We start from the raw sequence: 57,671 nt of genomic DNA, 5'->3' as shown, positions 1-57,671 counted from the left end.
TCACCGCCACCCGGGAGGCACCCGACCTGCGCCTCGGCGCGTCCCCGCGCGCCACGCTCCAGTTGCTGCGCACCGCCCGCGCGGTGGCCGCCCTGGAGGGCCGCGACTACGTCCTGCCGGACGACCTCCAGGTCCTCGCGGTGCCGGTGCTGGCGCACCGGATCATCCCCACCGCCGACGCGCAACTGGCCCGGCGCACCACCGACGCGATCGTCTCCGAGCTGGTGCACCGCCTGCCGCTCCCGCACGACCGGCAGCGCTCGCCGTACGACACCCGGCCCGGCGGCGGCAACAACAGCCGCGGGCCGTACGAGCCGCGGAGGCCGTGACGTGCGCGACGGCCTGCGTGGGCTGACCACCCGCGGCCGCTCCTTCCTGGCGGCCGCGGTGGCCGCCGCGATCTCCGCCGGCATCCTCGGCGAGAAGGACCTGCTCCGGGTGGCGGTCCTGCTCGCCGTGCTGCCGCTGCTGGCCGCCGCGTACGTCGGGCGCAGCCGGTACAAGCTGGCCTGCAACAGGTCGCTGGAGCCGCACCGGGTGCCGGTCGGGGCCAGCTCCCGGGTGGTGCTGCGGTTGCAGAACCTGTCCCGGCTGCCCACCGGCACGCTGCTGCTGGAGGACCGCCTGCCGTACGCGCTGGGCAGCCGCCCCCGGGTGGTGCTGGAACGGCTCGGCGCGCACCAGGCCAGCTCGGTGGCGTACACGGTCCGGGCGGACGTGCGGGGCCGCTACGAGGTCGGGCCGCTGGTGATCCGGCTGACCGACCCGTTCGGACTGTGCGAGCTGACCCGGTCGTTCCCCAGCACCGACCACCTCACGGTGATCCCGCAGGTCACCCCGCTGCCGTCGGTGCGGCTCCCCGGTGAGTACGCGGGCAGCGGCGACAGCCGGGCCCGCTCGGTGGCGGTGCACGGCGAGGACGACGCCGCCACCCGGGAGTACCGGATGGGCGACGACCTGCGCCGGGTGCACTGGAAGTCCACCGCCCGCACCGGTGAGCTGATGGTGCGCCGTGAGGAGCAGCCGTGGGAGAGCCGCGCCACGGTGGTGCTCGACACCCGCGCCGGCGGGCACCGGGGCGAGGGCCCGACGGCAAGCTTCGAGTGGGCGGTCTCGGCGGCGGCCAGCGTCGCCGTGCACCTGCGCGAGGCCGGCTACAAGCTGCGGCTGGTCACCGGCAACGGCGCCGACGTCGGGGCCACCGAGGCCGGCGGTGAGGGACTGCTCCTCGACCACCTCGCCGACGTGCACCTGGACCGGCGCGGCGAGATCACCACGCTGGTGCAGCAGGTCCGGCAGCGGGCCGACGGCGGTCTGATCATCGCGCTGCTCGGCACGCTCGGCGCCGCCGAGGCGGAACTGCTGGCCGGCTTGCGCGGCAACGGCGCAACCTGTGTGGCGTTCCTGCTGGACAGCAACACCTGGCTCAACCTGCCACCGAACGCCCGGGCCGAAGCGGAGCGGGCACACGGCGCCGCCGCGCTCGCGCTGCTGCAGAGCGGCTGGCGGGTCATCGGGGTGGAGCACGGCACGCGCCTGCCGATGGTGTGGCCGCAGGCCGGACGGGGCTCGCAGGGCTTCGCGCTGCGAGCGGCCATGGCCGAGACGGTGGCCGGCGGACGACGATGACCGGAAGGATGTCCCTGTGACCCCGCACCGCAACATCGGGTTCGTCGCCGCGGCGGCGACGCTGCTGGCGGCGGCACCGCTGTCGGCGATCTTCGAACGCTGGACCTGGCTGATCCAGGCCGCCGTCGTGGTCGCCGTGGTGGCCGGCTCGGCCGCGTTGAGCCGCCTGGGCCGGTTCCCGCTGTGGGGGCAGGTGCTCGCCATGCTGGCCGGGCTGACCCTGGGCCTGACGTGGGTCTTCCCCGGCGGCACCGAACTGCTCGCGTTCGTGCCGACCCCTGCGACGTTCGCCCACTTCGGCGACCTGCTCCAGGCGTCGTTGCAGGACATGCGCTCGTACGGCGTGAAGGTGCCGGACGTCGACTCGCTGCTGTTCCTCGCGGTGCTCGGCATCGGCGCGGTGGCGGTGGTGGTGGACGTGCTCGCGGTCGGGTTGCGCCGGCCCGCGCTGGCCGGCCTGCCGATGCTCGCCATCTACTCGGTGCCGGTCGCGGTGTACGTGGACAGCGTCCCGGCCACCCCGTTCGTGGTGGGCGCCGCCGGTTACCTCTGGATGCTGGTCACCGACAACGTCGACCGGGTACGCCGGTTCGGCCGCCGGTTCACCGGCGAGGGGCGGGACGTGGACGTCTGGGAGGCGTCCCCGCTGGCCGCGGCGGGACGACGGCTCGCGGTGGTCGGCGTGATCGTGGCGGTGGCGCTGCCGCTCGCGGTGCCCGGGATGACCGGCGGCCTGATGAACAACGTCGGCAACGGGCCCGGCGACGGCAGCGGGCGGCCGGGCCAGGGCGGCAGTTCGGGCCGGGTCGACCTGTTCGCGGCGCTCAGCGGCCAGCTCAACCAGAGTGAGGAAGTCGAGCTGGTCAAGGTCAGCACCGACGAGACGACGCCGTTCTACCTGCGCCTGGGCGTGGTCGACGACCTTCGGCCGAGCGGCTTCCAGGCACGCGTGCCGACCGGGCGGCCGATCACCCGGCCGCTGCCCGACCCGAGGGAACGCGCCGTGCGCGGCGTGGAGCAGCAGCGCTACCGCGCCACGGTCGAGGTGACGAAGAACCTCAACATGCCGTTGCTGCCGGTCTACGCCGAGCCGGTCAAGACCGACGACCTCAACGGCAACTGGCTGTACGACCCGAACCAGCAGGTCGTCTTCTCCAACCGGGACAACGCCCGCGGCAAGAGCTACTCGTTCGACTACGTCCGGTCCACGTTCAGCCCCACGGCGCTGCGCACCGCCCCGTCACTGCCCTCGGACAGCCCGGTGATGCGGCAGCAGACCGAGCGGCCGTCGGTCCCGGCCGTCGAGGAACTGGTCGCGCAGCTGGTGAAGAGCAAGTCGACCGACTACGACAAGGTCCGGGCGATCTACGACTACTTCTCCGTGGAGAACGGCTTCACCTACTCGCTGTCCACCCGCAACGGCAGCAGCGGTGAGGACATCACCGACTTCCTCGCCACCAAGGTCGGCTACTGCCAGCAGTACGCCGCGGCGATGGCCTGGCTGGTCCGGGCCGCCGGCATCCCCGCCCGGGTGGCGGTCGGGTTCACGAACGGCAGCAGGGCCGAGGGCGGCACGTACGTGCTGACCAACCAGAACCTGCACGCCTGGACCGAGGTCTACTTCGGCGGGATCGGCTGGGTGCCGTTCGACGCCACCCCGGCGGCGGCGGTGGCCGGCTCGGTCCGCTCGGCCTGGGCACCGGACATCGACGCCCCCGAGGAGGTCACCCCCTCGGCCGGCAGCACCGCCGTTCCCGACGCGGCCGGCCCGTCGGCCGGGCCGAACGAGACGGACCGGCTGGACAAGGACGCCGACCAGGGCCTGGCCCTGAACCAGGGCGGCCCGGCCGAGGAGAGCCCGGTCTGGCCGTGGTGGCTGGCCGGCGCTCTGCTGGCGCTGCTGGCTCTGCTCGCCGTACCGGCCCTGCGCCGCTCTGCCCTGCGCCGCCGCCGGCGTGCCCGGACGGTCACGCCCGCGGCCACCGCGCTTCCGGTGCCGGGCCAGCGCGGCGAGACGCGGGAGGTGGTCGTCGGCGTGGACGCCGAGGCGGCCCGCGCCGACGCGCACGCCGCCTGGGACGAGCTGCTCGACACGCTCGTCGACTTCCAGGTCCGGGTGGACCGCACGGAGACCCCGCGAGCGACCGCCGAGCGACTGGCCCGGGAGGCGCTCGCCGAGCGCGGGGACGCCGCGACCGGGGTACGCCTGCTCGGCCGCGCCGAGGAGCGCGCCCGGTACGCCCGTGACCCGCTGACCGACGCGGAGCTACAGCCGGCGCTGCGTACGGTCCGGGGCGCGCTGGCGGCCGGCGCGGACCGCCGCACCCGGCTGATGGCGGCGCTGCTGCCCCCGTCGGTGCTGCAGCGCTGGCGTACCGGCCTGGCCGAACGGTCGGCAAGGGTGGTGACCACGAGCGGCCAGGTCCGCCAGCGCCTCACGCGCTGGAGCCCGCGCCGCCTCCTGGCCGGCCGCCCCGCCCGCTGACACGCCCTCCCGGCCCCTCCCGGCCCTCCGGCCGTTCCCCCGGTGATCAAGGAGTTAGTGTCCGGATCCGGCTCTGCTGAGGACACAAACTCCTTGATCACCGGGGTGGGCCGCCTGCTCCGGTGCGGCGCGCGCCCGTGCACGCCGCCTGGGCGGGTGTGGACGCTTCCGCCCTGGCACCCGCGAGATCTTGGTACGAAATGGCCCCCATAGGGGCCCTCATAGGGGCGCTTTCGTACCAAGATCTTTTCTGGGTCCTGCGATTCGGGAGGCTCGTCTTGCTGGGCAGGAAGGGGTGTCGGTGATCATGGCCGAGTGGGTGCGGCGGGGTGCACGCGGGAACGGAGGAGACGTCGGCAGGCGGGCGCTGCACGACGGAAGCTCGGACGGACGGAGAACCGGCGCGCGCTGCGCGGGACGGAGGCGTGACGCCGCGCCGGACGGACGCGGGACGGAAGCGTGACGCGGCGGAGCGGAGCGGACGGGCCACGTCCACCGGCGGAGCCGCCCCGCCGGCCGGGTCGGAGCGGGCACGACGAAGCGCGGGCCCTCGCCCGCGCATGCCACGGCGACCCGCAGCGGGTCGCTCCGGCGGCGCTTGCCAAAGGTGCCGCCGGTATCCCGCCCCCGGGTTCAGGGGCGGGACGTGATCAGCGGTGGCCCTCCGGGCGCTGCCGCCAGCGGTCCTCCATCCGGTCGAGGAAGGAGCCCCGGCGACCACCACTGCGGCCACGGGGACGACGCCGGCTCGTTGTGCCGCCGACCACGTGCAGGTCGGGCGACTGGGATCGGCGGTGCGACTGCACCGCGTAGCCCAACGAGGCCAGCATGACGACGAAACCCGCCACGGCCACCGCGGGAATCTTGATCACGGCACCGTAGATCAACAGGGCCAGACCAGCGACGACCACGCCGGCAGCGACGAGCACGCGACGCCGCGCGTGGAAACGCGGGTCGCTGGCGCGCACGGCCGAGGCGAACTTGGGGTCCTCGGCAAGCGACCGCTCGATCTGCTCGAACAGCCGCTGCTCGTGCTCCGAGAGCGGCACGGCACTCCTCCCCGGTCACGTTGGTCGGCCCGGTCGGGCCGACAGACCGTGGCAGCCATCCGGCTGCTTACCCGCAAGTCTACGAGGGCCCCCGCGCGTCGGAAAGCGGGACGACCTACGGCCGGGCCGGTTTTTCGACTTGTCGGGTATCACGACGGCCGAGAAGACTGGCCGGACCTATGACGGACCGCCCGAATCGGGCGGCCGCCGCGTCGGCCGCCGCCTCCGCCTCACGCCAGCCGCGCTCCGGCGCGCCCAGGGTGAGCTGCCGTGGAGTCTCCCCGGCCGGGGCGAGACCTTCCATCCGGACACCGACCAACCGGACCGGCTCGCCGGGGGCGAGCGCGGTCCACAACGCCCAGGCCGTGTCGAACATCTCCCGGGCGGTGTCGGTGGGCACGGCGAGGGTGCGGGAGCGGCTGATCGTCCGGAAGTCGGCGAAGCGAACCTTGAGCGACACGGTGCGCCCGACCTGCCCGGCCGCCCGCAGCCGAGCGCCGGCCTTGTCGGCGAGCGCGAGCAGGGAGCGCCGGATCTCGGCCGGGTCGCTCACGTCGGTGTCGAACGTGACCTCGGCGCCGATCGACTTCTCCACCTGCTCGGGCGTGACAGCGCGCGGGTCACGCCCCCAGGCCAGCTCGTGCAGGTGGGTGGCGGACGCCTCGCCCACGGCCCGGCGCAGCAGGCCGGCCGGCGCCTCGGCCAGGTCGCGTACGGTGCGCAGGCCGAGGCGGCGCAGCGCGTCCGCGGAGCGCTCCCCCACGCCCCACAGGGCGGACACCGGCAGCGGGTGCAGGAAGTCCAGCACCCGGGCGGCCGGGACCACGAGCAGGCCGTCTGGTTTGGCCCGGGTGGAACCGAGCTTGGCCACGAACTTGCTCGGCCCCACCCCCACCGAGCAGGTCAGTCGCTGTTCCTCGGCGACCCGGCGGCGGATCAGCGCGGCGATCTCGGCGGGCCGGCCGAACAGCCGGCGGGCGCCCGCCACGTCGAGGAACGCCTCGTCCAGCGACAGCGGCTCGACCAGCGGGGTGACGTCCCGGAAGATCCGCATGACCGCCCGCGACGCCTCGGTGTAGGCGGCGAAGTCGGGCGGGAGGTAGACCGCGCCGGGGCAGAGCGCCCGGGCGCGGGCGGTGGGCATCGCGCTGCGGACGCCGTACCGCCGGGCCTCGTAGCTGGCGGAGCTGACCACGCCGCGCGGCCCGACGCCGCCCACCACCACCGGCCGGCCGCGCAGCTCGGGGCGGCGGCGCACCTCCACCGAGGCGTAGAACGCGTCCATGTCGACGTGCAGGACGGTGCAGCCGGTGTCGTCGGCGTCCGGCCCGAAGCGCGGGTCACCGCCTCGGGGCAACGACTGGCTGCGGCCCATGCCAGCAGGCTAGCCCGCCGGTCCGACAACCCACCGCCCAGTCCACGCCACCAGCGCGAAGGCACGGACCAGGTGAGGCCGGCGCAGAGGCACGGACGAACCGGCGTCAGCCCCGGATCACCAGCAGCGGGATGGTCATCTCGGCGGCGGTGTCGGCACCGTGGTACGCGACCAGCCGCGATGCCATCGGCGGTTCGGAGCGGCTGGCGACCACCGCGTACGTGTCCCGGCAGACCACCACCACGTCACCGATCCGGGTCAGGTGCGCCTCGGGCACCGGCCCGAACCAGCCGGTCGCCACCGCCTCGGCCCGGGTCAGCACCTGCGCGGCCGGGCCCAGCACCCCGGTCCAGGCGGCCACCACGTCGGCTTCGGCACCCGGCTCGACGTGCAGGTAGCGGACCCGGGGCTCACCGGCGACCACCCGTACCCCGGCCCGCAGCCGGGGGTCGGTGTCCAGGTCGATCCGGTGCCCGGCGGGCACGTCGAGCTGGCCGTGGTCGGCGGTGACGAGCAGCGCGGCGTCCGGCGGCAGCCCGTCGACGAGCCGGGCCAGCAGCGCGTCCACGTCGGCGGCGGCGGTCCGCCAGGGTGCGGAGTCCACGCCGCTGAGGTGCCCGTGCCGGTCCAGGTCGGGGTGGTAGCCGGAGACGAGCGTGGGCCCGTCCCCGGCAGCGAGCGCCGCCAGCATCCGGGCGGCGAGCGCGTCCACGCCCGCCGCGCCCCGGTAGTCGCCGCCCCGGTTGGCGGCGAGCGTCAGGCCGCTGCCGGCGAACTCGGGGCGGCTGACCACAGTCACCGCGACCCCGGCGGCACGGGCCCGCTGGTACCAGGTGGGCACCGGCTGCCAGCTCACCGGATCGGGGTCGCCGGCCCAGTCGACGTGGTTGAGCACCCGGCCGGTGCCGGGCACCCGGACCGTGAAGCCGAGCACGCCGTGCGCGCCGGACCCGGTGCCGGTGCCGAGGCTGACCAGGCTTGTCGGGGTGGTGGACGGGAAGCCGGTGGTGAGTGGGCGGCCGGCGGTGGCGGCCAGGCCGGCGAGCGTCGGGGCGTACGGGGCGGCGGTGGGGATCTGGTACCAGCCGAGGCCGTCGACGAGCAGCACCGCGATCCGGCGTACCCCGGCCAGGCGCGGGGCCAGGCCGAGCCGGTCGGCCGCGCCCGGTACGCCGAGCAGCGCCAACGCGCTGGGCAGCACGTCGGTCAGGGCGCCGCCGTCGTAGCGCGGCGCCACCCGGTCCAGCGGGCCGGGAGCCGGATCGGGAGCCGGACCGGTCATGCCGGGCGGCGGGCGAACAGGTGCAGCTGGGCGGCGAGATCCCGGTACGGGGACCGGGATGCGAGGGCGCGCTCCAGCTCCACCAGGGCGGCCTGCTGCCCGTCGGCCACCGCGGCCGGAAGAAGGTCGGCGAGCACCCGTACCCCGTGGACCTCCTCCACGACGAGGCCGGCGGCGGTGAGCAGCGCGCCCGCGTCGGCGGCGTCGTAGCGGCGGCGCAGCGTGTCCCGGCCGCCGGTGGTGCCGTTCGGGTCGGCGGCGAGCGCGGCGGCGGCGTCCAGTTGCCCGTTCATCGCCCGGCCGAGCACGGCGGCGGCCCGGCCGGCGACGAGCACGCTCGCCGCGCCACCCGGCCGCAGCGCGGCGACCAGCGCTGACGTCACCGGTTCCGGGTCGTCGACCACCTCGAGGACGGAATGGCAGAGCACCAGGTCCACGGTGGCTGGTTCGACGAGTCCGGTGAGCGCGTCGGCGTCGCCCTGCGTCGCGCGTACCCGATCGGCGACCCCGGCCTCGGCGGCCCGTCGGGTCAGCGCGGCGAGCGCGTCGGGGCTGGCGTCGATCACCGTGACCCGGTGACCGGCCTCGGCGAGCGGGACGGCGAAGCCGCCGGTCCCGCCGCCGACGTCGAGCACGGAGAGTCGTTCGCCGGCCCGCCGGTCCAGCTCGGCCCGGAGCACCGACCAGATGACTGCGGTGCGGGGGGTGAGGGTTCGGATCTGCTCCACGCGCCGAGCCTAGTCACCCCCCGGCCCGGGTTCAGGACTCGCCGCCGCCGGCGGGGTCGTCCTCGGCGCGGGAACGCTGGTGGTTGGCCACCGGGCCGTCGGTCACCTGGTATTCCCGCGGCTCGGCCTCGTGGGTGGGCGCCCAGTCGGCGCCGAGGCGGGTCCGCCGGGCGTTTGCCACGCCACCGGCGTTCGTGCGGTGAAAGGTCATCGGTTCATCCCCCATACCCCGGGTGGGCCACTCTGCCCACCCGCGTCGGGAGTCTCCCGCCTCCGGCTCGGAGAAACCGTAATGTGGATCACTCCATCAACGGAAATCCCTTGACGCCGGTGTGACGGGGGGCTCGATCGCGTCCAGCCGGTCCGCGGTGAGGTTCGTGACGCCCTCGTGCCGCTGCAGCCGGCCCCGCACCACAAGTGCTCCGCTGGTGCGGGCGACTCGACGGTATCTCTGCCACAGCCCCGGTGAGCAAGTGACATTGAGCATCCCGGTCTCGTCCTCCAGGTTGAGGAACGTGACGCCGCCGGCGGTCGCCGGGCGCTGCCGGTGGGTGACGATCCCGCCGACCCGGATCCGCTGCCCGGGTGGCACCTGGCCGAGCCGGGCGATCGGCACCGCGCCCAGCTCGTCGAGGCGGTCCCTGATGAACCGGGCCGGGTGGCTCTCCGGGGACAGGCCGGTGGCCCAGACGTCGGCGACCAGGCGGTCCACCGCGGCCATGCCGGGCAGGGCGGGCGGGTCCGCGCCGGTCACCGTGCCGGGCAGCCGGCCGGGCCGGTCCTGGGCCGCCGCGCCGGCGGCCCAGAGGGCCTGCCGCCGGGTCAGCCCGAAACAGGCGAAGGCGTCGGCGGTGGCCAGCGCCTCCAGCTGCGCGGCGGTGAGACCGACGCGGCGGGCCAGGTCCGGCATGTCCCGGTACGCCCCGTGCGCGGCGCGTTCCGCCTCGATCCGCTCGGCCACGTCGACGCCGAGGGTACGGACGCTGCCCAGCCCGAGCCGCACCGCCGGGCCGCCCAGCCCCCAGGCGTGCGGCGGCTCGCCCGGCACGCTGCCCCACCGGGTCTGCGGCGTGGACTCCAGCACCGCCTTGGCGCCGCTGGCGTTGATGTCCGGCCGGCGCACCTCCACACCGTGCCGGCGGGCGTCGTCGGCGAGCGTCTGCGGCGAGTAGAAGCCCATCGGCTGCGCGTTGAGCAGCGCGGCCAGGAACGGGCCGGGGTGGTAGCGCTTGAGCCACGAGCTGGCGTACACCAGGTAGGCGAAGCTCATCGCGTGGCTCTCCGGGAAGCCGTAGCTGGCGAACGCGGTGAGCTTGCGATAGACGTCGTCGGCCAGCTCGCCGGTGATGCCCCGCTCGGCCATCCCGGCGTAGAGCCGGTCGGCGATCTGCGCCATCCGCTCCACCGAGCGCTTCGCCCCCATGGCCCGGCGCAGCTGGTCGGCGCCGGCCGCGTCGAACCCGGCCAGGTCGATGGCGAGCTGCATGAGCTGCTCCTGGAACAGCGGCACGCCGAGCGTCTTCTCCAGCGCGTTGCGCATCAGCGGGTGCGCGTACGTGACCGGCTCCTGGCCGTTCTTGCGCCTGATGTACGGGTGCACCGAGCCGCCCTGGATCGGGCCGGGCCGGATCAGCGCCACCTCCACCACCAGGTCGTAGAACTCGCGCGGCTTGAGCCGGGGCAGCGTGGCCATCTGGGCCCGGCTCTCCACCTGGAACACGCCCACCGAGTCGGCCCGGCAGAGCATGTCGTACACCTCGGGGTCGTCCAGCGTCATGTCGCCCAGGTCGAGGCGGGAGCCGATCAGGTCGTAGCCGTAGTGCAGCGCCGAGAGCATGCCGAGGCCGAGCAGGTCGAACTTGACCAGGCCGACGGCGGCGCAGTCGTCCTTGTCCCACTGGAGCACGCTGCGCCCGGGCATCCGGCCCCACTCCACCGGGCACACCTCGATCACCGGCCGGTCGCAGATCACCATGCCACCGGAGTGGATGCCCAGGTGCCGGGGGAAGGTCTGCAGTTCGTTCGCGTACGCGACCACCTGCTCCGGAATGTTCGCCACGTCGACCGCCGCGACCGAGCCCCACCTGTCGATCTGCTTGCTCCAGGCGTCCTGCTGGCCGGGCGAGAACCCGAACGCCTTCGCCACGTCCCGCACCGCCGACCGGGGCCGGTACGAGATGACGTTGGCGACCTGGGCGGTGTGCTCCCGGCCGTAGCGGGCGTAGACGTGCTGGATCACCTCCTCCCGGCGGTCGGACTCGATGTCCACGTCGATGTCGGGCGGGCCGTCGCGTTCCGGGGCGAGGAAGCGTTCGAACAGCAGCCGGTGCCGGACCGCGTCCACGTTTGTGATGCGCAGCGCGTAGCAGACCGCCGAGTTGGCCGCCGACCCCCGGCCCTGGCAGTAGATGTCCTGCGCGCGGCAGAACGCCACGATGTCGTAGACGACCAGGAAGTAGCCGGGGAAGCCGAGATCTTCGATCATCCGCAGCTCGTGTTCCAGTTGCGCGTACGCCTCCGGGTGCGCCTCGGGCGGCCCGTAGCGCTCGCGGGCGCCGTCCATGGTCAGCCGGCGCAGCCAGCTCATCTCGGTGTGCCCGGGCGGCACCGGGTACGCGGGCAGCCTCGGCGCCACGAGCTGGAGGTCGAAGGCGAGTTCCGCGCCGTATTCCGCGGCCCGCGCCACAGCGCCCGGGTACGCGGCGAACCGCGCCGCCATCTCCGCGCCGCTGCGCAGGTGGGCGGTGGCCGCGGCGGGCAGCCAGCCGTCGATCTCGTCGAGGCTGCGCCGGGCCCGGACCGCCGCCACGGTGGTGGCCAGCCGACGCCGGCCCGGGGTCGCGTAGTGCGTGTTGTTGGTGGCCACTGTGGGCAGCCCGGCGGCGGCGGCCAGCTCGGCGAGCGCGTCGTTGCGGTCGGCGTCGACCGGGTGGCCGTGGTCGGTCAGCTCCACCGCCACCGTCTCCGCGCCGAACAGCGCGGTGAGCCGGTCGAGCTCGCGGGCCGCCGCGTCGACGCCCTCGGTGAGCAGCGCCGCGGGCACGTGCCCCTTGCGGCAGCCGGTGAGCACCAGCACGTGGTCGCGCAGCTCGGCGGCGATCTCCTCCAGCTCGCCGTAGACCGGGCGGCCCTTCTCCCCGCCGCGCAGCTGGGCCCGGGAGATGGTGGCGGCCAGGCGCGCGTACCCCTCGTGGCCGTGCGCGAGCACCAGCAGGTGCCGGCCGAGCGGGTCCGGTTCGCCGTTCTGCGGGCCGGGCAGCCCGAGGGACAGTTCCGCGCCGAAGATCGTCGGCAGCCGCAGCGCGCGGGCCGCCTCGGCGAAGCGCACCACGCCGTAGAAGCCGTCGTGGTCGGTGACGGCGAGCGCGGTCAGCCCGAGCCGGGCCGCCTCCTCGGCCAGTTCCTCCGGGTGGCTGGCCCCGTCGAGGAAGCTGAAGTTGGAGTGCGCGTGCAGCTCCGCGTAGGGCACCACGCCGTCCGGGCGGGTCAGCTCCGGCGGCTGGTATTCCTGGCGCTTGCGGCTCCACGCCGGTGAGTCGCCGCCGTCGGCGTCGACCGCGAGCGGGTCGACCACGTGCAGGTGCCGCTCGCCCTTGGCCCGCCCGGACAGCACCTGCTCCAACTTGGACCACGGCATCTTCGGGTTGTGGAAGCTCACCGGCGCCTCCCCCACCCGGCGGCCAACCGCCTGAGATCTTGGTACGAAACGGCCCCCCGAGGGGCACTTTCGTACCAAGATCTCTCCCGGCGCTCAGTCATAGATCGCCTCCACCAGCCACTGCCCGCCCTCCACCGCGAGCAGCAGGGCGGCGCCGTCGGCCAGGCTCACCTGGAACCGGGCCCGGCGGCGCGCCTCGGCCGGCGCCCACCAGCGTTCGTCCACGGGCCACGGACCGGCCCAACCGGTGATCTCGGCCGGACGCCCGTCGCCGACGGTGAGCCGGGCCGGCGCCGCGCTGACCGCCAGCCGCGCGGTCACCACGACCGGCTGCCCGGCCGCGTCGCGCACGTCGGCCGGCAACGGGGTCGGCAGCACCACGGCCGGCGACGGTGGCGGGATCCGCCCCGGCCACGGCGGCTCGGCCACCGCCCGGCCCCGCCGGGCTCGCCGTCCGGCCCGCGCCCCGGCATCGGGTACGGCGACCGAGGCGGACGCGGCACCCGGAGCGGCCCCGATGCCCGGGATGAGTGACGCGGCCGGGGACGACAGCCCTGTCGGGGACGGCGACGCTGCCGGGACCGGAGCCCGGGACGGCGGCGCGGCCGGAGCCTGGGACGCCGGGACCGGGGGTGCCGCGGCGGGCGGCAGGGGTGGCGGGCCGGGGCGTGCGGGCACCCGCTCGTCGCCCCACGGGACCAGGCGCACCTGGTCGGCCGGGGAACGCCCGCCGCCGAGCACGGCAGTGACCACCGCCTCGGGGCCGAGGATGCCCTGCACCCGGTTCAACGCGCGATGCGCCCGCTCCCGCTCCTCACCGGTCTCCCCCCACAGCCCGGCTTGCAGGCCCGCCTGGGCGAGCACCCCGTCGGGCACCAGCCGCAAGCGGACGATCCCGGCGGTGGGCCGGGCCGGACGCGTCCCGCCCCGGCCGTTGCTGCCGGAGAGCCAGCCGTCGAGCTGCCAGCGGACCCGGTCGGCGATGGCCGCGGCGGTGAGCAGGCCGTCGTGCCGCCAGACCCGGTGCAGTTCCTGGCCGTGCGCGGTGACCGCCTCGATGCCGAGCCGGGTGCAGGCCAGGCCGTATCCGGCCAGCCGCTCGTGCAGCCGCTCGGCGAGTGTGCGGGCGGCGAACGCGGCCGCGTCGACCCGGTCGATCGGCTCGTCGTGGTCGGCGGTGACGGTCAGGTCGGCGGGCGGCTGCCGGACCGCCAGCGGACGGTCGTCCCGGCCGCCGGCGAGCCGGTGCGCCAGCGCCCCGTCGAAACCGAACCGGGCCAGCACGTCCCCGGCGGGCAGCGCCGCGAAGTCGCCGAGGGTGCGGACGCCGAGCCGGCGCAGCAGGTCGGCCAGGGCGGGCCGGCCGAGCGCCTCGACGGGGCGGCCGGCCAGGAACCCGCGGGTGCCGCCGGGGGCCACGATCCGCCCCTCCCGGGCGGCCAGCCCGGCCGCGAACACCCCGTCGGCGATGCCGGCCTGACTCTCCACCGCGCAGCTCTGCGCGACGTGCTCCACGATCCGCTCAGCCGCCGCCTCCTCGCCGCCGAGGTAGCGGCTCGGCCCCCGGGCCGCCGTGGCGCAGGCGCCGGGCCGGATCACCTCGACGCCGGCGACCACCTCCTCCACGGCGGCCACCACCGGCTCGAACGCGCGCACGTCCCGGGCGGGGTCGTGGTCGACAACGGTGAGGTGCGGGCAGCGTCCCTGTGCCTCGCGGCGGCGCAGCCCGCGCCGGATCCCCTCGGCGCGGGCCCGCTCGGAGCAGGCGATCACCCGGTTGGCGTGCAGCACCACCACCGGGTCGGTGGCGGGCACCCCGTCGACGATCTCGGCGGCGAGGACCGGCCAGTCCGGGCACCAGAGCAGCAGCGTCCGCTGCGGTACGCCGCTCACGCCGGACCGGCAGCGGCGAGCGTACGGGCGGGTGGGGCGACCATGCGCAGCCGGCGCGGCGGCGCGGCGGCCGGGGTGCCGAGCCCGGCCGAGCGGGGGATCACCCGGGTCAGTTCGTCGCCGGGCAGCCACACCTTGATCTCCTTGGGGCGGGCGGCGGCGCCCCGGCCCCGGGCCGAGACGGTCACCTCGCGGCGGCGCAGCCGCCCCCGACCGGGGCCGAGCCCCTGCCAGACGCCCCGGACCACCTGGAGCGTGACGTCCGCGCCGTCCCACCGCCCGTACGGGACGAGCACGCTTCCGCGCTGCCGGGCACGGGCGGCCAGCCGGGTCGCGACCGAGGCGGAGACGGTGGCCGGCACGGCGGTGACCACCACGTCGACCCCGTCGATGAGCGCGGCGACCACAGTTGGCCACTCCGGCCCGGGGTCGGGCACCAGGGCCAGCCGGTCCAGGGCGATGCCCGCCTCGGCCGCCGCGCCCGCCCCGAATGTGGGTACGCCGACCACCGCGCACCACGAGCCGGCCCGGGACGCCTCGGCGAGCAGCGCGAGGATCAGCGAGGTGGTGCCGCTGCGCCGGGGCCGGCCGGCACCGACCGCGACCGTGCTGCCGCGCCGCAGACCCCGGTTGGGCAGCAGCCCGGTCAGCTCGGCCCGCACGGGCAGCACCCGGTGACCGCCGGCCGGATCGGGTGCGCTCGCCGGCCGGACCAGATCGGCCAGGGCGGCGGAACCGACCACCATGCGGCCCGCCATCGGACCAACCCCCCGTCGTGTTTCGCCACGGGCCTCACCCGTGGATGGTGCTGTGGATCGTGTCGTGCGCGGCACGCGTGTGCCGTGGCGCGGCGCCCGGCCACCCGGAGTCCCGCCGGTGGTGGCCGGGCGCCACGGATCAGGCGGCGGCGGCTCCGGGCCGGGGCGGGGTGTCGGAGGCGCCGCGGCGCAGCGGGCGGGGCAGGCCGTCGAGCGCCGGCTGGTGGGCCACGCCGAGCGCGGTCTCCACCACCGTCACGAACTCCTCGGCGGCGCGCAGCAGGTCGTCGGCCTCCCGGGCGGTCACCACGCGGGGGATGCCGGCCTCGGCGGCGGCCCGCTTGCTCGCGCCGGCGGCGAAGTAGGCGGCCCACTCGTCCAGCTCGGGGGCGACGGTGGCGAGCAGCACCCAGACGCTGGTGATCCGGTTCCGGCGGGTGGGCGCGGGGCGAGCGCGGGCGGCGAGCACGGCGGCGGCGGCACGCAGCGCCGCGAGGTGGGCGGCGGCGTACCGGAGGCCGTCGGGACGGGTGCGGGTGGCCTCGGCCAGCCCGTCGCGGGCCACCGCGAGCAACTGGGCGGGGGTGCGGTGCGGCAGCACGTGCGCGGGCACCGTGGGCGCCTGGGCCGGACTGGTCGGCATGGGTCTCTCCTCCGCGTGTGGCCGGGGCGGGCGCTCGTGCGACGGGGAACGTCGCCCGGTCGCCCGGAGCGGTCGGTGCGGAGGAAGACGCACCTTGTGGCGGCCGGCCGGATGTGGACGCTTCCCCACACCCACACCCGGCCGGCGTGCCGGCGGGTCCGTCGCCCGCCGCCCGGGGGTCGTGGGCGGCGGGCGACGACCTGCCTGACGGGCCCGGACTCGCGACTGTCCGAGACCCGGTGCGGCCCGCGGTGCCGCACCTCCCGGAAGCCGGTGCCGCGAAACACCGCTTCCGGAGCGTTCGACGGGTGCGCGACCGGCTCGGACAGGCCGGGCCAGCCGGGGAGCTGAGCCGCTTGCCGTCTGAGCCGAACCCGGCTTCGAGGCGAACCTGACTTCGAGCCGGAATCGAACACTCGTTCTAACTACCCTGACAGTACACCTCCCCACCGACGAAAACGCAACGTGTGACGCGCCGGGACGCACGGGAGGGCGACGGCCCCCGGCGGGCCCGCGCGCGGGTGGGGGAAGAATGGGGGGATGCAGCCACACCCGAACGTGCAGGCGGTGCAGCGCGCGCTCGACGAGGCGGGCGCGCGGAACGGATCGGGCGAGGCCAGCCTCGTCCGGCTGCTGCCCGACGCGGTGCACACCGCCGCCGCGGCGGCCGAGGCGCTCGGTGTCGCCGTCGGCGCCATCGCCAACTCGCTGATCTTCGACGCGGACGACGCGCCGCTGCTGGTGCTCACCTCCGGCGCGCACCGGGTGGACACCGCCGGGCTGGCCGCCACGCTGGGCGTGACCCACCTGCGCCGGGCCACCCCGGAGTTCGTCAGGCGGCACACCGGGCAGGTGATCGGCGGCGTCGCCCCGGTCGGCCACCCCGCGCCGCTGCGCACCGTCGTGGACACCGCGCTGGCCGGGTACGACGAGGTGTGGGCGGCCGGCGGCGTACCCCGGGCGGTGTTCCCCACCACGTACGCGGAACTGCTGCGGATCACCACCGGCACCCCGGCCGAGGTGGCGTGAACCCCGGACTCGTCACGCTGCACGTGTGGCGTGTGCCCCGGCGGGCCGTACCCGGTGTGCTGACCCGGATGGCCACCCACCCGGCCCGGCTGCGCCGGCTGCCCGGCGTCCGCTTCGCCAAGCTGCTCGGCACCGGGACCGGCACCGGCTTCGGCCCCGGCGACGCCGACCTGACCCGGTGGGCCGCGCTCGTGGTCTGGGACTCCCCCGCCGACGCGGCCGGCTTCGACGCCTCCCCGGTCGCCCGTTCCTGGGCCCGGATCGCCCGCGCCGCGGTACGGGTCGACCTGCGCCCGCTGACCAGCCGCGGCCGGTGGTCCGGCCGGGAGCCGTTCGGCGCGCCGTCCGGCGGGCGGGTCACCGGGCCGGTGCTGGCGCTGACCCGGGCCCGGCTGCGGGCGCACCGGGCGGCCACGTTCTGGCGCGCGATCCCGCCGGTCGCCGGCGCGCTGCACAGCGCGCCCGGCCTGCTCGCCCGCTTCGGCGTCGGCGAGGCGCCGCTGGGCTGGCAGGGCACGGTGAGCGTGTGGCGCGACCCGGCGGACCTCGTCGCGTTCGCGTACCGTTCCCCGGAGCACCGCGCCGCGATCACCCGCACCCCCACCGAGGGCTGGTACGCGGAGGAACTGTTCGCGCGGTTCGCGGTGGGCGACGTGGTCGGCGACCGTACGGTGCTCGGCTGGGCCGCCGAGGGCGACCCGGAGACGGCGAGAGGGCGCGCATGAGGCTGGTGCGGTGGACCCCGGACGACCTGGTCCGGCGGCTGGACGACGTGGTGGCCGTCTACGGCGAGGCGATGGGCTACCGGCCCGACCTGCTGGAGGCCCGCCGCGGCTACATCGCCACCCACGTACGCCGCCCCGGCTTCCGCGCCGTCGCCAGCCTGACCAACGAGGGACACCTGGCCGGTTTCGGGTACGGCTACCGGGGCGCCACCGGGCAGTGGTGGCACGACCAGGTGTACCGGGCCCTGAACGCGCAGGCCCGGCAGCGCTGGCTGACCCACCCGTTCGAGGTGGTCGAGCTGCACGTCCGCCCGCCCGCGCAGGGCCACGGCCTGGGCGCCCGCCAGTTGCGCGCCCTGCTCGCCGTGGCCGAGGGCGACACCACGCTGCTGTCCACCCCGGAGGCCGACGAGGAGAAGTCCCGGGCCTGGCGGCTGTACCGCCGGTTCGGCTTCGTCGACGTGCTGCGCCACTTCCACTTCCCCGGCGACGAACGGCCGTTCGGCGTGCTCGGCCGGGACCTGCCGCTGCCCTCGCCGGACGCCCCGTGAGCGCGAGGAGTGAGCCGGGTTTGCGAGCCCCGCAGTCGCGAACGAAAGGGCGGCACCGTGAGCGCGAGGAGTGAGCCGGGTTTGCGAGCCCCGCAGTCGCGAACGAAAGGGCGGCACCGTGAGCGCGAGGAGTGAGCCGGGTTTGCGAGCCCCGCAGTCGCGAACGAAAGGGCGGCACCGTGAGCGCGAGGAGTGAGCCGGGCCTGCGAGCCCCGCAGTCGCGAACCGGAAGCGTCGTGAGGGCCCGGCTGCCCTGGGCGCTGCTGGCCGTGCTGGTGCTCGCCCAGATCTGCTACCCGCTCACCGGCGGCGCGACCCGGGCCGGGCTCACTGTGGCCACAGTGGTGCTCGGCTGGCTGCTCTCGGTCGGCCACGCGCTGCTCACCCGGGGCGCCCGTACCGCCGTCGCGCTGGTCGCTGTCGTCACCGGCGGCGGGTTCGCGGTGGAGGCGATCGGCGTGGCCACCGGGTTCCCGTTCGGCACCTACGACTACTCCGGCGAGCTGGGCCCGAAGCTGGCCGGGGTGCCGCTGATCATCCCGCTCGCCTGGACCTGGATGGCCTGGCCCGCCTGGCTCACCGCGGTCCGGCTGGTCCGCTCGCGGGCCGCCCGGATCGCGCTGTCGGCGGTCGGGCTGGCCGCCTGGGACCTGTTCCTCGACCCGCAGATGGTGGCCGAGGGCTACTGGACCTGGCGCGACGCCACCCCGGCGCTGCCCGGGCTCCCCGGCATCCCGGTCAGCAACTACCTGGGCTGGCTGGGCTTCGCGGTGCTGCTCGCCGTCGCGCTGCGCCCGCTCGCCGGGCCGTCGGTGGACCGGGTCGACGGCCGGGACGCCCCGATGTTCGCGCTCTACCTCTGGACGTACGCCTCCAGCGTGCTGGCGCACGCGGTGTTCCTGCGGCTGCCGGCGTCGGCGCTGTGGGGCGCGGCCGGGATGGCGGTGGCGGCGGTGCCGCTGGCGGTGACGCTGTGGCGGGCCCGCCGGGACCGGGCCACCGAGCCGCAGCCGGCGCCGCGCGTCGACGCCCCGGCATGATCGCCGCCCTCGCGCTGGCCGTGGCGGTCGGCGCGCTCACCGGGCACACGCTCGTCAACGCGCTCGCCTGGCTGCGCCGACCGGCCACCGGCCCGGCCGAGGTGACCGAGCCGGTGGCGGTGCTGCTGCCGCTGCGCGACGAGGCCGACCGGGTCGCCCCGTGCCTGCGCGCGCTGCTGGCCCAGCGCGGGGTGCCGGACCTGCGGATCGTGGTGCTCGACGACGGCTCGACCGACGGCACCGCCGAAGTGGTCCGCGCGGTGGCCGGCGACGATCCCCGCCTCACGCTGCTCACCGGCGTCGCCCCGCCGCCCGGCTGGCTGGGCAAGCCGCACGCCTGCTGGCAGCTCGCCACCCGTACCGCCCCGGAGCCGACAGCGCTGGCCTTCGTCGACGCGGACGTGGTGCTCACCCCGTACGCGGTGGCGGCGGCCGTGACCGAGTTGCGCGCGGCCGACGCGGCGCTGCTGTCGCCGTACCCCCGGATCGTGGTGCGGACGGCGGCCGACCGGCTGGTGCAGCCGCTGCTGCAGTGGTTGTGGCTGACGTTCCTGCCGCTGCGCGCGATGGAACGCTCGCGGCGGCCCTCCCTCGCGGCGGCGGGCGGGCAGTTCCTGGTCGTGGACCGGGCCGGCTACCTGCGGGCCGGCGGGCACGCGGCGGTGGCCGACAAGGTGCTGGAGGACATCGAGCTGGCCCGGGCGGTGAAACGGGCCGGCGGGCGGATCGCGCTCGCCGACGGGTCCCGGCTGGCGTCCTGCCGGATGTACGACACCTGGCCGCAACTGCGCGACGGCTACACCAAGTCGCTGTGGGCGACGTTCGGGCACCCTGCCGCCGCGGCGGCCGTGCTGGCGGTGCTGTTCGCGCTCTACGTCGCGCCGCCGCTGCTGGCCCTCGGTGCGCTGCTCGCCGGCGCGCCGGCGGTGGCCGCCGTGGCGTTCCTGGCCTACCTGGCCGGGGTCGCCGGGCGGGTGGTCAGCGCCCGCGCCACCGGCGGACGGGCGTGGCCCGACGCGCTGGGCCACCCCGTGTCGGTCGTGGTCCTCGGTTGGCTGACCGTCCGGTCGTACCATCTGCGGAAGCGACGCCGGCTCACCTGGCGGGGTCGCCCGGTCACCTAGGAGGGGCACGCCATGGCGCGCATCGTGGTCATCGGCGCCGGTGTGGGCGGGCTCGCCGCCGCCGCCCGGCTCGCGGTCACCGGGCACGAGGTCACCGTCCTCGAACGGGCCGGCACGGTCGGGGGCAAGCTCGGCCGGTACGCCCACCACACCCCCGAGGGGGTGTGGCACTTCGACACCGGGCCGAGCCTGCTCACCCTGCCGCAGGTCTTCCACGACCTGTTCGAGGCGACCGGGGCGAAGCTCGACGAATACCTCGACCTGGTCCCGCTGGACCCGATCGTGCGGCACGTCTTCCCCGGCGGCGAGCAGGCGCTCGACTCCTGTGCCGACCCGGACGAGTTCGCCGCCCGGATCGGCGCCGCGTTCGGCGACCGGTCCGCCGCCGACTGGCGCGGCCTGTGGCGACGCGCCGGCCGGGTGTGGGCGGCCTCACACCGGGACATCCTGCGCCGTACCGTCGACTCCCCCCGCGACCTGGCCGCGCTGGCCTGGCGGCTGGGCGACCTGGCCGCCATCGGCCCCGGCCGCAGCCTGCGCGGGCTGGGCCGCCGCCACCTGTCCGACCCGCGGCTGCGAATGCTGCTGGACCGGTACGCCACGTACACCGGCGCCGACCCGCGCCGCGCCCCGGCCGCGCTCGTCGCCGTCCCCTACGCCGAGCTGGCGTACGGCGGCTGGTACCTGCGCGGCGGGCTGGGCACGCTCGCCGACGCGCTGCTGTCGCGCTGCCTGGACCTGGGCGTGGTGGTCCGCACCGACGCCACTGTCACCAGGATCGACGCCGCGGGCGGGCGGGTGCACGGGGTACGCGTGGCCGGGACGGCCGCGCCGGTGCCGGCCGACGTGGTGGTGGCGAACGTGGACGCGCTCACCGTCTACCGGGACCTGCTGCCCGAACCGCGCCGGCTGGCCGCGCTCACCGACCGCAGCCTGGCCGGGTTCGTGCTGCTGCTGGGCGTACGCGGCGACTCCGGGCTGGCCCACCACACCGTCTTCTTCCCCGACGACTACGACGCCGAGTTCGACGCCGTGTTCGGCAACCCGGGTCGCGGGGTGCGGGCCCGCCCGGCGCACGACCCGACCGTGTTCGTCACCGCCGCCGACGACCCGGCGGTCCGCCCGGAGGGCCACGAGGCGTGGTTCGTGCTCGTCAACGCGCCCCGGCACGGCACCGCCGCGAGCGCCGTGGACTGGCGGCGGCCCGGCCTGGCCGAGGCGTACGCGGACCGGATCCTCGACGTGCTGGCCGAGCGCGGCGCCGACGTGCGGGACCGGCTGGTGTTCCGGGAGATCCGCACCCCGGCCGACCTGGACGCGGCCACCGGCGCACCCGGTGGGGCGATCTACGGCACCGCGGGCGGGCTGCTGCGCCCGGCCAACCGGGGCCCGGCGGCCGGGCTCTGGCTGGTCGGCGGTTCCAGCCACCCGGGCGGCGGCCTGCCCATGGTGACGCTGTCGGCGGAGATCGTCGCCGAGGCGGTCGGCCCGGCCTGGTGAGCCGGGCCGGCCCCCGTCAGCCGGCGTCGACCAGGGCGCGGCGGACGGCGGAGAGCAACTGGCCGAGACCGAACCCGGCGAGCAGCACCCAGACCGTGGTGGCCATGGTGATGGTCCCGGCGGTCAGGTCGACGTCGATCAGGCCGGTGAGCCCGGCGACCAGCAGCCCGACCAGCGCCACACAGACCCGGGTCGGCCGCTCCCCCACCGTCACCGCGCCGATCTCCCGCATCCCGGCCGAGACCGCCCGCGCCCGCACGTACTCGTGCAGCCAGGACAGGCCGCCGGCCGCCGCCACCAGCGCGCCCGGCGCCCCGAGCAGCCAGAACGCGATCAGCCAGGCCACCTCGCCGAGCCGGTCGGCGACCGAGTCGTACACGTAGCCCAGCCGGGTGGTGCGGCCGGTGGCCACCGCCACCGCACCGTCGACGCTGTCGGCCACCGCCGCCAGCAACACGAACAACGCGCCCAGGAACGGTCCGTCGCCGGGCCGGCCCACAAGCAGCGGTACGCAGAAGCACAGCAGCACACCGAACACGGTCACCGGGGTCGGGCCGACGCGCAGCCGGCCCAGCACGTAGCCCACGTGGTAGGCGAAGCGCAGCCAGGCGCGCACCACCGGCGCGGCGGTACGCGGATCGAAGCCGCCGTGCAGCCGCGCCCACGCGGTCGCGTACTGGTCCCAGTTCAGCTGTGTGCCCACCACGGATCAACCGTAGAAGCACGGCGCGGGTGTCGTGTGGCGGGTGGTCACACCCGTGCGGCGGCGCGCAGCCGCTGCCACACCTCCCGGGTGGCGGTGGACCGGTTGAGCGTGATGAAGTGGATCCCCGGCACACCCTCGTCGAGCAGCTTCTCGCACATCTCGCTCGCCTGCTCGACGCCGAGGCGGCGTACCGCCTCCGGGTCGTCGGCCACCCGCTCGAACCGCTCGGCCAGCGCCGCCGGGAACGGCGCGCCGGACAACTGCACCGACCGTTCGATGGTGCCGATCTGGGTCACCGGCATCACCCCGGCCAGGATCGGGGTGTCGCAGCCGGCCGCTGCCACCCGGTCACGCAGCCGCAGGTAGTCGTCGGCGTCGAAGAACATCTGGGTGATCGCGAACTCCGCGCCGGCCCGGCACTTGCGGACGAAGTGCGCGGTGTCGCTGTCCACGTCCGGCGAGCGCGGGTGCTTGTACGGGAACGCGGCCACGCCGACGCTGAAGTCGCCGCTGTCGCGGACCAGCCGGACCAGGTCCTCGGCGTACCGGACGCCCTCCGGATGGGCGATCCACTCGCCGCCCGGGTCGCCCGGCGGGTCACCCCGCACGGCCAGCACGTTGCGCACCCCGACCGAGGCCAGCCGGCCGATCACGTGCCGCAGCTCGGCCACCGAGTGGTTCACCGCGGTCAGGTGCGCCATCGGCAGCAGCGTCGTCTCGGTGGCGATCCGCTCGGTCACCGCCACAGTGGTGTCGCGGGTCGAGCCGCCCGCGCCGTAGGTGATCGACACGAACGAGGGACGCAGTGACTCCAGCTCGCGGATGGCCTGCCAGAGCAGCTTCTCCCCGGCGGGGGTCTTCGGTGGGAAGAACTCGAAGGAGAAGGTGGGACGGCCGTCACGGATCAGCTCCCCGATGGCCGGCTGGGGATTGGGAAGGACCGAGGGAAGACCGAGCGCCACAGACCGACTGTAACCGGGACGGCACGCCGTGCCGAGATCTTCCCAGCCCGCGAACACCTGGCCGGTGCGACGTCGTACCCCAGGGGTAGAAACGACGGCAGCGCGGAGGGGCGGCCGGCGGCCGTCCCGGGGGCCCGCGCGGGGGTCGCCACGACGGCGACGCACGGCGCCACCACCTGGCCGGGCGTCCACGTCGCCATCCGCGCCGTCGCCCCCGGAGGTTCCGATGATCCCGTCCCCGCCGCCCGGCCCACGCCTGCTCGGGCCACTGCTGGCCGAGTTGCGGGCCGCCCGTGGCTGGAGCCAGCAGCGGATGGCCGCCGAGCTCTGCGCCGCCTCGGGCGTGCCCACGCTGACCCGGCACGAGGTGTCCCGCTGGGAACGCCAGCTCCGGCTTCCCGGCGACTTCTGGTCGGCCTGGCTGGCGACGGTCCTCGGGGTGCCGGGCGAGCTGGTCGCCGAGGCCGCCGCCCGCAGCCGCCGGCTGGGCGTGACGCCCGCGGCGGTCGACCCGGCCGGGTCCCGCGCCCGGCTGGCCCTGCTCACGCTCGCGTACCGCTGGGCCGCCGACCCGGACGGCCGCACACTGGCCGGTCCGTTCGCCGCGGCAGCTCCGCCGGCGGTCCCCACCCGGCCCGGTCGGCCCGGGCCGCACGACGTGGGCGCGCCGGCCGGGCCGTTCGCCCACGGCACGGCCGGGCCCGGGGCGGACGGCGGACCGGGAAGGTCCGTGCCGGACGCCCGCCACCCCGGGGGCGGGTGGCACCCGGCGGACGGGGTGACGCTCGCCACGCTGCGGCGCTGGGACGACCTGCTCGGCGGCGGGGATCTCGCCGGGCACGGCGCCCGCCGGCTGCGGCGGGCGGTCCGCGGCTACCGTCGCGCCGGGCCCGCCGGCCGGCGCGCGCTGCTGCCCGCGCTCGCCGAGTCGGCGCAGCTCGCCGGCTGGCTGGCCGCCGACGCGGGCGACCCCGGCGGGGGCCTGGTCGCCTACCGCCTGGCGCTGCGGGCGGCGGTGGCCGCCGGGCAGCCCTCGCTGGCCGGGCACGTGCTCGCGTCGGCCAGTCACCTGCTGGCCGACGCAGGCGACCCGGCCGGCGCGCTGGTCCTGGCCCGGATCGGGTACGCCGCCGGCCGCGCCACCGCCTCGCCCGGCCTGCGGGCGCTGCTGCTGCACCGGGTCGCGCTCGCCGCCGCGCTCGCCGGGCGTCCCCGCGCCGCCGGGCGGGCGCTGGCCGGGGCGGACCGGGCCGGTACGCCGGAGCCCGGCCGGGAGCCGCCCTGGCTCTACTGGCTCGACGCGGCCGAGCTGGCGGCGATGACCGGGCGCACGCTCGTCGCGCTGGGCCGTCCGGCCGCCGCGGTGCCGCTGCTGACGCCGGTGGCAGCCGCGCGTGACCGTCCCCGCCGGGCCGCCGTGTACGGCGCCTGGCTGGCCCGCGGGCACCTGGGCCTGGGTGCGGTGCCCGAGGCTTGCGCGGTGGCCGGCGAGGCGCTGCTCGACGCGGTCCGGTCCGGCTCTCCCCGGGCCGTCGGCCAGCTCACCGCGTTCCGCCGCGGCCTGGCGCACGCTGCGCCCGGTCCGGCCACCCGGGGGTACGCGCGACTGTTCACGGCGGCCCGCCCGTACCTGCCGCCCGGCGTGCCGCGCCACCGGCGGGACCGTCCGGGCTGGTGAGCCACGAGGCACGCCGGGACGCCGGGCGCGGCGATATCGGGTGTGAACCGCTAGCGTCGTGGCGTGACCGACGCTGCTCCCGTATCCCCCGTCGACCGTGCCGGCCTGCGCCAGCGGATCGACAAGGCGCTCACCGAGTTCCTCGCCGGCCAGCGCGGCCGGCTGACCGCCGTCGACGACGGCCTGCTGCCGGTCGCCGAGGCGATCGAGGCCTTCGTGCTGGGCGGCGGCAAGCGGCTGCGCCCGGCGTTCGGCTACTGGGGTTACCGGGGCGCCGGCGGGGTCGACTCCGACCAGGTGGTCGCCACCCTTGCCGCGCTGGAGTTCGTGCAGGCCAGTGCGCTCATCCACGACGACCTGATGGACCGGTCGGACACCCGGCGCGGTGAGCCGGCGATGCACAGGCGGTTCGCCGCCCGGCACCGCGCGGCCGGCTGGGGCGGCGACGCGGACTCCTTCGGCGACGCCGCCGCGATCCTGCTGGGCGACCTCTGCCTGGTCTGGTCCGACGAGCTGCTGCACTCCTCCGGCCTGCCGCCGGCCACCGTGGCCCGGGCCCGGCCGGTGTTCGACGAGATGCGCACCGAGGTGACCGTCGGGCAGTACCTGGACGTGCTGACCCAGGCCACCGGGGACACCTCGCTGGACCGGGCCGCCAAGGTGGCCCGGTACAAGTCGGCCAAGTACACGGTCGAGCGCCCGCTGCTGCTCGGCGCCGCGCTGGCCGGCGCGCCGGCCGAGGTGCACGCCGCCTACTCGGCGTACGGGCTGCCGCTGGGTGAGGCGTTCCAGCTCCGCGACGACGTGCTGGGGGTCTTCGGCGACCCGGAGCGCACCGGCAAGCCGGCCGGCGACGACCTGCGTGAGGGCAAGCGGACGTACCTGGTGGCGGCGGCCCTGGAGACGCTCGACCCGGCCGGCCGGGAGACGCTGCTGGCCGGGCTCGGCGTACCGGACCTGGACGCGGCCGGGGTGGACCGGCTGCGCGAGCTGATCACCACGAGCGGCGCGCTGGAGCGGGCCGAGCGGCACATCACCGCGCTCACCGAGAGCGCCCTGGCCGCGCTGACCGCTGTCGACCTGGACACCGAGGCCCGCCAGGCCCTGGTCGACCTGGCCATCGCCGCCACCCGCCGCCCCGCCTGACCCTCTGCTCTCCCACCCCTCCCACCCCCACACCCGCCCTCCCCACGCCCGCCCCGAAGCGGTCGATCATGAAGTTGGCGGCACTTTCGGAGAGACTTCGCCGCCAACTTCATGATCAACGGGAGCGGGCGCTGGTGGGCGCTGGTGGGGAAGGGCGCTAGAAGGCGACGGCCTGGGCGCGGCGTTTGACCTCGCGGGCCAGGTCGCCGCCGAGGGCGACGGCGGGGGTGCCGGGAAGCGTCGGGTCCTCCCGGTAGAGCCAGCGCAGCGCCTCCTCGTCGTCGTACCCGGCGTCGGCGAGCAGGTTGAGCACGCCGGGTAGGTGCTTGAGCACGGTGCTGTTGGCCACCAGGTCGGCCGGGATCCGGCGGACGCCGTCGCGGCGCACCGCGATCAGTTCCCGGTCGCGGATCATCTGGTGCACCTTGCTGATCGACAGGTCCAGGCGCTCGGCCACGTCGGGCAGCGTCAGCCAGCCGGCCGGGTCGGCCGGTCCGGCCAGGTCGGGGCCGGTCTCGGCGGGTACGGAATCGGTCACCCGACCACCCTGCCACGTGCCCGCCGGGGCCGGTGCACGGCACCCCGCACCGCCGCCGGGAGCGCGGCGGTCCCCCCGTGTCGCAACCCGGCGGTAGCATCCTGTTCTACCTTCATCCTTCCGACACATAGACTGCCTGCCGATGGACACACAGGTCGCCGACACGTTGCTGGGCTCGCTGATCGAGGGGCGCTACCGCATTCGCGGTCGCGTCGCCCGTGGCGGCATGGCGACCGTGTACACCGCCACCGACGAGCGCCTGGAGCGCACCGTGGCGGTCAAGATCATTCACCCGACCCAGGCGCCGCAGGCCCAGGCCCGGATGGCCGGCTTCGTCGAACGCTTCACCGACGAGGCGAAGACGATCGCCCGGCTCACCCACCCGAACGTGGTGGCGGTCTACGACCAGGGCATCCACGCCGGCCTGCCGTACCTGGTGATGGAGTACGTCCGGGGCCGCACGCTGCGCGACGTGCTCGCCGAGCGCCGCCGGCTGAACCCGGACGAGGCGCTCGCGATCACCGAGCAGATGCTCGCCGCGCTCGCCGCCGCGCACCGGGCCGGCCTGGTGCACCGCGACGTCAAGCCGGAGAACGTGCTCGTCGCCGAGGTGCCCACCGGCGGCAGCCGCAACCTGGTCGACAGCGTGGTCAAGGTGGCCGACTTCGGGCTGGCCCGGGCCGTCGAGGCCAGCGCCGAGGACGAGAACGGCAACCAGCTCATGGCGACCGTGGCGTACGTGGCGCCGGAGCTGGTCACCCAGGGCCACGCGGACCCGCGCACCGACGTCTACTCCGCCGGCATCGTGCTGTTCGAGATGCTCACCGGCCGGGTCCCCTACGACGGCGACCGCCCGGTGGAGGTCGCGTGGCAGCACGTCGACCGGGACGTACCGGCGCCGTCGACGCTGGTGCCGGCACTGCCGCCGCTGCTCGACGCGCTCGTCGCCCGGGCCACCCGGCGGGATCCGGCCGGCCGGCCGGCCGACGCCGCGGCGCTGCTGAGCGAGGTGCAGGCGGCCCGCGAGCAACTGGGCGACCCGCACGCGCACACCACTGTGCTGCCGCAGCTCAGCGACGAGACAGCCGTCCTGAGTCAGCCGACCCAGATGGTGGCCGCGCTCCAGCCGGTCGAGCGCCCGGCGTGGGCCCGGCTGCCCGAGGGCGGCGCCGCGCAGCGCCCGCACCGGCGCCGCGCCGCCGAGGAGGACGCCGCGGGGACCGGGTTCGCCGCCCTGCGTACCCGGATCATGGGCTCGCCGCGCGGACGGCTCGCAGTCGCCGCGGTGGTCGTGGTGCTCGGCCTGGTCGCCGCGGGCGGCGGCTGGTGGTTCGGGGTGGGCCGCTACACGGTCGCGCCGCAGCTGGTGAGCCTGAGCAAGGCCGACGCGGAGGCGCAGGCCCAGCGCGGCGGGTTCACGCTGCGGTACGCCGCCCCGCGCTACGACGAGAAGGTCCCCAAGGACACGGTGCTCGGGCAGGCTCCCGGCTCGGCCGCGCGGATCGTCAAGGGCGGCACGATCACGCTGACCCTGTCGCTCGGTCCGGAGCGGCTGCCGGTGCCGGACGTGGTGGGCAAGGACTACTCGCTGGCCCAGGCCGAGTTGGAGGGCGTCAACCTGGTCGTGGTCAAGGGCTCCTCGCGGTACGACGACGCCCTGCCGGCGGGCGTGGTGCTGGCCACCGACCCGAAGGTGGGCACGGTGGTCAAGCCCGACACGAAGGTGACGTTGATCCTGAGCAAGGGTCGTGCGCCGGTCTCCGTGCCCAACCTGGTCGGCAAGAGCCTCACCGAGGCACGGACCATCCTCGCGCAGCTCGGGCTGAGGCCGGTGGAGACCGTCAAGGACTCCGACAAGCCGAAGGACGAGATCCTCGGCCAGAGCCCCGCCGACGGCACCGGCGTGGAGAAGGGCGCCCAGGTCAAGCTGGAGATCAGCAAGGGCCCGCCGCAGGTGGCCGTCCCCCGGGTGATCGACATGCCGTGCCAGCAGGCCAAGCAGACGCTGGAGAGCCAGGGCTTCCCGGTCAACGTCCAGCTCAACCCGAACGGCGTCGTCCGGATCCAGAACCCGGCCGAGAACACGCCGGTGCCGCCGGGCACGACGGTCACGGTGACGTGCCTGTGAGCGGCTGCGACGGTCGCCGCCGGGTGGGGTCGCACACCCCCACCTCCGGCGGCCTGGCCCGGGCGGCCCTGCCGTACGCCGAGGCGGCCGAGTCCGAGGTGGTGCAGGTCTACGTCTCGAACTCGCGCGGCTGGGCGCTGCCGCCCGGCGACCCGGCGCAGGACGCGTTGTTCCGCGACGGGTGCGGCGAGCGCGGCCTGCCCGTCTTCATCCACGCCTCACTGCTGGTCAACCTCGGCTCCCCCACCCCGGCGACCGTCACCCGGTCGGCCGAGACACTGGCCCACGCCCTGCGGCGGGGCCGGGCGATCGGCGCCGAGGGCGTGGTGTTCCACGCCGGCAGCTCGGTCGACGCCGGTCACGCCGAGGCGGCCATGCGGCAGGTCCGCGCGGCGCTGCTCCCACTGCTCGACGAGGTAGCGGCCACCGGCGGGCCGATGCTGCTGGTCGAGCCGAGCGCCGGGGGCGGCCGGTCGCTGGCGTCCCGGGTCGAGCACCTCGGCCCCTACCTGGACGCGGTCGACCGCCACCCGATGCTCGGCGTCTGCTTCGACACCTGTCACGCCTGGGCGGCCGGGCACGACCTGGCCGCCGAGGGTGGCATGACCGCCACGCTCGACACGCTGGTCGCCACGGTGGGCGCGGACCGGCTGCGGCTGGTGCACGCGAACGACTCGAAGGACCTGTGCGGTTCCACCCGGGACCGGCACGAGAACATCGGCAAGGGCACCATCGGCGAGCCGGCGTTCGCCGAGCTGATGCGTCACCCGGCGACCGCCGGGGTGCCGGTGCTGGTGGAGACCCCCACGGAGAAGCACATCGGCCACGCCGCCGACATAGCCACCCTCAAGCGCCTCCACCCCTGACGGGCCCCCTCCCTCTCCCCCTCCCCCGCACCACTGCGTTGATCAAGGAGTTTGCGTCCGGCTCCGGCGCGGAATCAGACACAAACTCCTTGATCAACGGGCGCGGGCGGGGCGGGGGCAGGCGCGCGGGTCAGGCGCGCAGGGCGGTGTGCAGGATGGCGGCGGCGCGGTCGATCTGCGCGTCGGCGACGTCCAGGTGGGTGACCAGCCGGGCGGTACGCGGGCCGAGCACCGAGATCAGCAGCCCTTCCGCCCGCGCGGCGGCAGCCAGCGCGTGCGCGTCCAGCGGGTGCTTGGTCAGGTCGAGCGGCACGATGTTGGTCCGCACCGCCGCCGCGAGCACCCCGTGCGGGGCGACCGCCTCGGCCAGCCGGGCCGCCTTGGCGTGGTCGTCGGCGAGCCGCTCGACGTGGTGCACCAGCGCGTACCGGCCGGCGGCGGCGAGGATGCCGACCTGCCGCATGCCGCCGCCCATCCTCTTGCGGAGGAACCGCGCCCGGGCGATCTTCTCGGCGCTGCCCACCACCAGCGAGCCGACCGGCGCGCCGAGGCCCTTGGAGAGGCAGACCGAGAGCGTGTCGAACAACGCGCCGTACCCGGCCAGCGGCACCCCGTCGGCCACGTGCGCGTGCCAGATCCGCGCGCCGTCGCAGTGCAGCGCCACCCCGTGCTCGTCGGCGACCTCCCGCAGCCGGCGCAGCGTCGGCAGCGGGATCACCCCGCCGCCGCCCCGGTTGTGGGTCTGCTCCACGGCGATCGCGCGGGTGGGCACCGCGAAGTAGCCGTCCGGCCGGATCATCCCGGCGACCACGTCGGGGTCCAGCTCCGCGCCGACCGCCGGCCACGTCCGCGAGGAGATCCCGCCGTACGCGGCGGCGGCGCCGACCTCGTACGTGACCACGTGCGCGTCGGCGTCACAGAGCAGCTCGTCACCGGGCGGTACGTGCAACTGGAGCGCGATCTGGTTGGCCATCGAGCCGCTCGGGGCGAACAGCGCCGCCTCGTGGCCGAAGAGCGCGGCCACCTCGGCCTCCAGCGCGGTGACGGTCGGGTCCTCGCCGTAGACGTCGTCGCCCACCTCGGCGGCGGCCATCGCCTCCCGCATCCCCGGCGTCGGCCGGGTCACCGTGTCCGTCCGCAGATCGATGACCTCATCCACGGAGCATCTCCGCCACCAGGAACGCCAGCTCCAGCGACTGCTGGGTGTTCAGCCGGGGGTCGCAGGCGGTCTCGTACCGGTCGGGCAGGTCCAGGTCCTCGATGCCCTGGGCGCCGCCGAGGCACTCGGTGACGTCCTCGCCGGTCAGCTCGACGTGCAGGCCGCCCGGGTGGGTGTCCAGACCGCGGTGCACCTCGAAGTAGCCGAGCACCTCGTCGACGATCCGGTCGAAGTGCCGGGTCTTGTAGCCGTTCGAGGACTCATGCGTGTTGCCGTGCATCGGGTCGCACTGCCAGACGACCTTCGCGCCGGCGGCGGTGACCTTGGCGACGATCGGCGGCAACGCGTCGCGGACCCGGTGGTTGCCCATCCGGCTGATCAGCGTGAGCCGGCCGGGGATGTTCTCCGGGTTGAGCTTCTCGCAGAGCTCGATCGCCTCGTCCGGGGTGGTCGTCGGGCCGAGCTTGACCCCGATCGGGTTGGCGATGCGGGAGATGAAGTCGATGTGCGCGCCGTCGATCTGCCGGGTCCGTTCGCCGATCCAGAGGAAGTGCCCGGACAGGCCGTACGCCTTGCCGTTGGAGATCCGGGTCAGCGCCCGGTCGTACTCCAGCGCCAGCGCCTCGTGTGAGCAGTGCAGCGTGACGGTACGCAGCGCCTCGTCGTCGGTCATCCCGCAGGCCCGGATGAAGGCCAGCGCCCGGTCGATCTCGCGGGCGATCGCGTCGTAGCGCTCGCCGGCCGGGGACCGCCGCACGAAGTCCTTGTTCCAGTCGTGCACCGCGTGCAGGTCGGCCAGCCCGCCGGCCAGGTATGCCCGGAGCATGTTCATCGCGGCGGCCGAGTTCGCGTACGCCCGGATCATGCGCTGCGGGTCGGCGACCCGCGCCTCCGGCGTGGCCTCCAGCGAGTTGATCATGTCGCCGCGGTAGGCGGGCAGGCCCCGGGCGTCGGTCGGCAGGGACCGGGGCTTGGTGTACTGGCCGGCCACCCGGGCGACCTTGACCACCGGCAGCGACGCGCCGTACGTGAGCACGATGGCCATCTGGAGCAGCGTGCGGGCGTTGGCGAGCAGGTGGCTCTCGGTGTTGTCGGCGAAGGTCTCCGCGCAGTCGCCGCCCTGGAGCAGGAACGCCTTGCCCTCGCAGACCAGCGCGAGCCGCTGCCGCAACTGGTCGACCTCGTAGGGCGCGACCACCGACGGCACCGTGTCCAGCACCCGGCAGACCTCGGCGACCTGGGCCGGGTCGTCCCACGGCGGGGTCTGCGCGCGCGGCAGCTCCCGCCAACGGTCGAGGCCGAGGGCCGCGTCCTCGGCGGAGTCGGCGGTCGGGCGGCTGGTCTGCAGACCAGGGCTGCCCACGGCGGGGTGACTCAGCTGATGCCACTCATGGCGCATGAGGGAAAGCGTACGGCGACCGAAGCGATGACCCGCCGCCGAGGGGGATGGTTCCGGTCACTGGGAGGGCACCGGCGCGGCCGGCGGCGGCCCGGTCGGGTCGGGGGTCGCACCGGCGGGCTGCGGCCCTGCCGGTTCGGGGGTCGGGTCGACCACGCTCTCGACCGGCACCTCGCCCGAGATGCACCAGTCCGCCCCGTTCCGGGTGACTGTGAACAGCAGCGACCGGGCGACCGTACGCGATCCGGCGGTGACAGTGACCGAGGCGCTGACCTCCTGGCCGTTCGGGCCGGAGCGGACGTCGGTGATGGTCGCCTGCGGCACCGTGAAGTGGTCGGCGAAGTCGCCGTTCGGGCCCGTGGCGGCGGAGTCGAAGGCGGCGTGCATGGGCGCGCAGAGCTGGCTGCGGCCGGCGTCGGCGTCGCGGGCGGTCAGCGCGTCCAGGTACGCCTGCACCCGTTCCCGGCTCTTGGCCGCCGCCTCCTCGGCGGGCGCCTTCTCGCTGGGCGGGGCGTCGCCGCCGTTCTGCCCACCCGAGCCGCAGGCGGCCAGGGCCACCGGCAGGAGCGCGAGGAGGGCGAGCCCGGCGAACCGGTCCCGGTGGCTGCGACCCATCTGTCCTCCCGTCGCGTGGACTCGTCGAGCGGCGAGTGTGCCACACCCGGCCCGCGCCGCCGGGTGACTCCCCATCCTGACCCGGATCGGTGCGCTCGGCCAGGACGGCACGCGGGCGGGGAGGGGCCGGTGTGGCCCCTCCCCGCCGGGTGGGTGGTGCGTCGGCCCTCGGCTCAGCCGAGACCGCCCTTGATGGCGCCGATCAGCTCACCGTTGCCGGTGTCACCGGAGAGCTCCCAGAAGAACGCGCCACCGAGGCCCTGGCTGTTGGCGTAGCTCATCTTCCCGCCAATGGTCGACGGGGTGTCGTAGCTCCACCAGTTGCTGCCGCACTTGGCGTACGCCGTGCCGCCGACCGTGCCGGTGGCCGGGCAGCTGTTCTTGAGCACCTTGTAGTCCTCGATGCCCGCCTCGTAGGTGCCCGGGGCCGCGCCGGTGGCGCTGCCGCCGGGTGCGGCCTGGGTCACGCCGGTCCAGCCGCGTCCGTAGAACCCGACGCCGAGCAGCAGCTTGCTGGACGGTACGCCCTTGGACTTGAGCTTCTGGATCGCCGCGTCCGACCAGAAGCCCTGCTGCGGGATCCCGGTGTACGAGTAGAGCGGCGAGTGCGGCGCGGTCGGCCCCTGGGCGTTGAAGGCGCCGAAGTAGTCGTACGTCATCGGCATCAGCCAGTTGAGGTTGGTCGCGGCGCCGGCGTAGTCGGTGGCGTCGATCTTGCCGCCGTTGCTGCCGTCCGCGGTGATCGCCGCGGTGACCAGGAAGCTGGAGCCGAACTTGCTCCGCAGCGCCGAGACCACGTTCTTGAACGCGTTCGGGCCGCTGCTGTCGCACTGGAGGCCGCAGGCGTTCGGGTACTCCCAGTCGACGTCGATGCCGTCGAAGACGTCCGCCCAGCGCGGGTCCTTGACCAGCGAGTAGCAGGAGTCGGCGAACGCGGCCGGGTTCTGCGCGGCCTGGGTGAAGCCGCCGGACCAGGTCCAGCCGCCGAAGGACCAGAGCACCTTCAGGTTCGGGTACATCTTCTTGAGCTTGCGCAGCTGGTTGAAGCTGCCGCGCAGCGGCTGGTCCCAGGTGTCGGCGACGCCGTCGACGCTGTCCGCGGCGGTGTACGCCTTCTCGTAGTCGGCGTAGCTGTCCCCGATGCTGCACCGGCCGCCGGTGGTGTTGCCGAAGGCGTACAGGATGTGGGTCAGCTTCGCGGCCGAGCCGCTGGTGTGGATGTTCTTGACGTGGTAGTTGCGGGCGTAGACGCCCCACTCGGCGAAGTAGCCGACGATCTTCTTGCCACCGGGCGGCGGCGTGGTGGGCGGCTGCGTCGTCGGCGGGGTGGTCGTCGGCGGCGTGGTGGTGGGCGGCGTCGTGGTCGGCGGGGTCGTGGTCGGTGCGGTGGTCGTCGGCGTGCCGCCGCCGGTGCAGGAGCCACCGTTGATCGTGCAGCTCACCGGCGCCTTGTACGCGCCGGTGCCGTTGTAGCCCCAGCTGAAGCTGGCGCCCGGGGCGAGCGTGGCGGCCCAGCTCTTGTTGACCGCCACGTAGCGGTCACCGCTGCGGGTGATGTCGGCGTCCCAGGAGCTGCTGATCGAGGTGCCGGAGGGCAGCGTGAACTCGATGCGCCAGCCGTTGACGGTGGAGCTGGTGCCGTTTGTGACTGTCACCCGCCCCTCGTGGCCGGTCCCCCAGTCCTGCACCTTGGCGAGAACGTGGCGGTGACGCTGCCGGCGGCCGACGCGGTGGTCATGGGCACCGCGGCGACCGCGAGCGCGACCACGGCGCCGGTGGCCCACAGGGCCCGGCGGAGCGATCTCTTCATACGGCGTCCCTCCAATAGTTAGGAAACTTTCCAAATTGATTGCTGAGACGCTACTCACACCGTCGCCACTTCGTCAAGATGTCGATGCGTCGATTTCCCGGGCGGCACGGCACGGCCCACACCCGGGCCCGTAGCCTCGTGCCATGACCGTTTTCGACGTCCAGATCGACGCCCTCACCGGCGGCCCGGCCGACCTCGGCAGCTACCGCGGCCGCGCCCTGCTCGTGGTCAACGTGGCCTCCCGCTGCGGCCTCACCCCGCAGTACGCGGGCCTCCAGGAGCTCGCCGACACGTACGGCGGGCGCGGGCTGACGGTGCTCGGGGTGCCGTGCAACCAGTTCGCCGGCCAGGAGCCGGGCAGCGCCGCCGAGATCGAGGAGTTCTGCCAGGTCAACTACGGCGTGACGTTCCCGCTGACGGAGAAGGTCGACGTCAACGGGCCGGACCGGCACCCGCTCTACGCGGAGCTGGTGTCCACGCCGGACACCGAGGGGCACACCGGGGACGTGCGCTGGAACTTCGAAAAGTTTCTCGTCGCGCCGGACGGCACGGTGGCCGCCCGGTTCGGCCCGCAGGTCACGCCCGAGGATCCTGAGCTGCGCGCGGCGATCGAGAAGGTCCTGCCGGCCTGACGGGCACACCGCCGCCGGGCACGGCGAAGCGGCACGCCCCCGCGGGGAGGCGTGCCGCTGCCGCGGACCGGGTCAGCCGGCGGCGGACCGGAAGACCGGGTAGTAGCCGCCGGACTGCCCGGCGGCCGTCGGGTGGTACGACTTGCTCAGGTTCAGCACGTTCAGGGCGTGCAGACACTCGCCCCGTAGCATGCATGAGGGGCAGCGGACCGCGCGCCTGCCGAGTCAGCTCGACGCGCCGACGCCCCGCGTCAGAGGTTCGGAATGTTGCTGAGCACCAACGGGATAGCCTTTCCGGCTCCGAAATATATCGGAAGGCTTGCCCGGACAGCACCGTCCACGTCAGCCCTCGTCAACGACATACCCTTCTGGTCATACAGATCCATCCCAAGAGCGATCGAATAGCGATCGCCCGCGTCCGTAATTCCCACCTTGGAGGCCGTGTACTGCAGCCAGTCACGCGGGAAAAGCCCGCGACGCCCCACATAACCATAGTGGATATTCGACCAGATATCGTAGTAGATCTCGTACTCCCGCCCAGGCACCCGATAATAGAGACCCTTTGAGCCAGTCTCCAACCCTGGGCCCAACATGCGCTCGATCTTAGGTTTGTGATCCCAGGGTTGACCCGGGGCCACGAGGGCGGCAAACGTCACATTCGCCCTATTCCAACCCACTCCGCTTGCGACATCTGCTCGAATGGCAGTGATGACCCCCGAACGAGCGTTGTTGTACATCTCGCTGTAGATGTAAGAGACCACCGACTCGTAAAGGTACGAGTCGTCGGTTGTCTTGTAGGTGTAGTTGAAGTCCATGGCATCGTAGTTCCGCGCCGCCTCGACGCCGTATTTCATGGCCACCACCTCGACCCACCAGTTGCCCGGCTCGTAGAGGTGGTTGATGGTGAACGATGTGCCGGTAACCGGATACGGCAGTCGCGTCATGTTCGCCCGAGACGGCCACAGGTCGTTGGCGCCGTCGCGCTTGCGGTAGTAGATCGCGTAGCCGTCGGCACCGGACACCGCCGGCCACGAGACGTTGAGGCTGAACAACGCGGGCCGCACGGTGATGTCACTTGCCGCCGGAGGCAGCGGCATGGTCACCCGGGCCACGTTTGACGCCTCACTGGTGCCAGAGAGGTTCGTCGCGGCGACCTTGAATTCATAGGTCCGGTTCGGGACGAGGGTGTCGATCTTGATCGTGCAGCACGAGCTGATCGGGTAAGGCAACCGCTCCCACGCCTTGTTGGCCGTCACGTCCCGCCGATAGACGTAGTACCAGACGTTAGAGGTGGGACTGGCCGTCCAGCGCAAGGTGGCCTGGCCGACGCCGGCTGTCACCGTCAGGTTCGAGGGCGACTGCGGGAACGGTGGCATCGGCCGCGCGCTGGCCACATTCGATGCCGCGACCGAGTCGCCGGCGACGTTGTTGGCCCGCACCCGGAACTCGTAGGTCTGCCCGTTCGTCATGTAGTCGAGGGTGATGCTCGTCGCGTCGACTGGGCTCTTGAGTCTGGTCCACGCCTGGCCCGCGGTGACATTGCGCATCTCGATCCAGTACCACACGTTCCCCGACGGGCTGGCCGTCCAGCGCAGGCTGACCTTCCCGTCGCCGGGGCTAGCGGTAAGCCCGGACGGTGGCTGAGGCAACGGCGGCATGGGCTTGGCCGAAGCGGTCGCGGTCGGCGCGCTCTCTCCGCCCGCGTTGGACGCCTTCACCTGGAACTGGTAGGTGCGACCGTTGGTCAGGTACTGCACCACCTGGGACGTAGCCGTGACCGGATAGGCAAGCCGCTGCCAGGACTGCCCGGCAGCGCTGTCGCGGTAGTAGACGATGTAGTTGACGTTGGCGGTGGGACTCGCCGCCCAGGAGAGGGTGACCTTGCCGTCTCCAGCCGTCGCAACGAGGTTCGTGGGCGGTGACGGAAGATTGTAGGCAGCCGTCACTCTGACAGTGGCAGAGGCGGTTCCCTCACCCCCCGCAGTCGTCGCCGCCACCTTGTACTCGTACACGTGGCCGTGTTGCAGGTATTCCATCGTGATCGACGTTTGGGTGGTCAGGTACTCCAGCCGGGTGAAGGCGCTCTGACCGGCCGTGACGTCGCGCCAGTAGATGACGGAATAGACGCCCGGGGCTGGTGCGTCCCAGTTCAGTTCGATCTTGCCGTCGCCTGCTGTCGCGCCTCGGAGGTTCGTGGGAGCCGAGGGCGCGGCGTATCGGGCGGTGGCCCGAACCGGCGCAGTCGCAGGACTCTCACCGGCGGCATTGGTCGCTGCGATCTTGAACTCGTACTCGTGCCCGTGGGCGAGGTACTGCGCGGTGGCGGTAGTGCCCTCGGACACGGGCAACGGCCACTTGCTGAACTGCGACTCGCCCGCTGTCACGTCCCGCTGGTACACGGCGTACCAGACGTTCGTGCCAGAGGCCTGCCAGTTGAGGACGACTGTGCCGTTCGCCTGCGCCGACGCGCTCAGACCGGTGGGCGCGGTGGGCAATGCGGGCAATGACCTCACCCGCACGGTGTTGCTGGCTGCGCTCTCACCCCCCGCGTTGGTCGCCGCGACCTTGAACTCATATTCGTGCCCGTGGGTCACGTACTCAGCGGTGGCGGTCGTGCCTTCAGCGACGGGTGCCGGCCAGGCGCTGAACACGGTCTCGCCCGCGGTGAGGTTGCGCTGGTAGATCCGGTACCACACCTCGCCCGGCGAGGCGGTCCACGCCAACTTGATCGTGCCGTCGGCCTGGACACTGGCCGTCAGGCCGCTAGGGGCGGCAGGGGCCGCGTACGAGGCGACCGCACGCGCCAGGTTCGACGGCGCGGACTCGCCACCTCTGTTCGTAGCAACGACCTTGTACTCGTATTCGTGTCCATGGGCGAGATAGCGGGCCGTCGCGGTAGATCCTTCAGTGACCGGGTACGGCCACTTGGTGAACTCCGTCTCCCCGGCTGTCACATCTCGCTGGTATACCGAGTGCCAGACATCCCCGGGCGGGGCTGTCCACGACAGCCTGATCGTCCCGTCCGACTGCGCCGAGGCGGTCAACGCGGCAGGCGCGGACGGAACCGAGTAGACAGCCGTCGCTCGGGCTGGTGCCGAATATTCCCCAGGGCCGGAACCTCCGACACCCCGCACTCGGAACTCGTACTCGTGCTGGTGTTCAAGCCAGTCGACGATAAGGGACGTAGTCGTCCCCTCCGGGTGATTCACGGGCTGGAATTCGCTCTGCCCGGCAGTGACGTCTCGCCGCTGGACCTCATAGTGCCAAGCCCTGTCGGCAGTGCCCCAGCTCAGCGAGATCTTGCCGTCCGTACGTGCGGTCGCGGTGAGGTTGGCCGGCGCAGCGGGAGGTCGCACCGATGCGACCGCCGACACCACTGCAGAGGCAGGCCCTTCCCCGACTGCGTTTTCTGCCGCCACCCGGTACTGGTAGGTGTGTCCGTCTTTGAGATATGTCAGATCAGCCGATGCCTGGTCTACCGATTGAGGTAGGCGCACCCACTGGATCTGCTCGGCGGTCACATCCTTCTGATACACCCAGTACTTCATTCCACTGCCGGCCGGCGCCGTCCAGGAGAGATGGACCCCACCCTCGACATCCGCGTTTGCGACGATGTTCGTCGGAGCAGCCGGCAACAAGGAGGGATCTGGCTGCGGCCGCGGCCAGTCGACCTCGATGAAGCGCGGGCGGTACGTCGTCACGTCGTCCAACGTGACCTGCCTGTCGAAGCTGTTGACGTTGTAAGAGATCAGGAGCTTGCCGTTAGCCGCCAAACTCGGGTGCGTCGAGGTGTCGTAGACGATCAGCGGCCTGTCGTTCGAGCCTGGGGAAACCCGAGCCAACTCGATGGGATCGCCGAAGGGGCCGGTCGGCGAGTTGGCCGCGTAGGCAACGATGGTGGAGTTGAATACGAGGTGCCCCTCCATCGTCACCAGTAGGTACTGCCCGTTGATCTTCTGAACGGCGAAGGCCGTTCCCACGCCACTGGCGATGCGCGCTGACTCGTTCGCCTGACTCGACCAGCCATTTCCCGTCCAGAACTGCCACGGACCGGCGAGGCCGCCCAGGGGAACGCGCGCCAGACGGGCGAACTTCACGCCCTCGGCGTGCTCGGAGCCGTAGATATAGGTGTAGCCGGCCTCGTTGAGCAACTCCTGGCCCCAGGTGATCGCGCTACCAAGCGGTAGATCACGCACCTCCTGTACCGCCAAGCCGGGAAGCGTGAGCGTCACGAGCGCGTTTCCGGTCGGCTTGACGTCCAGCACCCCGGGACCGGTCGCCGCGTACTTGTTCACCAGGACTCGCACTACGGAACCGTCCACCACAGCGTCGGCAACCCAACAACCCAGCCCGACGCTGTCGTCGCACATGAAAGACTTGGGCGCTGCCGCCGTACCGCCGTGCCGCGTCTCCGTCAGCCCGCTCTCATCCTGAACAACGAGCGTGTTGTGAACCATCGGACTATTCGCGGGACGTGACCCGTCACTGTTGACAGTACCGAGGAAAGTATCCGAGAAGAACCACGCCACGCGTCCGTCCGGCAGTGGAACAGAAACCGTCCGATCGCCGCCGGTCCAGTGCCCTCCCGCATTCCCATACGCGGTCCACATGCCGTTTAGTTCGGCTGCGGACATTCTCCCGACCGCCTGGGCCGAGTTGACGGCGGCAACGGCAGGGGGACCTACCGTGAAAGCCAGGAGAGCAGCCAGAGCAACTCCGACCGCATGCCGCCACAGATCACGGCGAAACCGTTTTCGAGAGAAAATCCCCGGAGGATGACTGACAGAAAATGGGGGATTTTCGGGCATACTGACTCCTCATGCAGCAACGGTGGATGCCGACGAATTCGGCGGGAATAAATTGAACCGACGGGGGCGACAGAGCAGCTCAGACTATCTGTTGATCTTCCGACCGTCAATGCATTCGCGTGAGCGCTAATCACTTTCGAGCCACATGCGAAATTTCACCGTTCTATCCCTGATTCAAGGCAACAGGCCGAGCCGCGCGGGAGGATCGAGACGTTCCGCCGATCGAGAAACACGGCGCAGCGGCACGCCCCCGTCCGGAGGCGTGCCGCTGCCGCGGACCGGGTCAGCCGGCGGCGGACCGGAAGACCGGGTAGTAGCCGCCGGACTGCCCGGCGGCCGTCGGGTGGTACGACTTGCTCAGGTTCAGCACGTTCAGCGCGTGCAGCCACTTGGTCCCGCCGCTGCACAACTGGTGGCCGACGAAGATGGAGCGGACGTCGGCGAATTTGAAGCCGGCCGAGACGGCGGCCGTACGGGTGATGTCGTCGAGCAGGTTGATGCCTTCGTTGATCTTCGCCCGGGACGTCGCGCTCAGCCCGACGCAGGTGGTGCCGAGCTGGTAGAAGACCGGGTAGCCGACCACCACGACACGGGCCGAGGGCGACCGGCTCTTGATGCCGTTGTAGACGTTGGCGAGACGGCCCGGCATCGAGGTGCGGGCGACGTTCATGGCGGACTGCACGGCCGCCACGCACTGGGTCTCGCCCTGGAGCACGCAGGTGCTCATGATGTTTGCGAAGCCGACGTCGTTGCCGCCGATCGTGACGCTCACCAGCGTGGTGGTCGAGGAGAGCGCGGAGAGCTGGTTGTTGATGACGTCCGCCGTGGTGGCGCCGGAGCAGGCGACCGAACGGTACGACGCGGGCTTGATGTTGGCGTTGTAGAGCGCCGGATAGGCGTTCGTGCTGCGTAGACAGTTACCGCTCTCCGAGGTGTAGCTGTCGGCGCCGACGCCGGAGGCGTACGAGTCGCCGAGCGCGACGTAGCGGTCGGACGGGGCCGCCTGGGCGGGGGCGGCCAGAGAGAGGGTGAACCCGACCGAGGCGGCCAGGGTCAGGGCGAGGGTGGCAAGACGGGATCTCCGCACGTCGCACTCCTGGGGGCGTGAAGTGGTGGTGAGAGATAGATATCAATAAGATCACAGGGCATGGAAGATCACCGATTTGCGGGCCGGCGCGCATAGCGACTTGTCCCTACAAATCGTTGCCAGGTGCGCGCATCACAACGAAGGTTTCCGCCAAGCCGGGCGGATCGACGCAGATCAGGCGTGGGCGGGCCGGCTCAGACGGGACGGCGGCCGGCGAAACCGCACTCGACCCGGTGGTACCACCTGATGTCGGTGTCCCCCTCGAGCCAGCACCAGAGGACCGCCCGGCCGTCGCGCTCACCCGGGAAGTCGAGCAGCACCGGGGCGATCCCCTTGACCGCGATCTCATGCTGGTGGAACTCGTCCACCACCACGTGCAACCGCGCCTCCAGCGCCTTCACCTCGGCGAGCCCGCCGAGCGCGCTGACGCCATGGTCGGCCAGGTCGACCCGCAGCTCGGCCAGGTCGGCACGCAGTTTGATCAGCTCGTCGACGCGCGGCCGCAGCGTGGCCACCAGGTGTCGCGCCTGGGCGAGAGTGAACACCGGGCCAGTATGCGGCACGACCGTGCAGAGGAAAGCCTCCACACCACACGGCCACCATTCGCGCCGCGCATGCGGGCACACGCCGTCCGCCCGGCGACCCACAGCTCCGCCGACAGCCCCGGGTCCAGGCCGACCGCGTGGAGCGCCCTCGCCTGGGCGCGTCGTCGCCGGAAAACGGCGCCGGGTATCGGGTGTCGCCGCGCTCGGGTATACAGATGGTTCCTCCCGGATCGGCCCCCGGGCTCGCCCGGACGCCCCTCGCCCGTCGTTGGAGGCTCACTGGCATGAGCGATCTTCCGCCCGGTTCCCGCGCCCCGGATCCGCGGTACCTGTTCCGGTACCGGGATCTGGTGGCCGACACCTTGCCCGAGCATCGCGCCGTTCTGCAGGAGCGTGGGTGGTGCTGGTGGGGCTGGTGGAAACGGCCCAACGAACCCGGCCGGCTGGAGGTGTGGGAGGCGCTCGAACGCGAGGCGCTGGAGGATCGCCGGGTGCCGATCGGGCTGTTCCACTCCGGGACGGGCATCGTTCATCGCGCCATGGTCGACCGGGTGATCCTGCCGCAGCCGGACGAACTCGGGGCCTTCACCTCGCTCAGTCCGCCCGACTCCGAACTGGACGGCGTTCCACCCTACTACCGGGCGAGCCGGCACAGCCGGGGCTGGCTACGGCTGGTGGCCCTGGCCGAGGAGCCGATGGAGTTCTTCGGGAAGTTCTCCTTCGCCTCCGCGCCGCCCTTGCCCCATCATCCGCGGAGTCAGCTGGAGCGGCTGGTGGGTAAGCGGATCCTGGACGCTGACGAGCTGCGCGCGATGGACACCACGATCTGGGAGATCCGGCCAGCCCGTCCGGCCGACTCCAGCGAGCGGTTCCTGACCGCGTCCCCACGCCAGGACGGCGCGCTGTCCCCCGAGCCGATCGCCTGCCCGGGGCCGTGGCTGCTGCACCTCACCGATCCGCACTACGCGACCGGACGGTTCCGGTCGGAGCATCAGTGGCGGCTGGAGACCGAGGACGGCGCCACTCGCCCGACCATGGTCGATGCGATCTCCGACGCCCTGGCCCGTGATCAGCGGTCGGTCGGAGCGGTTCTCGTCACGGGTGATCTTACCTACGTCGCCCACCCCGACGAGTTCGCGGCGGCGCGGGCCGGCCTCTTCAAGCTCACCAACGGGCTACTCGGGCTGGGGCTGGAGCACCTCGTCGTCATCCCCGGCAATCACGACATCGCCTGGACCCACGCAGAATCGTACGAATACGGAGCCTTGGTCGAGGTGGCGCCGAAGGCGGCAACGGCCAACTATCGGGAGTTCTTCCGAGCGCTGTACGGATACCCCGCCTCGCCCCACCTCTCGATGGCTCGCCGTTTCGTCTTCCCGGGCGGCAACCTCGTCGACATCGCCGCGGTCAACTCCAGCTCCCTGGAACAGGGACAGTCGTTCCTGGCGGGCATGGGCCGGGTGCAGGAGTCCGCGTACCGCGAGGTGACCAGTGCGCTCGCCTGGGCGAGCCCTGGATCAGCCCTGCGTGTGCTCGCGCTGCATCATCATCTCGCGCTGACCGAAGACCTCGAATCACCCGACGAGTACGCCACCGGTTTCGGGATCGCCATCGACGCACCCAGGATTCAGCGCCTGGCCGCCCGGGACGGGGTGCACCTCGCGGTGCACGGGCACAAGCACCGCGCGTTCGTCTGGCGTACCGAGGCGTACCATCTGCCCGAATACAGCAACGAACGCTGGGACCTGGGACGCTTCAACATCGTCGGTGGTGGGAGCAGCGGCTCGAAATCGTCAGACGGACGGCGTAACTTCTTCAACCTGATCCGGATGGCGGGTCCAGTCGTGGAGTTGGAAATGTACCGGAGTCAACAGCAAGGCTCGTTCGAGCGTTTCATGACCTGGCGGGCCCCGCTGGCAACCGGGGCAGACGGCCGGCTTGAGATTGCTCCCTGGAAGGTCGTTTCCCCATGACCGCCAGACGCCCGGTCGTGCACGCCCTCATCCTCGACATGGACAATACGTTGTACGACTGGGTGGCGTACTTCGTGCCGGCAGTTCGAGCGATGGTGGCCCTTGCCGCCGAACTCCTCGACGTGTCCGAGGACGAGTTGCGGGGCGACCTCCAAGCCGTGCACCGCAACCACGGCAACACCGAGCACCCCTTCGCGCTGCTCGAGACCTCTGCCGTCGAGCGACGCCTGCCCGGGATGAGCCAACGGGCACGGCACGAGCACCTGCGGCCGGCCTTCGCCGCCTTCAACGAGGTCCGGCGACGTCACCTTCGCCTCTATCCAGACGTGGAACGCACGCTGCAGACAATCAAGGCCACCGGCTGTCACATCGTGGGGCACACCGAGGCCAAGGACGTGAACATCAGCAGTCGTGCCCGGTCGCTCGGGTTGGACGTGATGTTGGAGGCGATCTACGCCCCCCAGTTCGTCGGGCCGCCTCATCCGTTGGGCGCCGATCGACGGTCGGCTCCGGCAGCGATCGAGGTTCGCGTACTGCCACCGGCGTCCCGCAAGCCCAATCCGGAGATCCCCCGGCGGATCGCCGAGCAGCTCGGCGTTCCGCCCGCCCGCTGCCTGTACGTCGGCGACAGCCTGAACAAGGACGTGGCGATGGCCAAGCGAGCGGGGATGCTCGCCGCATGGGCCCGTTACGGCACCCACCACGATTCCGGCCTCTGGAGCGACCTCGTCGCGCTGTCCCATTGGGACCCTGCGGCGGTCACGGCGGCAGAAACCAGCAACGACAACTCCGCTCGATACGCGCCGGACGTGACACTTGACGCATTCCATGAGCTGTGCGAGCACTACACCTTCAGCGCGGCTTCGCAGCCGAGGCGACCTCAGATGATGCCGGCCGGCTTACCGGCAGTCCCGGCCGACTGATCAGCTCCCACAGCGGGCTGGCCCGGCGCGGGTGACCATCCGCTCCGTCGGTTCAGGTCTCCGATGTTGCTACGGAACTCACTGAGCCACTCGCCGGTCTCGGCCTCGACCAACTCGGCCGTCCGCAGCACGAGCACGCGGATCAGTTCCTCGCGTCGGCGTATCGCCGCCTCCTCAGTGGCCGGGGTGCGCAACTCCGTGGTCGCCCAGTCCAGCCGGAACTCGGTGAGCGCTCGCGAAAGCGCCTGCGCGGTGGCGATGTCGCGCATCCAGGCCGAGGAAAGACCGAAGAAGTGGTCGAAGGCCAGACAGCCACCGGCCATGGCGAGCAGGACGTACCCCCAACTGGCGCCGCTCCCGGCACTGGCCGCGCTGACCAGGGGCACGACCCCGCCGGCGACTCCCAGCAGGATGGCGCAGCCGCGCAGCAGACGGGAGATCCTGCGCCGTACCGCCTTGTCGCGCAGGTACCAGGCGATCGAGTCCTCGGCCTGCCCTTCCGCCCAACCGCGCAGGCGGTCCAGAACGGCCTCAGGCTGTTGATCCGCCGTCAGGACGGGAAACGGACGAATGATCATATCCCGTCGCGGAACCCGACGGCTCGGCTTGTCGACGAGGCCGTTGCCCGTCACCACGAGCTGCCCGATCCCCGCGTACGGCGAAGGCCGTGACCGGGTGACGGGTCGAGGATCGGAGATTGCTGTCGCCCCATAGGCACAGCGTGCGTCATCGCGCCCTGCCGCTCAAGGCATCAGACGTCTCGATCCGGTCCGGTGGTGACCATCAGCCGGTCAGGATTGGACGCGTTCCGCCTCCTGCACGAACGTGTCGCTCCGGCGGGCCCCCATCCGGTCCAGCTCGTCCAGCACCGCACCCACACCGTCCGCGCCGACCAGCACCGTGACGCGCAGCCGGGCCGACAGCGGCTGGTCCTGCCAGTAACCACGTGGCAGCAAACTCGCCTGCGGTGTCGTCGTCGCCACCGCGGCGTCGCTGACGATGACCGAGATCGCGCCCGCGCGCAGCAGCGCGTCGCGCAGGTCGGCGCTGTTCGCCGCCGGGTCCGGTTCCAGCAGCGCGGTGACCACCCGTACCCGCTGGCCGGGCGGCACGGCCGGTTCGCCGCTCCGGGGCGCCGCGGTACGGCGCCGGGGCGCGCCGGGTGCGGTCAAGCTGGTCACCCCGCCCAGGTGGTACGCGTCGGCGCCCTGTTGCGCCTGGTCCAGGCGTTCCTGGTCGGCGAGCGGCACGCGCAGGCCGATCAGCGCCTGCACCCCGGCGGCGATCAGCCAGGTCAGGACGAAGGAGAACGCGACCACCGTGACCACGCCGACGAGCTGGTGCCACAGCAGGCCGCCACCGCCGCCGAGGAACAGCCCGTCGGCGCCGAGCGGGTTGACCCCGCGGTTGCCGAACAGGCCGAGCAGGAGCGTGCCGAGCATGCCGCCGACGAAGTGCACGGCGAGCACGTCGAGCGCGTCGTCGAGGCGCAGCAGGTACTTCAGTTTCAGCGCGAAGTGGCAGACCAGGCCGGCCAGCGCGCCGATCGCGACGGCCGAGGCCGCGTTGACGTACCCGGCGGTCGGGGTGACCGTCGCGAGGCCCGCGACCGCGCCGGAGACCGCGCCCACGACGGTGCTGTGTCCGTCGGTGACGCGTTCGAGCGCCAGCCAGACGAGCATCGCCGCGGCGGCGGCGAGGTGCGTGTTGAGGACGGCCTGCGCGGCGAGGCCGTTGGCCTGGAGGCCGTCGCCGCCGTTGAAGCCGAACCAGCCGAACCAGAGGATGCCGGCGCCGACGATGGTCAGCGGGATCGAGTTCGGTGGTGCGGCGGTGTGCGGCCAGGCCCGGCGCCGGCCGACGACGAGCAGCACGGCGAGGACGGCGGCGCCGGCGCTGGCGTGCACGACGAGCCCGCCGGCCCAGTCCTGGGTGCCGAACTTCGCCAGCCATCCGCCGGGGTGCCAGAGCCAGTGCGCGATCGGCGCGTAGACCACCACCGACCAGACCGCGAGGAACAGCACCCAGCCGCCGAAGCGCAGCCGGCCCGCTGTGGCGCCGGTGACGAGCGCCGGTGTGATCACCGCGAACATCATCTGGAACAGGACGAACGCCAGCGTGGGGATGGTGATCCGGCCGTCGACCACGTGCAGGTTGGGCGCGGGCGGCACCTTCAGATCGGTGAGCCCGAACAGCTCCAGGTTGCCGAACAGCCCGCTGCCGGCGTCGTCGCCGAAGGCGATGGTGTAGCCGACGAGCACCCACGTCAGGCTGACCACGCCCAACGCGATCATGTTCTGTTGCAGCATCGCCAGCACGTTGCGGGTGCGGACCATACCGCCGTAGAAGGCGGCCAGGCCCGGTGTCATGAACAGGACGAGGCCGGCGCACACAAGCACCCAGGCGGTGTCACCCGCGTTCGGAGCGGACATGGTTTCCCCCCTTGTCTCGCAGGTGGACGGAGTCACGAGCGGTGGCCAGGAAGGTGTCCTTCACCCGCTCGTGGTTGGGCAACTGCGCGAAGTGCCGGTCCGGCAGCAGCAACAGCCAGGTGGCGATGTTGAACGGACCGGTCAGCACCGGAATGCCCAGCGGGGTGAGCATGGTGGTCAGCGCCATCTGCACGAACAGCGTCAGCGCGATGCCGAACAGCGTGTAGACGGTCACCAGCGTGCCGGGGCGGTGCGCGACAGCGCCCACCACGATCGCGGTCAGCACGGCGTTGAAGGCGAACAGGCCCTTGTCCAGCGACGCGCCGTCGGCGCCGAACCAGAGCGCCAGCAGTGTCGCGCCGACGGTGCCGATCACCGCGAACAGCGCCGACCAGCGGGAGTTGATCAGCAGGGCGATGAGGATGAGCAGTCCGGTGACCCAGCTCTCGATCAGATAGACCTGGGACACGCCCTTGAGGAAGGTCGGGATGAGGCCCCAGCCGAAGGTGCCGCCGGTCAGCGGTCCCTCGCCGGGGAACGTCGGTGTCAGCTTGGTCAGCACCGTGAACTTGTCGAACTGGTACGCGCCCATCAGCAGGAACCAGGTCGTGAGCACGAACGGGAAGGTGTAGGCGGTCAGGTTCCAGCGTTTGAAGACGGCGTTGAGGGCGAGCGTGACCACCACCGTGCCGATCGCGCCGAGCACCAGGTAGAGCCACATCATCGGGCGCTTGTCGAGGAACGTGGGCACCGCCAGGCCGGTCAGCAGCGGGCTGAAGCCGAACAGACCCTTGCGCCAGCTGGCCGGGTCGACCCGCAACGCCAGCGCGGTGGCGGTGCCCACGACCAGGGCGAGCACGCCGCCGCCGATCACCCGGGGCGTGCCGGCCTCGAACGCGCCCCAGGCGAGCGCGATCAGGATGAGCAGGCCGCTCAGCGGATTGTTCTGCAGCACCACCTGCGCGGCGCCGCGCAGGCACGCGTCGACGAACCGGACCAGCGGGTTCCGGTCGGCCAGGTGGCGCCAGCCTCGTCCGATGTCGGCCATGTCGGTCTTCTCCTCGCCTCAACGCCAGCTGAAGACCGGCGGGAAGGTGCAGCCGGTCACCTCTTCACGGGCGGCCGTGCAGAACGCGCGTACGGCGGCGCGGACCGGTTCGGTCTCCTGACCCAGCACCTTGAACACCAGGCCGGCGTCGTTCGGCAGCCGGCTCACAGCGGTGGCCAGCGGCGTCTGCTCGTCCCACACCGGTGTCGCGGTCCGCTCGAAGACCCGGGCCGCCCGGTCCGGGTCGGTGAGCAGCACGGCGTTGCCGAAGACGTGGAAGCGGTCCATCATGCCGATCCGCGTCACCGGAAACCGGCCCGGAGTGATGACGAACTTCTCCACGAACAGCGGGCGTCCGTCGGGCCGCTGCGCCCGCAGCGTGGTGGAGAACAGGTCGTACGCGAAGATCTCGCCGTCGCGGTAGTACTTGCGGCCGGGCTGGAGCACCTCGGCGTACAGCATCGTCGCGGTCTGCGGCAGGCGGACCACGGTGTCGGAGACGAACCGGCTGCGCCGGAACGGGATCACCGGCTCGGGCAGGAACTCCAGGTAGGCGTCGTCGGCCAGGGTGAAGCTCTGGGTCTGGGTGCCGTAGTTGGCGTCCATCTCCTGGATCTTGGTGGCGGCCTGGGTGACCAGGTGCGCCTGCGCGCCCGGCCCCAGGTCGACGTCGATGCGCAGCCGGTCGCCCTGGAGCACGCCGCCGGAGGTGGTGAGGATCATGACGCAGGGCAGGCCCGGCATCTCCTCGTCCCAGTACAGCGCGCGCTGCACCAGCAGCGGGGACTGCCGGAAGACGTCGCGCATGATGGTCCGGTCGCCGCGCCGCTCGAACCCCAGCCGGAGGATGCCCACCTTGCCGTTCGCGGCAGCCGGCAACTGCGCCGGCTGGTCCTGGTACGGCGCGAGTTCCCGGACGGAGTCCAGAGTGGTCATGCCAGGACTTCGGCGTCGAAGAGCGCGTTGCGGCGGACCAGGTCCACCAGGTCGTCGATGCCCTCACCGGTCTTGCAGTTGGTGAACACGAACGGCTTGCCGCCGCGCATCAGCTCGGCGTCGCGGGCCATCACGTCCAGGTCGGCGTCGACGTACGGGGCCAGGTCGGTCTTGTTGATCACCAGGATGTCGGACTTGGAGATACCCGGACCGTTCTTGCGCGGGATCTTGTCGCCGGCCGCCACGTCGATCACGTAGATGAAGTAGTCGACGAGCGCGGGGCTGAAGGTGAGCGTGAGGTTGTCCCCGCCGCTCTCGATGAGCACGACGTCGCTGTCCGGGAACCGCGCCTCCATGTCCTCCACCGCGGCGAGGTTCATGCTGGGGTCCTCGCGAACAGCGGTGTGCGGGCAGGCGCCGGTCTCCACCCCGACGATGCGTTCCTCCACCAGCACGCCGGTCAGGGCGCGGCGGACGTGCTTGGCGTCCTCGGTGGTGACCACGTCGTTGGTGATGACCAGGATGCGCAGGCCCTGCTCGACCAGGCGGGGCACGACGGCCTCGATGATGGCCGTCTTGCCGCTGCCCACCGGGCCGCCCACGCCGATCCGACTCGCTGATTTCATTGTTGAGAAGACCCTTCAGGTGATGAGCGTTCAGCTCATGAACATCCGTACGTGTGCGTGCTGGTGCGCGCCGGCCAGCACGTCGAGGTGCGGCGCGAAGCTCTGCATGTCGTCGAGCCCGGCGGTGCGCACCTCCTCGTAGTCCTCGCCGACCCGCTCGTTCACCGCGAAGAGGATCGACTGGGTGTCGAGGTGGTCCACCCGCATCAGCCGGACCGCCGCGCCGAGCACCATGGAGGCCGCGCCGTACTGGTGGGCGGCGAACGCGTCCGCCTCGTCCACGCCGAGTTCGGCGAAGAGCACGCCGAGCGCGACCGGGTAGGTGACCGGGACGCCGGTGCCGCTCTCCGCGACGCGCTTGCGCAGCAGGGACTCCCCCACCACCCGTTCGGCGGCCTCGGCCAGCTTGCGCCCCATGCGGACGGTCATCGTCCGCGTCTCCTCGTTGATCTTGCGCAGGTGTACGGCCTCGTCGGCCGCCCGGATCCGGCCGGGGTCCCCGGCGAGGGCGGCGCGGTGCGCCACGAGCAGCGCCACCCCGTCACCGGTGGCGGCGGCGCGGGTGACAGTACGCACGAACTCCTGCAACGTGGCCCGGTCGTGCACCGCGCCCTGCTCGACGGCTGTCTCCAACCCGTTGGAGAAGGAGAAGGCACCGACCGGGAAGACCGAGTCACCGAACTGGAGCAGCTTCAGGGCCTCGGTCACCGTGGACACCCCGGCCCCTCAGTTCAGATCGGCGGGCAGGTGCGTGTGCGGGGTCGAGTCGGCCCCGCCGAACAGGCGCCGCGACTCGTGCGGGGCCAGGTAGGCGATGATCTCGGTGCCGGGGATGAACTCGTGGGTGAGGCCGGTGAACGCGTGCGTGCGCATCACCGAGTCCATGACCTTGCGGTCCACAGTGAGCGGGACGTACATCTTGGTGCCCTTCACCACCGCCGGCCAGTGCTGGTTGCCGATCGCGTGGCCGAGTTCGACGGCCGAGCGGATCACCATGTCCAGGGACTCACCGTGCAGCGTGTCGAGGTGCACGACCATGACCTCGCCGAGCGCGATCCGGGCCACCACCGCCGTCGCCGTGGCGTCGTCCCAGGCCAGCACGTCACCGTCGCGCAGCCGTACACCGCGGGCCAGGGACAGCGCCAGTTCGGTGCCGAGGCTGGTGGTCCGGCGCAGCCGGCTCTTCTGGGCGTCCCACTGGTCGAGGACCAGGTCGTCGACCTTGGCCTCCCGGAGCCGCTCGGTCCAGGCCGGCTCGTTCACGTTGCCGAGTACCGTTTCGACGAGCATGTGTTCTCCTTTCACGCGACCCCGCCACCGGCCGGGCCGGCCGCGGGCACCGCGCCGGGTCAGCTGAAGAAGTAGAGCTGGCTGAGGGGGAGGTTCTTGGCCGCCGGCACTGTCGCGTGCACGCCGTCCATCTTCACGGCGAAGGTCTCCGGGTCGACTTCGAGCTTCGGCGTACGGTCGTTGCGCACCATGTCGCGCTTGGTCAGGTTGCGGCAGCCGTATACCGGCATCACCTGCCGTTGCAGGCCGAGCTGCTCGGCCACACCCGACTCGTGCGCGGCGCGGGACACGAAGGTCACGCAGTTCCTGGCGAGCTGGGAGCCGGTGGCGCCGAACATGGGCCGGTAGTAGACCGGCTGCGGGGTGGGCAGCGAGGCGTTCGGGTCACCCATGATCGACCAGGCGATCATGCCGCCCTTGAGCACCATCTTCGGCTTCGTGCCGAAGAACGCGGGCTCCCAGAGCACCAGGTCGGCAAGCTTGCCCGGGCTGACCGAGCCGATGACGTGCGAGACGCCCTGGGTGATCGCCGGGTTGATGGTCATCTTGGCGACGTAGCGCAGGACCCGGAAGTTGTCGTTGGCGTCGGAGTCCTCGGCCAGCTTGCCGCGGACGTTCTTCATCTGGCCGGCGAGCTGGACGGTCCGCAGCCAGGTCTCCCCCACCCGGCCCATGGCCTGCGAGTCGCTCTGCATCATCGAGATGACGCCCTCGTCGAGGAGCACGTCCTCGGCGGCGATGGTCTCGGTGCGGATCCGGCTCTCCACGAAGGCGACGTCCGAGGGCACGTTCGGGTTGAAGTTGTGACAGACCATGATCATGTCGTACAGCTCGGACTGGCTGTTGATGCCGTACGGCACGGTGGGCGTGGTCGACGCGGGCAGCACGTTCATCTGGCCGGCGACCTTGATGATGTCCGGCGCGTGCCCGCCACCGGCGCCCTCGGTGTGGAAGGTGTGGATGGTCCGGCCCTCGAAGGCGGCGATGCTGTCCTCGATGTAGCCGCTCTCGTTGAGCGTGTCGGTGTGGATGCTGATCTGGACGTCGTACTCGTCGGCCACGGCGAGACAGGACCGGATCACCGCGGGCGGGGCGCCCCAGTCCTCGTGGATCTTGAAGCTGGGTACCCCGGCCATGATCTGCTCGACGAGCGGCGCCCGGCCACTGCTGTTGCCCTTGCCCAGCAGGCCGATGTTGATCGGCAGGTCCTCGAAGGACCGCATCATGTTCTGGATGTTCCACGGGCCGGGCGTGATGGTGACGCCGTTCGTGCTGTCGGTGGGCCCGGTGCCGCCGCCCCAGAGGGTGGTGACGCCGTTGCTGAGCGCGGCCCACACCTGCTGCGGGGTGACCAGGTGGACGTGCGCGTCGATGCCGCCGGCGGTCAGGATCAGGTGCTCACCGGAGATCGCGTCGGTGCCCGGACCGGTCACCAGGCCCGGTGTCACCCCGTCCATGATGTTGGGGTTGCCGGCCTTGCCGATCCCGGCGATCTTGCCGTCCTTGATCCCCACGTCCGCCTTGACCACACCGAGCAGCGCGTCGACGATCGTCACATTGGTGATCACCAGGTCCACCACGCCCTCGGCGCTGGTGGCCTGGCTGGCACTGCCCATGCCGTCGCGCAGGGTCTTTCCACCGCCGTACATGACCTCGTCACCGAGGACCCGCAGGTCCTTCTCGATCTCGATGTAGAGGTCGGTGTCACCCAGCCGGATCTGGTCGCCCGTGGTCGGGCCGTACATTCCGGCATATTCCTGCCGTGAGATCTGACTCATGCGTTCTCGCTCCAGCTCTGGCGCGTCGAAGGAAGGCCGGGCTACTTCTTGCCCCTGCCGCTCTTGTCCTGGTCCTTGCCCTTGGCCTGGTCCTTGCCCTGGTCCTTGGCCTGGCCCTGCTGCTGCGTCGTGGTCTTGAAGCCGCGCGTCTGGGCCTGGTGGAGCGCCTCGGCCCGGTCCGGCCGGTACCCGGGGATCGGCCCGTCGCCGGTCCAGCCCTGGACCAGGCCGTTGAAGCCGTAGACCCGCTGGGAACCGCCGTACGGGATCAACTGGACGGTCTTGCGGTCGCCGGGCTCGAACCGGATCGAGGTGGTGGCCGGGATGTTCAGCCGCTTGCCGAACGCCGCCGGGCGGTCGAACTCCAGGAAGCGGTTGGCCTCGAAGAAGTGGAAGTGGGAGCCGACCTGGATGGGCCGGTCACCGGTGTTCCGCACGACCACCTCGGTCACCGGCCGCCCGGCGTTGAGTTCCAGAGGTTGGTCGCTGAGCTTGTAGCCGCCGATGGGCCGAAGGTGCTTGGAGTTCGGTCCCGGGTGTTGCTTCGCCATGTTGCCCCCGCTCTGCCGGAGACCGCGGCCTCCGGTCGCTGCTCTACTGGATGGGTGAGTGGACGGTGATCAGCCGCGACCCGTCGGTGAAGACCGCTTCGACCTGGAGCATCGGGATCATGTCCGCCACGCCGGGGATCACGTCGTCGGCGGTGAGCACATGGCTCGCGTCGTTCATGACCTCCTCGACGGTCTTGCCCTCGCGCGCGCCCTCCAGCGCCGCGGCGCAGATCACCGCCACGGCCTCGGGGTGGTTGAGCTTGACCCCGCGCGCCTTGCGGGCGTTTGCGACCATCGCCAACGAGTGGATCGTCAGCTTGTCGAATTCCTTCGGCGTGAGATGCACTTCGCGACCCCTTCGTCCGCACCTTCTGTACGGTTTTAGCTATTCCGTCACGGTAAGAGCGCTTTGGCCGGTTCGCAGCTCGTTCAGGGAGATTTCAGGGGTTGGTATGCGCCCGCTCGCGCCGGTCGTAGTCGGCGACCCACATCTGCTGGATCTGCTCCAGCGTCCGGCCCCTGGTCTCCGGCAGGTAGCGCCGCACGAACAGGAAACCGAGCACGCACAGCCCGGCGAAGAGCGCGCACACGCCCGACCGGCCGAGCGCGTCCAGCAGGCTCAGGAAGAACTGCGTGATCAGGTACTCGGTGCCCCAGTGGGTGGCGGTGGCGATCGCCACGCACCGGCCGCGGATCGGACCGGGATAGATCTCGTTGATCACGGTCCAGGCGGCCGGGCCGATCGACACGGCGTAGAACGCGACGAAGAAGATCACGCCGACCAGCAGGAACAGGCCCGCGGTGGTGACCCGGCCCTCGCCGCGCCCGGCACCGGCACCGGCACTCAGGAAGCTGACGCTGACCACGGCGAGCGAGACCGCCATCCCGGCCAGGCCGACCAGCAGCAGCGGCCGGCGGCCGACGCGGTCGAGCAGGCACCGCCACGAGTCGCCGCCGGTGAAGAGCTCGTCCGCCAGGTAGCCGATGAAGATCGCGAAGGTGATGGAGAACTGGTAGACCCCGAGCAGGCCACCGCGGATCCGTTCCGGCGCCGCCTCGGCCGCGAACATCGGCCCGGCGACCGAGGCCACGCCGATGCCCACCCCGAGGAGCACCCGCGCGCCGAGCAGCGCGCCGATGGTCGGCGCCGCCGCCTGCACGATCGCGGCGACGACGTACGCGCCGCCGGCGACCCACAGGGCGCCCCGCCGGCCGGCCCGGTCGGCGAGGTGACCACCGGCGAGCGCGCCGGCCAGCGCGCCCACAGTCACCCAGCTCGCCGCCTCCTCCACCTCGAAGGTGCCCACGTCGAACGTGCGGCGGATGTCGTGCAGCGCGCCGCTGATGACGCCCTGGTCGTAGCCGAAGAAGGCGCCGGAGAGGACGACGATCGACAGGATCGCCACGAGGTTGCGACGGGACGGCCGGCCGGCCGCGCGTCCGCTCGCCGCCATCTCACCCCGTCCGCCGGCGACCGCCAACGAAACGACCGAAGACCTACATATGCGACATATAGTAGGTTCGCCGCTGCGGTCCGACAGTGAAACGGCCGGACGCCGCCGGGGTGGCTCCTGCACACGGACGGGGGAAGGGTGAGCCGGTCGGCGCCGTACGGCTCCGCGGACTCCTACCGCGAGTTCCGCCACCCGATCGCCGCGCTGGTGCTCGCCGTCGTCACCGCCGGCGCGCTGGACGCCTTCGCGTTCCTGCGGTACGGCGCGTTCGTCGCCAACCAGTCCGGCAACGCCATCTTCCTCGGCATGGGACCGGCCGGCGCGCATCCCACCTGGCCGGTCTCGGTCGCGTCCATCGTCGCGTTCGCCACCACCGCCGGGCTGGTCAACCTGCTGCGCCGCCGTACGCGGCCGACCGCGGCACCACTCGTCGACATCGCGGTCACCGAAGCCGCAATGGCCGTCTGGACGGTGCTCAACCTGGCCCTCGCGTACGGCCGGCACGGGACGGCCGCACGGGTGCTGCTCGCCGCCGCCGGAGCGGTCGCCATGGGCAGCCTGACCACGCTGGCGACGCGTACCGCGGGCATCGCGACGCCGATCACCTACCAGTCGGACACCACGACGAAGACCGGTGAGCGGGCCGCCCGCTGGCTGTTCGGCCCCACCGCCGGCCGGGGACGGGCCCGGCGCGGCACCCTGCTCGGGCTGCTCGCCCTGGTCAGCTACAGCGCCGGCGGGGCGATCGGCACGCTGGCCCAGCACCGGCCCCGCTGGGTGCCGCTGTGGGGGCTGATCGCCCTGGCCGTGCTGATCCCGCTGCTCCGCCGGCACCCGCGGCCGGCGTCGCCGCCCGGCTGAGCGTCAGTCGGCCTGGGCGGCGATCTCCCGGGCCCGGTCCCGGGCCGCCTCCAGCGCCGCCAGCATGGCCGCGCGTACGCCGTGGTTCTCCAGCTCACGGATCGCGGAGATGGTGGTGCCGGCGGGCGAGGTGACCGCCTCACGCAGCTTCACCGGGTGCTCGCCGGAGTCGCGCAGCATCACCGCCGAGCCGATGGCGGTCTGCACGATCAACTCGTGCGCCACCTGGCGCGGCAGGCCGAGCAGGATGCCGGCGTCGATCATGGCCTCGACCAGCAGGTAGAAGTAGGCCGGGCCGGAGCCGGAGAGCGCGGTCACCGCGTCCTGCTGCGACTCGGGCACCCGCACCGTCGCCCCGAGCGGGGAGAACATCCCCTCCGCCAGCGCCAGGTGCTCGCCGCTGGCGTACGCGCCCGCCGAGATCGCGCTGATCGCCTGGTCGACGAGCGCCGGGGTGTTGGTCATGACCCGGACCACCGGGGTGCCCTCGGGCAGCCGGCGGTTGAAGAAGGCGGTCGGCAGGCCGGCACAGAGCGAGATGACCAGCTTGTCGGCCGGCACCTTCGGGCCGATCTCGTCCAGCAGCGCGGCGGCGTCCTGCGGCTTGACCGACACCGCCAGCACCTCGGCCTCGGCCACCGCGGTCAGGTTGTCCACCACCCGTACGCCGTAGCGCTCGGTCAGTTCCCGCGCCCGGGCCGGCCGCCGCGCGGTGGCGAGCAGCCGCTCCACCGGCCAGCCGGAGCGCAGCAACCCGGAGAGCATCAGCTCGCCGATCTTGCCCGCGCCGATCACCGCGACCGTATGCACCTGACCTGCCATCAGCCGTACCCCTTCCCGGGTCACGTGGGCGCGGCGTGGCGGGCCGGTCGACGGCCCGCCACGCCGCGCGCCGTCGATCAGCTACCGAAGAAGACCTCGGCCTCGGCGTACCGCTCCAGCGGCACGGTCTTCAGCTCGCGGGTGGCGTCGGCCAGCGGGACGCGGACGATGTCCGTGCTCTGCATCGCGACCATCTTGCCCCAGTCGCCCTCGTGCGCCGCGTCGATGGCCTGGAGGCCGAGCCGGGTCGCGAGCACCCGGTCGAACGCGGTCGGGGTGCCACCGCGCTGGATGTGGCCGAGCACCACGGTGCGGGCCTCCTTGCCGGTCTTGGCCTCCAGCTGCTCGGCGAGCCACTGGCCGATGCCGCCGAGACGGACGTGGCCGAACGCGTCCAGCTCCTGGTTGTGCAGCACCATCTGGCCGTCCAGCGGCTGGGCGCCCTCGGCGACCACGACGATCGGGGCGTACTGGTGCTGGAAACGCTTCTCGACGTAGCCGGCCACCTGCTCGACGTCGAACTGCCGCTCCGGCAGCAGGATCACGTTGGCGCCACCGGCGAGGCCGGCGTGCAGGGCGATCCAGCCGGCGTGCCGGCCCATGACCTCGACCACGAGCGTGCGGTGGTGGCTCTCCGCCGTGGTGTGCAGCCGGTCGATCGCCTCCATGGCGATGTTGACGGCGGTGTCGAAGCCGAACGTGTAGTCGGTCGCACCCAGGTCGTTGTCGATCGTCTTCGGCACGCCGATGACGTGGACGCCCAGCTCGTGCAGCTTGGTGGCGACGCCGAGGGTGTCCTCGCCGCCGATCGCGATCAGCGCGTCCACGCCCTGCGCGGCCAGGTTCTCCTTGATCCGCTCCACGCCGTTCTCAATCTTGAACGGGTTGGTGCGGGACGAGCCGAGGATGGTGCCGCCGCGGGGCAGGATGCCGCGCACCTCGGGGATGCCGAGCGGCTTGGTCAGGCCTTCGAGCGGGCCCTTCCAGCCGTCCCGGAAGCCCACGAACTCGTGACCATAGGTGGCGACGCCCTTGCGGACCACCGCCCGAATCACCGCGTTGAGACCTGGGCAGTCGCCGCCGCCGGTGAGCACGCCGATACGCATGATCTGCTCATCCTCCTGGAGCATCAGGTGAAGCCCGGATAAGCCCCAGGATATGTGTCAGATCAGACCATCGGCGCCGTTGCCGGCCCGGGGCGGGCCGTCACTGCGCACTGTAGTCGGCACAGGTGTACGCCGACACCGCACCCCGGGCCGTTCCGGACGGCGGACGGGCTACCCGTCAGTAGCTGACCTCGTGGTTCTCCCCCGACTTCGGCGGCTTGCCGGTCACCGCCGCCTTGGCGAAGCCGAGCAGGTTCACCACGGCGCTGCCGGGCGAGTCCCAGTACTCCGCCGACCCGGCGTGCACCTTGATCAACGTGATC

At 72.8% G+C, this 57,671-nt stretch carries 47 protein-coding genes and 3 pseudogenes (2 of these 50 cut by a window edge); 17 read left to right on the top strand and 33 right to left on the bottom strand.

Annotated elements, in window-relative coordinates:
* The 3 genes and pseudogenes from AB0D28_RS00750 to AB0D28_RS00740 form a co-directional block, all read left to right on the top strand.
* A protein-coding gene (locus AB0D28_RS00750; RefSeq protein WP_357380761.1) for a MoxR family ATPase crosses the window boundary here: on the top strand, positions 1-329 show its final stretch. It extends 727 nt beyond the left edge of the window; the window shows 329 of its 1,056 coding nt (coding positions 728-1,056); its start codon lies beyond the left edge, outside the window; its stop codon occupies positions 327-329.
* Position 330: 1 nt separating this feature from the next.
* Entirely contained in the window at positions 331-1,629 is a 1,299-nt protein-coding gene (locus AB0D28_RS00745; protein ID WP_357380759.1) for a DUF58 domain-containing protein, read from the top strand.
* Positions 1,626-4,114 (top strand): annotated as a pseudogene (locus tag AB0D28_RS00740) (DUF3488 and transglutaminase-like domain-containing protein). The gene AB0D28_RS00745 and the pseudogene AB0D28_RS00740 overlap by 4 nt, the downstream one beginning before the upstream one ends.
* 650 nt (positions 4,115-4,764) lie before the next feature.
* Here AB0D28_RS00740 and AB0D28_RS00735 read toward each other — a convergent pair.
* The 9 genes from AB0D28_RS00735 to AB0D28_RS00695 form a co-directional block, all read right to left on the bottom strand.
* On the bottom strand, positions 4,765-5,163 hold the full coding sequence (locus AB0D28_RS00735) for a DUF3040 domain-containing protein (RefSeq protein ID WP_357380757.1): 399 nt from the start codon (positions 5,161-5,163) through the stop codon (positions 4,765-4,767).
* Positions 5,164-5,278: 115 nt separating this feature from the next.
* Positions 5,279-6,538, bottom strand: a complete 1,260-nt coding sequence (locus AB0D28_RS00730; RefSeq protein ID WP_357380755.1) for a DNA polymerase IV — start codon at positions 6,536-6,538, stop codon at positions 5,279-5,281.
* 106 nt (positions 6,539-6,644) lie between these two features.
* A complete protein-coding gene (locus AB0D28_RS00725; protein ID WP_357380753.1) occupies positions 6,645-7,820 on the bottom strand; it encodes a nucleotide pyrophosphatase/phosphodiesterase family protein in 1,176 nt (391 codons plus the stop codon).
* Entirely contained in the window at positions 7,817-8,548 is a 732-nt protein-coding gene (locus AB0D28_RS00720; protein WP_357380751.1) for a methyltransferase domain-containing protein, read from the bottom strand. Before AB0D28_RS00720 ends, AB0D28_RS00725 begins: the two co-directional genes overlap by 4 nt.
* A 31-nt stretch (positions 8,549-8,579) precedes the next feature.
* The gene (locus AB0D28_RS00715) at positions 8,580-8,759 is read right to left on the bottom strand and encodes a hypothetical protein (RefSeq protein WP_013287622.1); all 180 of its coding nucleotides are present in this window, start codon (positions 8,757-8,759) and stop codon (positions 8,580-8,582) included.
* Between the two features lie 96 nt (positions 8,760-8,855).
* Positions 8,856-12,206 carry an error-prone DNA polymerase gene (locus tag AB0D28_RS00710; RefSeq protein WP_357380749.1) on the bottom strand — a complete coding sequence of 1,117 codons (3,351 nt, stop codon included), beginning with the start codon at positions 12,204-12,206 and terminating at the stop codon, positions 8,856-8,858.
* Positions 12,207-12,299: 93 nt separating this feature from the next.
* Entirely contained in the window at positions 12,300-14,099 is a 1,800-nt protein-coding gene (locus tag AB0D28_RS00705; protein WP_357380747.1) for a DNA polymerase Y family protein, read from the bottom strand.
* Complete coding sequence (locus AB0D28_RS00700) at positions 14,096-14,857, bottom strand: hypothetical protein (protein ID WP_357380745.1); 762 nt, start codon at positions 14,855-14,857, stop codon at positions 14,096-14,098. The genes AB0D28_RS00705 and AB0D28_RS00700 overlap by 4 nt, the downstream gene beginning before the upstream one ends.
* Positions 14,858-14,996: 139 nt before the next feature.
* Entirely contained in the window at positions 14,997-15,500 is a 504-nt protein-coding gene (locus tag AB0D28_RS00695; protein ID WP_357380743.1) for an SAV_6107 family HEPN domain-containing protein, read from the bottom strand.
* A 540-nt stretch (positions 15,501-16,040) separates the two neighbouring features.
* On the opposite strand from AB0D28_RS00695, the gene AB0D28_RS00690 reads away from it, so the two are divergent.
* The 6 genes from AB0D28_RS00690 to crtI all read left to right on the top strand — a co-directional run bounded on the left by AB0D28_RS00690 (position 16,041) and on the right by crtI (position 21,469).
* Positions 16,041-16,529: a YbaK/EbsC family protein gene (locus AB0D28_RS00690; protein WP_357380741.1), complete on the top strand. Its 489-nt coding sequence runs from the start codon at positions 16,041-16,043 to the stop codon at positions 16,527-16,529.
* Complete coding sequence (locus tag AB0D28_RS00685; RefSeq protein WP_357380739.1) at positions 16,526-17,254, top strand: monooxygenase; 729 nt, start codon at positions 16,526-16,528, stop codon at positions 17,252-17,254. Before AB0D28_RS00690 ends, AB0D28_RS00685 begins: the two co-directional genes overlap by 4 nt.
* Complete coding sequence (locus AB0D28_RS00680) at positions 17,251-17,805, top strand: GNAT family N-acetyltransferase (protein WP_357380737.1); 555 nt, start codon at positions 17,251-17,253, stop codon at positions 17,803-17,805. Before AB0D28_RS00685 ends, AB0D28_RS00680 begins: the two co-directional genes overlap by 4 nt.
* A gap of 236 nt (positions 17,806-18,041) precedes the next feature.
* Positions 18,042-18,845 carry a carotenoid biosynthesis protein gene (locus AB0D28_RS00675; protein ID WP_357380735.1) on the top strand — a complete coding sequence of 268 codons (804 nt, stop codon included), beginning with the start codon at positions 18,042-18,044 and terminating at the stop codon, positions 18,843-18,845.
* On the top strand, positions 18,842-19,969 hold the full coding sequence (locus AB0D28_RS00670) for a glycosyltransferase family A protein (protein WP_357380733.1): 1,128 nt from the start codon (positions 18,842-18,844) through the stop codon (positions 19,967-19,969). Before AB0D28_RS00675 ends, AB0D28_RS00670 begins: the two co-directional genes overlap by 4 nt.
* 12 nt (positions 19,970-19,981) lie before the next feature.
* Positions 19,982-21,469 (top strand): phytoene desaturase family protein, encoded by a 1,488-nt coding sequence (gene crtI, locus AB0D28_RS00665; RefSeq protein WP_357380731.1) that lies wholly within the window; start codon positions 19,982-19,984, stop codon positions 21,467-21,469.
* Between the two features lie 16 nt (positions 21,470-21,485).
* On the opposite strand, the gene AB0D28_RS00660 is transcribed toward crtI, so the two are convergent.
* Together AB0D28_RS00660 and metF are read right to left on the bottom strand one after the other, a co-directional pair.
* Positions 21,486-22,175, bottom strand: coding sequence for a CDP-alcohol phosphatidyltransferase family protein (locus AB0D28_RS00660; protein ID WP_357380729.1), 690 nt, complete (start codon positions 22,173-22,175; stop codon positions 21,486-21,488).
* A 44-nt stretch (positions 22,176-22,219) separates the two neighbouring features.
* Complete coding sequence (metF, locus tag AB0D28_RS00655) at positions 22,220-23,137, bottom strand: methylenetetrahydrofolate reductase [NAD(P)H] (RefSeq protein ID WP_357380727.1); 918 nt, start codon at positions 23,135-23,137, stop codon at positions 22,220-22,222.
* A 226-nt stretch (positions 23,138-23,363) separates the two neighbouring features.
* Here metF and AB0D28_RS00650 point away from each other — a divergent pair, with 226 nt between their 5' ends.
* Together AB0D28_RS00650 and AB0D28_RS00645 are read left to right on the top strand one after the other, a co-directional pair.
* A complete protein-coding gene (locus AB0D28_RS00650) occupies positions 23,364-24,815 on the top strand; it encodes a helix-turn-helix domain-containing protein (RefSeq protein WP_357380725.1) in 1,452 nt (483 codons plus the stop codon).
* Between the two features lie 63 nt (positions 24,816-24,878).
* The gene (locus AB0D28_RS00645) at positions 24,879-25,961 is read left to right on the top strand and encodes a polyprenyl synthetase family protein (RefSeq protein ID WP_357380723.1); all 1,083 of its coding nucleotides are present in this window, start codon (positions 24,879-24,881) and stop codon (positions 25,959-25,961) included.
* 157 nt (positions 25,962-26,118) lie between these two features.
* On the opposite strand, the gene AB0D28_RS00640 is transcribed toward AB0D28_RS00645, so the two are convergent.
* Positions 26,119-26,499: an Rv2175c family DNA-binding protein gene (locus tag AB0D28_RS00640; protein ID WP_357380721.1), complete on the bottom strand. Its 381-nt coding sequence runs from the start codon at positions 26,497-26,499 to the stop codon at positions 26,119-26,121.
* A gap of 142 nt (positions 26,500-26,641) precedes the next feature.
* Here AB0D28_RS00640 and pknB point away from each other — a divergent pair, with 142 nt between their 5' ends.
* Both pknB and AB0D28_RS00630 read left to right on the top strand, forming a co-directional pair.
* Positions 26,642-28,627, top strand: coding sequence for a Stk1 family PASTA domain-containing Ser/Thr kinase (pknB, locus tag AB0D28_RS00635; protein ID WP_357380719.1), 1,986 nt, complete (start codon positions 26,642-26,644; stop codon positions 28,625-28,627).
* On the top strand, positions 28,624-29,493 hold the full coding sequence (locus AB0D28_RS00630) for a deoxyribonuclease IV (protein ID WP_357380717.1): 870 nt from the start codon (positions 28,624-28,626) through the stop codon (positions 29,491-29,493). The genes pknB and AB0D28_RS00630 overlap by 4 nt, the downstream gene beginning before the upstream one ends.
* Before the next feature lie 130 nt (positions 29,494-29,623).
* On the opposite strand, the gene AB0D28_RS00625 is transcribed toward AB0D28_RS00630, so the two are convergent.
* The 4 genes and pseudogenes from AB0D28_RS00625 to AB0D28_RS00610 form a co-directional block, all read right to left on the bottom strand.
* The gene (locus tag AB0D28_RS00625) at positions 29,624-30,652 is read right to left on the bottom strand and encodes a GntG family PLP-dependent aldolase (RefSeq protein WP_357380715.1); all 1,029 of its coding nucleotides are present in this window, start codon (positions 30,650-30,652) and stop codon (positions 29,624-29,626) included.
* A complete protein-coding gene (locus AB0D28_RS00620) occupies positions 30,645-32,051 on the bottom strand; it encodes a class II 3-deoxy-7-phosphoheptulonate synthase (protein WP_357380713.1) in 1,407 nt (468 codons plus the stop codon). The genes AB0D28_RS00625 and AB0D28_RS00620 overlap by 8 nt, the downstream gene beginning before the upstream one ends.
* 57 nt (positions 32,052-32,108) lie before the next feature.
* The gene (locus tag AB0D28_RS00615; protein ID WP_357380711.1) at positions 32,109-32,666 is read right to left on the bottom strand and encodes a hypothetical protein; all 558 of its coding nucleotides are present in this window, start codon (positions 32,664-32,666) and stop codon (positions 32,109-32,111) included.
* A 173-nt stretch (positions 32,667-32,839) separates the two neighbouring features.
* Positions 32,840-34,476: pseudogene (locus tag AB0D28_RS00610) on the bottom strand (glycosyl hydrolase family 18 protein).
* Between the two features lie 143 nt (positions 34,477-34,619).
* Here AB0D28_RS00610 and AB0D28_RS00605 point away from each other — a divergent pair.
* On the top strand, positions 34,620-35,108 hold the full coding sequence (locus AB0D28_RS00605; protein ID WP_357380709.1) for a glutathione peroxidase: 489 nt from the start codon (positions 34,620-34,622) through the stop codon (positions 35,106-35,108).
* A gap of 251 nt (positions 35,109-35,359) precedes the next feature.
* Here AB0D28_RS00605 and AB0D28_RS00600 read toward each other — a convergent pair whose 3' ends face one another.
* From AB0D28_RS00600 to AB0D28_RS00590, 3 genes are all read right to left on the bottom strand, one after another.
* Entirely contained in the window at positions 35,360-39,742 is a 4,383-nt protein-coding gene (locus AB0D28_RS00600; RefSeq protein ID WP_357380707.1) for a fibronectin type III domain-containing protein, read from the bottom strand.
* A gap of 457 nt (positions 39,743-40,199) precedes the next feature.
* A complete protein-coding gene (locus AB0D28_RS00595; RefSeq protein WP_357380705.1) occupies positions 40,200-41,003 on the bottom strand; it encodes an SGNH/GDSL hydrolase family protein in 804 nt (267 codons plus the stop codon).
* Positions 41,004-41,197: 194 nt separating this feature from the next.
* Positions 41,198-41,548, bottom strand: a complete 351-nt coding sequence (locus AB0D28_RS00590) for a DUF2203 domain-containing protein (protein ID WP_357380703.1) — start codon at positions 41,546-41,548, stop codon at positions 41,198-41,200.
* Between the two features lie 284 nt (positions 41,549-41,832).
* Here AB0D28_RS00590 and AB0D28_RS00585 point away from each other — a divergent pair, with 284 nt between their 5' ends.
* Positions 41,833-43,521: a metallophosphoesterase gene (locus tag AB0D28_RS00585; RefSeq protein ID WP_357380701.1), complete on the top strand. Its 1,689-nt coding sequence runs from the start codon at positions 41,833-41,835 to the stop codon at positions 43,519-43,521.
* The gene (locus tag AB0D28_RS00580; RefSeq protein ID WP_357380699.1) at positions 43,518-44,444 is read left to right on the top strand and encodes an HAD-IA family hydrolase; all 927 of its coding nucleotides are present in this window, start codon (positions 43,518-43,520) and stop codon (positions 44,442-44,444) included. Before AB0D28_RS00585 ends, AB0D28_RS00580 begins: the two co-directional genes overlap by 4 nt.
* Here AB0D28_RS00580 and AB0D28_RS00575 read toward each other — a convergent pair.
* The 11 genes and pseudogenes from AB0D28_RS00575 to AB0D28_RS00525 all read right to left on the bottom strand — a co-directional run bounded on the left by AB0D28_RS00575 (position 44,402) and on the right by AB0D28_RS00525 (position 54,559).
* Positions 44,402-45,076 carry an SLATT domain-containing protein gene (locus tag AB0D28_RS00575; RefSeq protein ID WP_357380696.1) on the bottom strand — a complete coding sequence of 225 codons (675 nt, stop codon included), beginning with the start codon at positions 45,074-45,076 and terminating at the stop codon, positions 44,402-44,404. The two genes, AB0D28_RS00580 and AB0D28_RS00575, sit on opposite strands and share 43 nt — an antisense overlap.
* Positions 45,077-45,235: 159 nt before the next feature.
* Positions 45,236-46,876: an ammonium transporter gene (locus tag AB0D28_RS00570; RefSeq protein ID WP_357380694.1), complete on the bottom strand. Its 1,641-nt coding sequence runs from the start codon at positions 46,874-46,876 to the stop codon at positions 45,236-45,238.
* Positions 46,854-47,924: an urea transporter gene (yut, locus tag AB0D28_RS00565; RefSeq protein WP_357380692.1), complete on the bottom strand. Its 1,071-nt coding sequence runs from the start codon at positions 47,922-47,924 to the stop codon at positions 46,854-46,856. The genes AB0D28_RS00570 and yut overlap by 23 nt, the downstream gene beginning before the upstream one ends.
* An 18-nt stretch (positions 47,925-47,942) precedes the next feature.
* Complete coding sequence (locus AB0D28_RS00560; RefSeq protein ID WP_357380689.1) at positions 47,943-48,860, bottom strand: urease accessory protein UreD; 918 nt, start codon at positions 48,858-48,860, stop codon at positions 47,943-47,945.
* Positions 48,857-49,486, bottom strand: coding sequence for an urease accessory protein UreG (gene ureG, locus AB0D28_RS00555; RefSeq protein ID WP_013287653.1), 630 nt, complete (start codon positions 49,484-49,486; stop codon positions 48,857-48,859). The genes AB0D28_RS00560 and ureG overlap by 4 nt, the downstream gene beginning before the upstream one ends.
* Before the next feature lie 30 nt (positions 49,487-49,516).
* Positions 49,517-50,194, bottom strand: coding sequence for an urease accessory protein UreF (locus tag AB0D28_RS00550; protein WP_357380687.1), 678 nt, complete (start codon positions 50,192-50,194; stop codon positions 49,517-49,519).
* Positions 50,195-50,212: 18 nt separating this feature from the next.
* The gene (ureE, locus tag AB0D28_RS00545) at positions 50,213-50,776 is read right to left on the bottom strand and encodes an urease accessory protein UreE (protein ID WP_013475749.1); all 564 of its coding nucleotides are present in this window, start codon (positions 50,774-50,776) and stop codon (positions 50,213-50,215) included.
* 59 nt (positions 50,777-50,835) lie between these two features.
* On the bottom strand, positions 50,836-52,554 hold the full coding sequence (locus AB0D28_RS00540) for an urease subunit alpha (RefSeq protein WP_357380685.1): 1,719 nt from the start codon (positions 52,552-52,554) through the stop codon (positions 50,836-50,838).
* 215 nt (positions 52,555-52,769) lie between these two features.
* Positions 52,770-53,105: pseudogene (locus AB0D28_RS00535) on the bottom strand (urease subunit beta); the annotation flags it as partial.
* A 43-nt stretch (positions 53,106-53,148) separates the two neighbouring features.
* On the bottom strand, positions 53,149-53,451 hold the full coding sequence (locus tag AB0D28_RS00530) for an urease subunit gamma (RefSeq protein ID WP_013287657.1): 303 nt from the start codon (positions 53,449-53,451) through the stop codon (positions 53,149-53,151).
* 94 nt (positions 53,452-53,545) lie between these two features.
* The gene (locus tag AB0D28_RS00525; RefSeq protein ID WP_357380682.1) at positions 53,546-54,559 is read right to left on the bottom strand and encodes an MFS transporter; all 1,014 of its coding nucleotides are present in this window, start codon (positions 54,557-54,559) and stop codon (positions 53,546-53,548) included.
* Between the two features lie 138 nt (positions 54,560-54,697).
* On the opposite strand from AB0D28_RS00525, the gene AB0D28_RS00520 reads away from it, so the two are divergent.
* Complete coding sequence (locus tag AB0D28_RS00520; RefSeq protein ID WP_357380680.1) at positions 54,698-55,420, top strand: YoaK family protein; 723 nt, start codon at positions 54,698-54,700, stop codon at positions 55,418-55,420.
* A gap of 3 nt (positions 55,421-55,423) precedes the next feature.
* Here AB0D28_RS00520 and proC read toward each other — a convergent pair whose 3' ends face one another.
* From proC to AB0D28_RS00505, 3 genes are all read right to left on the bottom strand, one after another.
* Positions 55,424-56,242, bottom strand: a complete 819-nt coding sequence (proC, locus tag AB0D28_RS00515; protein ID WP_357380678.1) for a pyrroline-5-carboxylate reductase — start codon at positions 56,240-56,242, stop codon at positions 55,424-55,426.
* 77 nt (positions 56,243-56,319) lie between these two features.
* Positions 56,320-57,348 carry a 6-phosphofructokinase gene (locus AB0D28_RS00510; protein ID WP_030500172.1) on the bottom strand — a complete coding sequence of 343 codons (1,029 nt, stop codon included), beginning with the start codon at positions 57,346-57,348 and terminating at the stop codon, positions 56,320-56,322.
* A gap of 178 nt (positions 57,349-57,526) precedes the next feature.
* Positions 57,527-57,671, bottom strand: the 3' portion of a protein-coding gene (locus AB0D28_RS00505) for a pyridoxamine 5'-phosphate oxidase family protein (protein WP_357380676.1). 359 nt of this gene lie beyond the right edge of the window; 145 of the gene's 504 nt are visible here — the last part of the coding sequence; its start codon lies off the right edge, out of view — the gene reads right to left on this strand; the stop codon is at positions 57,527-57,529.

It is taken from the genome of Micromonospora sp. NPDC048169, from assembly GCF_040652815.1.
GTDB lineage: Bacteria > Actinomycetota > Actinomycetes > Mycobacteriales > Micromonosporaceae > Micromonospora.
Note: the sequence above shows the minus strand (reverse complement) of the source record. Positions and strands in the feature narration are given on the sequence as shown.

Bases quoted from the DNA above. Each gene is read 5' to 3' on its own strand.
- AB0D28_RS00510 (WP_030500172.1), bottom strand. From the start codon at position 57,348: ATGCGTATCGGCGTGCTCACCGGCGGCGGCGACTGCCCAGGTCTCAAC.
- crtI (WP_357380731.1), top strand. From the start codon at position 19,982: ATGGCGCGCATCGTGGTCATCGGCGCCGGTGTGGGCGGGCTCGCCGCC.
- AB0D28_RS00730 (WP_357380755.1), bottom strand. From the start codon at position 6,538: ATGGGCCGCAGCCAGTCGTTGCCCCGAGGCGGTGACCCGCGCTTCGGG.
- AB0D28_RS00650 (WP_357380725.1), top strand. From the start codon at position 23,364: ATGATCCCGTCCCCGCCGCCCGGCCCACGCCTGCTCGGGCCACTGCTG.
- AB0D28_RS00695 (WP_357380743.1), bottom strand. From the start codon at position 15,500: ATGCCGACCAGTCCGGCCCAGGCGCCCACGGTGCCCGCGCACGTGCTG.
- AB0D28_RS00670 (WP_357380733.1), top strand. From the start codon at position 18,842: ATGATCGCCGCCCTCGCGCTGGCCGTGGCGGTCGGCGCGCTCACCGGG.
- AB0D28_RS00680 (WP_357380737.1), top strand. From the start codon at position 17,251: ATGAGGCTGGTGCGGTGGACCCCGGACGACCTGGTCCGGCGGCTGGAC.
- AB0D28_RS00525 (WP_357380682.1), bottom strand. From the start codon at position 54,559: ATGGCGGCGAGCGGACGCGCGGCCGGCCGGCCGTCCCGTCGCAACCTC.
- yut (WP_357380692.1), bottom strand. From the start codon at position 47,924: ATGGCCGACATCGGACGAGGCTGGCGCCACCTGGCCGACCGGAACCCG.
- AB0D28_RS00605 (WP_357380709.1), top strand. From the start codon at position 34,620: ATGACCGTTTTCGACGTCCAGATCGACGCCCTCACCGGCGGCCCGGCC.
- AB0D28_RS00580 (WP_357380699.1), top strand. From the start codon at position 43,518: ATGACCGCCAGACGCCCGGTCGTGCACGCCCTCATCCTCGACATGGAC.
- AB0D28_RS00620 (WP_357380713.1), bottom strand. From the start codon at position 32,051: ATGCGCCATGAGTGGCATCAGCTGAGTCACCCCGCCGTGGGCAGCCCT.
- AB0D28_RS00690 (WP_357380741.1), top strand. From the start codon at position 16,041: ATGCAGCCACACCCGAACGTGCAGGCGGTGCAGCGCGCGCTCGACGAG.
- AB0D28_RS00700 (WP_357380745.1), bottom strand. From the start codon at position 14,857: ATGGCGGGCCGCATGGTGGTCGGTTCCGCCGCCCTGGCCGATCTGGTC.
- AB0D28_RS00715 (WP_013287622.1), bottom strand. From the start codon at position 8,759: ATGACCTTTCACCGCACGAACGCCGGTGGCGTGGCAAACGCCCGGCGG.
- AB0D28_RS00585 (WP_357380701.1), top strand. From the start codon at position 41,833: ATGAGCGATCTTCCGCCCGGTTCCCGCGCCCCGGATCCGCGGTACCTG.
- proC (WP_357380678.1), bottom strand. From the start codon at position 56,242: ATGGCAGGTCAGGTGCATACGGTCGCGGTGATCGGCGCGGGCAAGATC.
- ureE (WP_013475749.1), bottom strand. From the start codon at position 50,776: ATGCTCGTCGAAACGGTACTCGGCAACGTGAACGAGCCGGCCTGGACC.
- pknB (WP_357380719.1), top strand. From the start codon at position 26,642: ATGGACACACAGGTCGCCGACACGTTGCTGGGCTCGCTGATCGAGGGG.
- AB0D28_RS00725 (WP_357380753.1), bottom strand. From the start codon at position 7,820: ATGACCGGTCCGGCTCCCGATCCGGCTCCCGGCCCGCTGGACCGGGTG.
- AB0D28_RS00540 (WP_357380685.1), bottom strand. From the start codon at position 52,554: ATGAGTCAGATCTCACGGCAGGAATATGCCGGAATGTACGGCCCGACC.
- AB0D28_RS00600 (WP_357380707.1), bottom strand. From the start codon at position 39,742: ATGTCCGCAGCCGAACTAAACGGCATGTGGACCGCGTATGGGAATGCG.
- ureG (WP_013287653.1), bottom strand. From the start codon at position 49,486: ATGAAATCAGCGAGTCGGATCGGCGTGGGCGGCCCGGTGGGCAGCGGC.
- AB0D28_RS00560 (WP_357380689.1), bottom strand. From the start codon at position 48,860: ATGACCACTCTGGACTCCGTCCGGGAACTCGCGCCGTACCAGGACCAG.
- AB0D28_RS00615 (WP_357380711.1), bottom strand. From the start codon at position 32,666: ATGGGTCGCAGCCACCGGGACCGGTTCGCCGGGCTCGCCCTCCTCGCG.
- AB0D28_RS00570 (WP_357380694.1), bottom strand. From the start codon at position 46,876: ATGTCCGCTCCGAACGCGGGTGACACCGCCTGGGTGCTTGTGTGCGCC.